Origin of the sequence: Trichocoleus sp. FACHB-6 (assembly GCF_014695815.1) — a bacterium.
Taxonomy (GTDB): Bacteria; Cyanobacteriota; Cyanobacteriia; order Cyanobacteriales; family FACHB-T130; genus Funiculus; species Funiculus sociatus.
On sequence record NZ_JACJOY010000057.1, the window covers coordinates 1 to 57,671 of the forward strand.

General features: G+C 45.0%; 50 protein-coding genes and 1 pseudogene (1 of these 51 running past the window's edge). 24 read left to right on the top strand and 27 right to left on the bottom strand.

Features of this window, described 5'->3' with window-relative positions; translation table 11 throughout:
• Positions 1-339 precede the first annotated feature (339 nt).
• Entirely contained in the window at positions 340-645 is a 306-nt protein-coding gene (locus H6F66_RS28330; protein WP_347269363.1) for a DUF6464 family protein, read from the top strand.
• 2 nt (positions 646-647) lie between these two features.
• Here H6F66_RS28330 and H6F66_RS10690 read toward each other — a convergent pair whose 3' ends face one another.
• Positions 648-1,211, bottom strand: coding sequence for an NUDIX hydrolase (locus H6F66_RS10690; protein ID WP_190420974.1), 564 nt, complete (start codon positions 1,209-1,211; stop codon positions 648-650).
• A gap of 310 nt (positions 1,212-1,521) precedes the next feature.
• Between H6F66_RS10690 and H6F66_RS10695 the strand changes: the two genes are divergently transcribed.
• The 6 genes from H6F66_RS10695 (at position 1,522) to H6F66_RS10720 (ending at position 8,860) form a co-directional block, all read left to right on the top strand.
• Positions 1,522-2,580: a dipeptide epimerase gene (locus tag H6F66_RS10695; RefSeq protein ID WP_190420975.1), complete on the top strand. Its 1,059-nt coding sequence runs from the start codon at positions 1,522-1,524 to the stop codon at positions 2,578-2,580.
• A 21-nt stretch (positions 2,581-2,601) separates the two neighbouring features.
• The gene (locus tag H6F66_RS10700) at positions 2,602-3,642 is read left to right on the top strand and encodes a DUF1611 domain-containing protein (RefSeq protein WP_190420976.1); all 1,041 of its coding nucleotides are present in this window, start codon (positions 2,602-2,604) and stop codon (positions 3,640-3,642) included.
• A 151-nt stretch (positions 3,643-3,793) separates the two neighbouring features.
• Positions 3,794-5,443: a M48 family metallopeptidase gene (locus H6F66_RS10705; protein ID WP_190420977.1), complete on the top strand. Its 1,650-nt coding sequence runs from the start codon at positions 3,794-3,796 to the stop codon at positions 5,441-5,443.
• Between the two features lie 98 nt (positions 5,444-5,541).
• Positions 5,542-6,204 (top strand): class I SAM-dependent methyltransferase, encoded by a 663-nt coding sequence (locus H6F66_RS10710; protein WP_190420979.1) that lies wholly within the window; start codon positions 5,542-5,544, stop codon positions 6,202-6,204.
• A gap of 236 nt (positions 6,205-6,440) precedes the next feature.
• Complete coding sequence (locus tag H6F66_RS10715; RefSeq protein ID WP_190420981.1) at positions 6,441-7,307, top strand: NAD(P)-binding domain-containing protein; 867 nt, start codon at positions 6,441-6,443, stop codon at positions 7,305-7,307.
• Positions 7,308-7,513: 206 nt separating this feature from the next.
• Positions 7,514-8,860, top strand: coding sequence for an alkaline phosphatase PhoX (locus H6F66_RS10720; RefSeq protein ID WP_190420983.1), 1,347 nt, complete (start codon positions 7,514-7,516; stop codon positions 8,858-8,860).
• Positions 8,861-8,921: 61 nt separating this feature from the next.
• Here the strand turns inward: H6F66_RS10720 and H6F66_RS10725 are convergent, their stop codons facing one another.
• Together H6F66_RS10725 and H6F66_RS10730 are read right to left on the bottom strand one after the other, a co-directional pair.
• Positions 8,922-9,662 carry a class I SAM-dependent methyltransferase gene (locus H6F66_RS10725; RefSeq protein ID WP_190421126.1) on the bottom strand — a complete coding sequence of 247 codons (741 nt, stop codon included), beginning with the start codon at positions 9,660-9,662 and terminating at the stop codon, positions 8,922-8,924.
• 516 nt (positions 9,663-10,178) lie between these two features.
• A complete protein-coding gene (locus H6F66_RS10730) occupies positions 10,179-10,706 on the bottom strand; it encodes a hypothetical protein (RefSeq protein ID WP_190420984.1) in 528 nt (175 codons plus the stop codon).
• A 129-nt stretch (positions 10,707-10,835) separates the two neighbouring features.
• Between H6F66_RS10730 and H6F66_RS10735 the strand changes: the two genes are divergently transcribed.
• The 3 genes from H6F66_RS10735 (at position 10,836) to H6F66_RS10745 (ending at position 14,071) form a co-directional block, all read left to right on the top strand.
• Entirely contained in the window at positions 10,836-11,414 is a 579-nt protein-coding gene (locus H6F66_RS10735; RefSeq protein ID WP_190420985.1) for a thioredoxin family protein, read from the top strand.
• Between the two features lie 17 nt (positions 11,415-11,431).
• Entirely contained in the window at positions 11,432-12,475 is a 1,044-nt protein-coding gene (locus tag H6F66_RS10740; protein WP_190420987.1) for a molybdopterin-dependent oxidoreductase, read from the top strand.
• A 141-nt stretch (positions 12,476-12,616) separates the two neighbouring features.
• Positions 12,617-14,071 (top strand): adenylate/guanylate cyclase domain-containing protein, encoded by a 1,455-nt coding sequence (locus H6F66_RS10745; protein WP_190420989.1) that lies wholly within the window; start codon positions 12,617-12,619, stop codon positions 14,069-14,071.
• Positions 14,072-14,140: 69 nt separating this feature from the next.
• Here the strand turns inward: H6F66_RS10745 and crtB are convergent, their stop codons facing one another.
• Together crtB and pds are read right to left on the bottom strand one after the other, a co-directional pair.
• Positions 14,141-15,064 carry a 15-cis-phytoene synthase CrtB gene (crtB, locus tag H6F66_RS10750; RefSeq protein ID WP_190420991.1) on the bottom strand — a complete coding sequence of 308 codons (924 nt, stop codon included), beginning with the start codon at positions 15,062-15,064 and terminating at the stop codon, positions 14,141-14,143.
• Positions 15,065-15,222: 158 nt separating this feature from the next.
• Positions 15,223-16,683 (bottom strand): 15-cis-phytoene desaturase, encoded by a 1,461-nt coding sequence (gene pds / locus H6F66_RS10755; RefSeq protein ID WP_190420992.1) that lies wholly within the window; start codon positions 16,681-16,683, stop codon positions 15,223-15,225.
• A 171-nt stretch (positions 16,684-16,854) separates the two neighbouring features.
• On the opposite strand from pds, the gene H6F66_RS10760 reads away from it, so the two are divergent.
• Complete coding sequence (locus H6F66_RS10760) at positions 16,855-17,247, top strand: hypothetical protein (RefSeq protein WP_190420993.1); 393 nt, start codon at positions 16,855-16,857, stop codon at positions 17,245-17,247.
• Positions 17,248-17,662: 415 nt separating this feature from the next.
• On the opposite strand, the gene H6F66_RS10765 is transcribed toward H6F66_RS10760, so the two are convergent.
• Complete coding sequence (locus H6F66_RS10765) at positions 17,663-19,057, bottom strand: D-alanyl-lipoteichoic acid biosynthesis protein DltD (protein WP_190420994.1); 1,395 nt, start codon at positions 19,055-19,057, stop codon at positions 17,663-17,665.
• Positions 19,058-19,184: 127 nt separating this feature from the next.
• Here H6F66_RS10765 and dnaK point away from each other — a divergent pair, with 127 nt between their 5' ends.
• Positions 19,185-21,266, top strand: coding sequence for a molecular chaperone DnaK (dnaK, locus tag H6F66_RS10770; RefSeq protein WP_190420995.1), 2,082 nt, complete (start codon positions 19,185-19,187; stop codon positions 21,264-21,266).
• An 86-nt stretch (positions 21,267-21,352) separates the two neighbouring features.
• Positions 21,353-22,357 (top strand): J domain-containing protein, encoded by a 1,005-nt coding sequence (locus H6F66_RS10775; protein WP_190420996.1) that lies wholly within the window; start codon positions 21,353-21,355, stop codon positions 22,355-22,357.
• Positions 22,358-22,441: 84 nt separating this feature from the next.
• On the opposite strand, the gene H6F66_RS10780 is transcribed toward H6F66_RS10775, so the two are convergent.
• Entirely contained in the window at positions 22,442-22,939 is a 498-nt protein-coding gene (locus H6F66_RS10780) for a hypothetical protein (RefSeq protein ID WP_190420997.1), read from the bottom strand.
• Positions 22,940-23,258: 319 nt separating this feature from the next.
• Between H6F66_RS10780 and H6F66_RS10785 the strand changes: the two genes are divergently transcribed.
• Together H6F66_RS10785 and H6F66_RS10790 are read left to right on the top strand one after the other, a co-directional pair.
• Positions 23,259-23,813: a heme NO-binding domain-containing protein gene (locus H6F66_RS10785; protein WP_190420998.1), complete on the top strand. Its 555-nt coding sequence runs from the start codon at positions 23,259-23,261 to the stop codon at positions 23,811-23,813.
• Positions 23,814-24,084: 271 nt separating this feature from the next.
• On the top strand, positions 24,085-25,497 hold the full coding sequence (locus H6F66_RS10790) for an ATP-binding protein (RefSeq protein WP_190420999.1): 1,413 nt from the start codon (positions 24,085-24,087) through the stop codon (positions 25,495-25,497).
• Positions 25,498-25,603: 106 nt separating this feature from the next.
• Here the strand turns inward: H6F66_RS10790 and cobN are convergent, their stop codons facing one another.
• A complete protein-coding gene (gene cobN / locus H6F66_RS10795) occupies positions 25,604-29,641 on the bottom strand; it encodes a cobaltochelatase subunit CobN (RefSeq protein WP_190421001.1) in 4,038 nt (1,345 codons plus the stop codon).
• Between cobN and H6F66_RS10800 the strand changes: the two genes are divergently transcribed.
• Together H6F66_RS10800 and H6F66_RS10805 are read left to right on the top strand one after the other, a co-directional pair.
• Positions 29,636-30,352, top strand: a complete 717-nt coding sequence (locus H6F66_RS10800; RefSeq protein WP_190421003.1) for an N-acetylmannosamine-6-phosphate 2-epimerase — start codon at positions 29,636-29,638, stop codon at positions 30,350-30,352. The two genes, cobN and H6F66_RS10800, sit on opposite strands and share 6 nt — an antisense overlap.
• 207 nt (positions 30,353-30,559) lie before the next feature.
• The gene (locus H6F66_RS10805; protein WP_190421004.1) at positions 30,560-30,718 is read left to right on the top strand and encodes a hypothetical protein; all 159 of its coding nucleotides are present in this window, start codon (positions 30,560-30,562) and stop codon (positions 30,716-30,718) included.
• A gap of 133 nt (positions 30,719-30,851) precedes the next feature.
• On the opposite strand, the gene H6F66_RS10810 is transcribed toward H6F66_RS10805, so the two are convergent.
• The gene (locus H6F66_RS10810; RefSeq protein WP_190421005.1) at positions 30,852-31,727 is read right to left on the bottom strand and encodes a hypothetical protein; all 876 of its coding nucleotides are present in this window, start codon (positions 31,725-31,727) and stop codon (positions 30,852-30,854) included.
• 167 nt (positions 31,728-31,894) lie between these two features.
• Between H6F66_RS10810 and H6F66_RS10815 the strand changes: the two genes are divergently transcribed.
• Together H6F66_RS10815 and H6F66_RS10820 are read left to right on the top strand one after the other, a co-directional pair.
• A complete protein-coding gene (locus H6F66_RS10815) occupies positions 31,895-32,818 on the top strand; it encodes a metallophosphoesterase (protein WP_190421006.1) in 924 nt (307 codons plus the stop codon).
• A 9-nt stretch (positions 32,819-32,827) separates the two neighbouring features.
• Positions 32,828-33,028: an AAA family ATPase gene (locus H6F66_RS10820; RefSeq protein ID WP_190421007.1), complete on the top strand. Its 201-nt coding sequence runs from the start codon at positions 32,828-32,830 to the stop codon at positions 33,026-33,028.
• Positions 33,029-33,217: 189 nt separating this feature from the next.
• On the opposite strand, the gene H6F66_RS10825 is transcribed toward H6F66_RS10820, so the two are convergent.
• The 4 genes from H6F66_RS10825 to H6F66_RS10840 form a co-directional block, all read right to left on the bottom strand.
• Positions 33,218-34,534 (bottom strand): ATP-binding protein, encoded by a 1,317-nt coding sequence (locus H6F66_RS10825; protein WP_242018971.1) that lies wholly within the window; start codon positions 34,532-34,534, stop codon positions 33,218-33,220.
• Between the two features lie 216 nt (positions 34,535-34,750).
• The gene (locus H6F66_RS10830) at positions 34,751-35,131 is read right to left on the bottom strand and encodes a response regulator (RefSeq protein ID WP_190421009.1); all 381 of its coding nucleotides are present in this window, start codon (positions 35,129-35,131) and stop codon (positions 34,751-34,753) included.
• Between the two features lie 106 nt (positions 35,132-35,237).
• On the bottom strand, positions 35,238-35,465 hold the full coding sequence (locus H6F66_RS10835; RefSeq protein WP_190421011.1) for a DUF167 domain-containing protein: 228 nt from the start codon (positions 35,463-35,465) through the stop codon (positions 35,238-35,240).
• A gap of 75 nt (positions 35,466-35,540) precedes the next feature.
• Positions 35,541-35,936: a DUF2809 domain-containing protein gene (locus H6F66_RS10840; RefSeq protein WP_190421012.1), complete on the bottom strand. Its 396-nt coding sequence runs from the start codon at positions 35,934-35,936 to the stop codon at positions 35,541-35,543.
• A gap of 191 nt (positions 35,937-36,127) precedes the next feature.
• Between H6F66_RS10840 and H6F66_RS10845 the strand changes: the two genes are divergently transcribed.
• The gene (locus tag H6F66_RS10845; RefSeq protein WP_190421013.1) at positions 36,128-36,526 is read left to right on the top strand and encodes a hypothetical protein; all 399 of its coding nucleotides are present in this window, start codon (positions 36,128-36,130) and stop codon (positions 36,524-36,526) included.
• 134 nt (positions 36,527-36,660) lie between these two features.
• Here H6F66_RS10845 and H6F66_RS10850 read toward each other — a convergent pair whose 3' ends face one another.
• On the bottom strand, positions 36,661-37,179 hold the full coding sequence (locus tag H6F66_RS10850) for a DUF2231 domain-containing protein (protein WP_190421014.1): 519 nt from the start codon (positions 37,177-37,179) through the stop codon (positions 36,661-36,663).
• Between the two features lie 93 nt (positions 37,180-37,272).
• Positions 37,273-38,019: an LmeA family phospholipid-binding protein gene (locus tag H6F66_RS10855; protein WP_190421015.1), complete on the bottom strand. Its 747-nt coding sequence runs from the start codon at positions 38,017-38,019 to the stop codon at positions 37,273-37,275.
• Positions 38,020-38,443: 424 nt separating this feature from the next.
• Between H6F66_RS10855 and H6F66_RS10860 the strand changes: the two genes are divergently transcribed.
• Both H6F66_RS10860 and H6F66_RS10865 read left to right on the top strand, forming a co-directional pair.
• Complete coding sequence (locus H6F66_RS10860; protein WP_190421135.1) at positions 38,444-39,475, top strand: hemerythrin domain-containing protein; 1,032 nt, start codon at positions 38,444-38,446, stop codon at positions 39,473-39,475.
• A 298-nt stretch (positions 39,476-39,773) separates the two neighbouring features.
• Positions 39,774-40,820, top strand: coding sequence for a hemerythrin domain-containing protein (locus H6F66_RS10865; RefSeq protein ID WP_190421016.1), 1,047 nt, complete (start codon positions 39,774-39,776; stop codon positions 40,818-40,820).
• A 182-nt stretch (positions 40,821-41,002) separates the two neighbouring features.
• Here H6F66_RS10865 and H6F66_RS10870 read toward each other — a convergent pair whose 3' ends face one another.
• The 3 genes from H6F66_RS10870 to H6F66_RS10880 all read right to left on the bottom strand — a co-directional run bounded on the left by H6F66_RS10870 (position 41,003) and on the right by H6F66_RS10880 (position 44,861).
• Entirely contained in the window at positions 41,003-41,965 is a 963-nt protein-coding gene (locus tag H6F66_RS10870; RefSeq protein ID WP_190421017.1) for a hypothetical protein, read from the bottom strand.
• An 83-nt stretch (positions 41,966-42,048) separates the two neighbouring features.
• A complete protein-coding gene (locus H6F66_RS10875; RefSeq protein WP_190421018.1) occupies positions 42,049-42,909 on the bottom strand; it encodes an SDR family oxidoreductase in 861 nt (286 codons plus the stop codon).
• Between the two features lie 410 nt (positions 42,910-43,319).
• Positions 43,320-44,861, bottom strand: coding sequence for an FAD-dependent oxidoreductase (locus H6F66_RS10880; RefSeq protein WP_190421020.1), 1,542 nt, complete (start codon positions 44,859-44,861; stop codon positions 43,320-43,322).
• Positions 44,862-45,158: 297 nt separating this feature from the next.
• Between H6F66_RS10880 and cax the strand changes: the two genes are divergently transcribed.
• Positions 45,159-46,256 (top strand): calcium/proton exchanger, encoded by a 1,098-nt coding sequence (cax, locus tag H6F66_RS10885; protein WP_190421021.1) that lies wholly within the window; start codon positions 45,159-45,161, stop codon positions 46,254-46,256.
• Between the two features lie 220 nt (positions 46,257-46,476).
• Here the strand turns inward: cax and H6F66_RS10890 are convergent.
• From H6F66_RS10890 to H6F66_RS10920, 7 genes and pseudogenes are all read right to left on the bottom strand, one after another.
• Positions 46,477-47,076 (bottom strand): annotated as a pseudogene (locus H6F66_RS10890) (DJ-1/PfpI family protein).
• A gap of 19 nt (positions 47,077-47,095) precedes the next feature.
• On the bottom strand, positions 47,096-48,220 hold the full coding sequence (locus tag H6F66_RS10895) for a serpin family protein (protein ID WP_190421023.1): 1,125 nt from the start codon (positions 48,218-48,220) through the stop codon (positions 47,096-47,098).
• Between the two features lie 57 nt (positions 48,221-48,277).
• Positions 48,278-48,706, bottom strand: a complete 429-nt coding sequence (locus tag H6F66_RS10900; protein ID WP_190421025.1) for a TIGR02588 family protein — start codon at positions 48,704-48,706, stop codon at positions 48,278-48,280.
• Complete coding sequence (locus H6F66_RS10905) at positions 48,703-49,584, bottom strand: TIGR02587 family membrane protein (RefSeq protein WP_190421028.1); 882 nt, start codon at positions 49,582-49,584, stop codon at positions 48,703-48,705. Before H6F66_RS10905 ends, H6F66_RS10900 begins: the two co-directional genes overlap by 4 nt.
• Before the next feature lie 246 nt (positions 49,585-49,830).
• The gene (locus H6F66_RS10910) at positions 49,831-50,760 is read right to left on the bottom strand and encodes a peptidoglycan-binding protein (protein ID WP_190421030.1); all 930 of its coding nucleotides are present in this window, start codon (positions 50,758-50,760) and stop codon (positions 49,831-49,833) included.
• 143 nt (positions 50,761-50,903) lie between these two features.
• Positions 50,904-51,356 carry a nitrate reductase associated protein gene (locus tag H6F66_RS10915; protein WP_190421032.1) on the bottom strand — a complete coding sequence of 151 codons (453 nt, stop codon included), beginning with the start codon at positions 51,354-51,356 and terminating at the stop codon, positions 50,904-50,906.
• A gap of 518 nt (positions 51,357-51,874) precedes the next feature.
• Complete coding sequence (locus tag H6F66_RS10920; protein WP_190421034.1) at positions 51,875-53,230, bottom strand: chloride channel protein; 1,356 nt, start codon at positions 53,228-53,230, stop codon at positions 51,875-51,877.
• 698 nt (positions 53,231-53,928) lie between these two features.
• Here H6F66_RS10920 and H6F66_RS10925 point away from each other — a divergent pair.
• Positions 53,929-54,429 carry a hypothetical protein gene (locus H6F66_RS10925; RefSeq protein ID WP_190421036.1) on the top strand — a complete coding sequence of 167 codons (501 nt, stop codon included), beginning with the start codon at positions 53,929-53,931 and terminating at the stop codon, positions 54,427-54,429.
• Positions 54,430-54,603: 174 nt separating this feature from the next.
• Here the strand turns inward: H6F66_RS10925 and H6F66_RS10930 are convergent, their stop codons facing one another.
• Positions 54,604-56,112, bottom strand: a complete 1,509-nt coding sequence (locus tag H6F66_RS10930; RefSeq protein WP_190421038.1) for a NarK family nitrate/nitrite MFS transporter — start codon at positions 56,110-56,112, stop codon at positions 54,604-54,606.
• Between the two features lie 783 nt (positions 56,113-56,895).
• On the bottom strand, positions 56,896-57,671 hold the end of the coding sequence (locus H6F66_RS10935) for a nitrate reductase (RefSeq protein WP_190421040.1). It continues 1,447 nt past the right edge of the window; 776 of the gene's 2,223 nt are visible here — the last part of the coding sequence; its start codon lies off the right edge, out of view; its stop codon occupies positions 56,896-56,898.

Genomic DNA, 57,671 nt, shown 5'->3' on the forward strand with positions numbered 1-57,671 from the left:
AAGGATTTCCCACTCTTCGTCTGTTAGGCTGCTAGAGTACGGCATGACTGCTGGATACGGCTTTTGCGGTAACTGTACTTCAAGATAGTAAAAGATGTCAAATGGGTTCTATATAGCAATTCAAGGGTTGGATGCGATACCTCTGTAGTGACATGGCAATGCTAGTCCCCTACGAACGTTAGAACCGCAATATATTTTACCCAACTGAGAAACGCTATATTAAATTTAAGTTTAAGCTTTTATTATCTTCGGGGAAATTAGCTAACCTGAAATCAGACCTGATGCACGACTATCTGAATCGGGTAAAATTCGGTGATTATTAAGAAGAGGTAAAGGAGCGTGTCGGTAACGATCCTCATTATTTTTTCTCTAGGGTTGATGCCACTGTTGATCTCAATGTGGGCGATGCGTAAAGCAGAGGAACGAACGAGATCGCGGTTGAGATCGGCTATGCGGAGGGTATCTGCTAGAGAGTTGCAGAGAATGTCAACTTCTATAGATCAGCATTATATTGAAGGAGTTGGTTATTTAATTGGCGATATAACTTGTCAATTTAATGCCCACTCTCCTTACATCCGTTGTGCTATTAATCCTAGTGGCCCTTGCCAAGATTGTTACTACTATCAATCAAGGGAATATAATTAATTTTACTCGGTAACAGTACGCCCAGAAAGATAATTGAAACCCAAGAAAATAGCCGCAATTGTTCCAGAAACACAAATTTCTTCTTTGGTTATTAATTCCATAACTTTTGTTATAGGAATTAACACAACTTCAATGTCTTCGGTGATATCCAATTTTTGTTTACTTTTTTGCTGAACATTTTCAGCTAAACATAAATGTATTTTATTAGTGTCTTTGGGCGGGTTATCGTATAACGTCGCTAGTTTAATTATTTGGTCAGCCACATAGCCTGTTTCTTCTTCTAATTCTCTAGCGGCGGCAACAATACTATCTTCTGATTCTGAAAAAGCCCCAGCCGGAAGTTCTAATAATATTTCTTCGACTGCATGGCGATATTGCCGCACAAAAACAATTTCTTTTTGTGGGGTTATTGGTAAAATCACAGCAATATCTGGTCTAATATTTACAAAATAGTCGTCTATTATTTGTTTAGTAGGTAATTCTATTTCATCTTGCCGAATTTTACACCATTGGTTGTCAACAACCAATTTTGATTTAAGAATTTTCCACTTTTTGAGAGGTTTCATATAAGAGAATAGATAAAAAACGGCATACACCTTAATTTACCGTGGGGCAGGTGTCTCGCCTGCCATTATAAAACAGGTTAGATACCTGTTTTATAGCGTTTCTCAGTTGGGTAGAATATATTGCGGTTCTGATGTTGGTAAACAGTGGGAATGCCATCAAGGTTTTAGGGACATGGCATTGCCATGTCCCTACAGATGTATCGCACCGAACCCTTGAATTGCTGTACTATCGCGTTAACAATCAATTTGGAACTCTTCTCCAACTCTGTTGGGTGACAGAGGACGAGAAAAGAAGGATACAAGAAATAATATGCGAATTAGTATTGAAACCTTCACAGTAAACAAGCGATTTCCTTTAACCATCAGTCGCGGTACGACAGCGCAGACGACTAATGTGTGGGTACGTGTAATTGAAGATGGGATTGAGGGATGGGGGGAAGGAACGCCCTTTTCCATCGGAGAACAGCGACAAACGACAGAGAGTATTCTGGAGCAATTGCAGCAAATTGCTCCAAGTTTGGAGAAATTTCATACCTGGGAGAGGCAGCAGATTGAAAGTGTGTTGCAAGAGGCGCTTCTTCCTTCCTCAGCGCAAGCAGCAATTGATGTGGCATTGCACGATTGGATGGGAAAGCGGTTGGGATTACCTCTGTGGCGGTTGTGGGGGTTGGATTGCTCGCGGATTGTCCCGACCTCTGTCACAATTGGGATTAATTCTCCGACAGCAGCCGTAGAGCGATCGCGTGACTGGCGACAACTGACTGGGGCAAAAGTTTTAAAGGTAAAATTGGGTAGTTCGCTGGGCATTGAAGCAGATCAGGCGATGTTGATGGCAATTCGGGAAGAAGCGCCAGAGGCAATTTTGAGTGTAGATGCCAACGGTGGTTGGAATTTGGAAGATGCTGTGATGATGTGCGCTTGGCTATCGCGTCTAGGCGTTAAATATGTGGAACAGCCGTTACCGCGAGGAGAAAATTTAGGGGTAATGGGGGAATCGCCGCTACGGGAACTAAAAGCGCGATCGCATCTCCCGATTTTTGTCGATGAAAGTTGTTTTACCAGTAGGGATATACCTCTACTCGCAGATAAAGTTCATGGCGTTAATATCAAATTAATGAAATGTGGAGGTTTGACTGAGGCGATTCGCATGGTGCATACAGCGAAAGCTTGTGGGTTGCAGGTGATGTTTGGTTGTTATTCTGACAGCGTTATTTCTAATACGGCAGCAGCGCAGCTTTCGCCACTAGCTGATTATCTGGATTTAGACTCTCACCTAAATTTAATAGACGATCCTTTTACAGGTGCATCGTTGCAAGATGGGCGACTGTTACCGAATGATTTGCCAGGGTTGGGAATAAGTAAAAATTAGAAATTAGAAATTAAAAATTAAATGCTAAATCCTAAACATCGAGTTGCAATTCTGCTGCATGAAGGGATTCGCGGCATTCATGGGAAAACTGGATTGGCGCTATTACGTTACAGTGAATCGCCAACAGTGGTGGTAATCGATCGCCAGTGTGCGGGCGAATCTTTGCGACAATTGACTGGTATTGAGTGTGATGCTCCAATTGTGGCTTCAGTTACAGAGGCGCTAACCTACGCACCCGATGTACTTGTAATTGGGATTGCGCCGTCTGGGGGTGCGTTACCGGAGGAATGGTGGCAAGAGGTGAAACAGGCGGTGGCTGGGGGTTTGTCGGTGGTGAATGGGCTGCATACCCCGATGGCATCACCGGAACTTCAGGCATTGTTGAAAGAGGGACAGTGGATTTGGGATGTGCGCCAGGAGCCAACAGATTTAAAAATAGCAAGTGGTTTGGCGCGATCGCTTTCTTGTCAGCGTGTCCTCACTGTTGGCACAGATATGAGTGTTGGCAAAATGTCAACCAGTTTGGAACTAAATAAAGCAGCAACAAGACGGGGTTTACGTTCTAAGTTTCTTGCTACTGGTCAAGCTGGTTTAATGATAGCGGGTGATGGTGTGCCGCTAGATGCCGTGCGTGTGGACTTTGCCGCTGGTGCAGTTGAGCAGTTAGTGATGCGTTTTGGGCAAGAGTATGAGATTTTGTTTGTTGAGGGACAAGGTTCGCTGTTGCATCCCAGTTCAACAGCAACGCTGCCACTGTTGCGCGGTACGCAACCAACGGGATTAATTTTAGTGCATCGAGCGCAACAAGCAACTATTCGCAATCATCCTCATGTGACGATACCGCCGTTGCCAGAGGTGATAAAGCTTTACGAGACAGTAGCGGTAGCTGGTGGTGCTTTTGCGGCGGTGAAGGTGGTTGCGATCGCTCTTAACACTGCTCACTTGGACACTACAACTGCACAGCAAGTTATCGCGCAGATACAGACAGACACTAATTTACCTTGCACAGATGCAGTTCGTTTTGGTGCCGAGTTGCTGTTAGATGCTGTTATAAATAATTAGTCAAAGACAACTAACAATTAGGGGTTGAATTATCAAGATAGATATTTTGTTTTCCAATTTCTAAAATTATCTGTTGTAATTAGCGCATTGCTTCAAACATTTGGCAAAATATGAATACACTAATAGAAAAATAGATATACTATCCACCACTATGAAACCTGTCTGGAATTCCCTAGTTGCTCTTGTCTTGTTGTCATCTTCTCCCGCAACGGTGCTAGCTGAACCGACATCGCCTCCCACGGTAATAGTCACTCCAGTTCCCAAGAAGACTGAAACTAAACCAGAAGAAACCACCACCCCCGAAGTTAAACCATCGGCCCAAGAGGCGGAACCGCAACCGGGTTCGGAAGCTATCCAAAAGCCAGACACCAAACCAGAGTCCGACACCGAGGAAAAAGCAGAGGAGGAACCGGAACCGACTCCAGAAGAAATTGCCAAGCAGCAAAAACTGATTGAAGCTGATAGTCTTTATCTGGGGGGACAATTTGCTGAAGCAGAAAAGCTGTATCGGGAAGTTAAAGCGCCATTTGCTAATGCGACCCAAAAGGCTGAACGCAAAGATCCAATTACCGATGCACAACTATTACCGCCTGCGGGTAAAGTTTACTGGCGCGAGGCGCAAGCTGGTTTAGAACAAAAGCTGGAAAGTAAAATTTTCGTACCGCTACAATTTTTGGTAGAACAGTATCCGGAATTTATTCCCGGTCATGTGCAGTACGCCAAAGCATTGCAAGAATATAACAAGACGAAAGAATCTTTACAAATTCTGGAGAAAGCAACAACTTTATATCCCGCCGAACCAACCTTACTCAAAGCAAAAATTGAAGCTTACAGAAAGCAAGAGGCGTGGTTAGAAGCTTCGCTGGCGGCGCGTCAATTTGCTTTATTAAACCCGAATCATCCGGAGGCGGCTGAATTTGCAACTTTGGCGGATGAGAATTTGAAACGTTACAGAAGGCATCTTCGCGCCGAGTTGAGAGGGAATGCGATCGCTAATGCGATCACAGGCGCTTTAAGCTATGCAATTACTGGCAGTTTATATGGGCCTCTAACTGCTGTTGAAACTTCTGTATTAATGTTGCGTGGCGAATCTGCTATTGGTGAATCGGTAACAAAACAGGCAAAACGCCAATTGCCTTTAGTTGAAGATGAAGAGGTGTTGAAATACGTTCGCGACGTAGGAAATAAACTGGCAACTGTCGCGGGACGCAGTGATTTTGAGTATGAATTTTACGTTGTCTTAGATGACAAACTAAATGCTTTTGCTCTCCCAGGCGGCAAAGTTTTTGTAAATGCTGGTGCCATTACTCGCACTAAATCAGAAGCAGAATTAGCTGGTTTATTGGCACATGAATTATCTCATGCTGTATTATCTCACGGGTTTCAACTGGTAACGCAAGGAAATCTTACTTCTAGCGTTACAGGATTTATTCCCTATGCGGGAGGTACTGTCACCAATCTCATCGTTTCCGACTACAGCCGCGACATGGAACGTCAGGCGGACATTCTCGGAACTCGCCTAATTGCTGCTACCGGATATGCTGCTGATGGGTTGCGTAATCTGACGGTAACGCTGAAAGAGGAGGATAGCGATCGCCCAATTTTTACTTGGCTCTCAACTCATCCTGTCACCGATGAGCGGATTCGTTATTTGGAAAGTTTGATTGAAGGCAACGGTTACAACCGCTATGCTTATGAAGGAGTAGCGCGACACAATGAAATCAAGGCTAAAGTGAAACAACTCTTAAATGAGGCTAAGAAGAAGGAAAAAGAACGCAAACGACAACGCGATCGCAATTAGATGTAGGTTGGATTTAGGAACATCACCCAACATTAATATGGGTTGGATGGGTAACTACAAATAATGGTCTCCAGCTACTTAGTAATTAGTAATCAGCCATGCAAAGAATATTAGAACCCGAAGTCATGGACAGTTGGGAAGAAGCAGCTGAATATGACGCAATGGATTTCACTGAGATAAATGCGGCTTTTGCTCACCGTGCCATTGAGTTAATAGAGTCCCCAACTGCAACAATTCTCGATGCTGGAACTGGTACAGCGCGAATTCCTATTTTAATTGCACAGCAGCGAAGTCAATGGCAAATTATCGGCATTGACATGGCAGAATCTATGCTACAAATCGGCAGGAATAATGTAGAGAATGCAGGCTTGCAACAACAAATAAGTTTAGAATTAGTTGATGCCAAGCACTTACCATATCAAGATAGTAAATTTGATATGGTTATTTCCAATAGCCTTATCCATCACCTGCCAAATCCACTGCCTTTTTTACAAGAATTGCAGCGAGTGCTAAAGCCTAATGGTGCAATTCTCCTCCGAGACTTGATTCATCCTCCAAGTGAGGAAATTATCAATTCTCTGGTTCAAAGTATCGGGGAAGAGTACAACGAACACCAGAAAAAGTTATTCCGCGATTCTCTCCACGCCGCCTTTACGCTGGATGAGGTGAACAATTTGGTGCAACAGGCTGGAGTGTCCAATGTTACAGTTTATCAATCAAGCGATCGCCATTGGACAGCAGAACGATTTTGGAATGCCTAATTTATGACTTTTGCTAACATCAATAGGAAGCTGTTTTAAAGATAAAACAGCTTTCTAAAAACTTTTAACTTTGTTCAAAATAACGTTGACAATTTTTGGAAATCGTACTTTAATATAAGTGGTATTGACAGGGTAGGCATGATGCCTACCCTGTTGCTTTTTTATTCTTAAGATTTAGTCGGGGCGGCATTGCCAACCCTAGAGTCTAACACCAGTTTTTAGAGGTCAGGGTAATTGTGAAAGTAGGATTTTTAGGAACTGGGTTAATGGGACAGCCGATGGTTAAAAGGCTGTTAGAAGCTAAAATTTCGGTGGTTGCATACAATCGCACCCAATCGAAACTAGCGCCTTTACGAGATGCGGGTGCTAAAATTGCTGACTCCCCGCAAGAGGCAATTCGCGAGTCTGATTGCGTAATTTTGATGCTGACAAATGCTACAGCAATTCATGATACTTTATTGTCCGAAGCTTCCCGACAAGAATTAAAAGGTCGCACAGTCGTTCAAATGGGGACGATTTCGCCAAGTGACAGTAAAGCGATCGCATCTGAAATTGTTGCTGCTGGTGGCGAATATATCGAAGCACCCGTGCTGGGAAGTATTCCGGAAGCCGAGGCAGGTAAATTAATGGTAATGGTGGGGGCTTCTGGCGAACAATTTCAAAAGTGGTTGCCATTACTAAAAAACTTTGGTTCAGAACCCCTGCATATTGGTGAAATTGGTGCTGCTGCTGCTGTCAAATTAGCGCTTAATCAACTGATAGCTTCTTTAACAAGTACCTTTGCACTAAGTTTAGGATTTGTTCAGAATCAAGGTGTCGAAGTCGAGAAATTTATGCAAATTCTGCGACAAAGCGCCCTCTACGCACCAACATTTGATAAAAAGTTGCAGCGAATGTTAGATAGAAACTATGAAAATCCCAACTTTCCGACTAAACATTTGCTGAAAGATACTAACTTATTTCTTACTGAAGCTAAGTCAGAGGGGTTGAACGTCAGCAGTTTGGAAGGCATTCGCCAAATTTTAGAAATAGCACAAAATATGGGTTTGGCTGATGACGATTATTCAGCCTTATTTTCTGCTATTAATCCCAAAAATAATTAATTTAACGTAAAGGTAGCGCTGTCGCGCCGCTTCGCTAACGCAAATAATCCTCTGCCTCCCTCAGCGTTAAAAATTCCTTTAGAAAAAATAAACTGTACAAGCCATAATAATTCCTGAACAAAGAATTAACTAGAAGTTAATCAAAGCTTTGCCTAAGGTTGATGCACGCCAATTAAGCTGTTCTACGCATAAATCCGGAGAACACCATGTCTTTATCACGGCGGCAATTCTTCACCTTAGCAGGCACAAGTGCTGCGGGTGTTGTTTTAATGTCCCCTCTAGAAGCTCTTTATACCAGAGTAGCCAACGGTCAATCAGTGAGTGGGGGAGGTTATGGCCCGCTTATTCCAGATCCCAATGGTCTGTTAGATTTACCACGCGGATTTCAATATCGCGCCTTCTCACGCACCGGGGACATGATGAACGATCGTAACCCAGTACCGGGTGGTCACGATGGCATGGCTGCGTTCCCCGGCCCCAATAACACAACTATCTTAGTTCGCAATCACGAATTAAGCCCGAATTCCACGACCCAAGTTGCCGGACTCAAGTACGATAATCTCTGTAAAGGTGGCACAACAACACTGATCGTAGGGCCGGATCGCCAATTAAAGAGTCATTATGCTTCCCTAGCGGGAACCTACCGTAACTGTGCGGGTGGCCCTACTCCTTGGGGTTCGTGGATTAGCTGTGAAGAAAATACCTCGACTCCCGCTACAAACGATCCAGTTAATACGACAGGCAATGTCGAGAAACGTCACGGTTATAACTTTGAAGTTCCGGCGAATGCAAAAAGAAATGTGGTTCCTGTGCCTCTAAGAGCAATGGGGCGTTTTAACCACGAAGCAGTTGCAGTTGATCCCAAAACTGGAATTGTTTATGAAACTGAAGATAGAGGAGATAGTCTCTTCTATCGCTTCATTCCAAATCAACCGGGCAACCTTGTGGCAGGCGGTGTTTTGGAAGCTTTGAAAATTAAAGGAATGCCCCAGGCAATTACTAAAACTAATTTCCCGGTGCGTAAGCCGATGGCAGTTGAATGGGTTCGCATTGACAATCCTGATCCTGATACGGATACTTTCAATCGTCTTGCTACACCAGAAAGCACTCGCGCCCAAGGTTTTAGCAAGGGAGCAGCCCAATTTACACGCGGGGAAGGAATTTGGTACGGCAAAGGTGAATTTTACTTTTGCTGCACGGATGGTGGAGAAAAAGAATTGGGCCAAGTTTGGCGCTACGTTCCTGGTACAAATGCACAAGAAGGCGGCACTCTCGAACTATTTGTTGAACCAAACAATGAAAATGTATTAGAGGGCCCGGATAACATTGTTGTGGCTCCTTTTGGCGATTTGATCCTCTGTGAAGATGGCGACGACGAGCAATTTGTAGTCGGCGTGACTCAAAAGGGCGAACTTTATCAATTTGCTCGGAATGCGATCAATGATAGAGAGTTCGCTGGTGCCTGTTTTTCACCTGACGGACAGACCATGTTTGTTAATATTCAAACCCCAGGCATCACGTTTGCTATTTGGGGGCCTTGGGCAAGAGGATAAGAATTGGTAATTGATAATTGTAGAGACGTTTTTATGATGTCTCTACAATTATCAGCCCCGATTACCAATTATTTGCAACGTAAACATTGGTGCTGTAGACCAAATAGACAAAGCCTTGCTCATTACAAGCGCCTGCATATAGTTCTTGCAAATCAGAGATGAGTTGTTGTTGTACTTGTCCTTCTTTTGGAATGTAGGATACACTTTGCGCTCTACCAATTAATCCCTCTAAATCTAACTCTTGCTGATACTCAAAAGTTAGGCAGCGGACATTAGGGAAATGGGGATTGGAGAAAAGCGGATCTGCACAAACCATCCGCTTTTCTGCTGGATGATTGTTCGATGCAGCCTGAATTATGCAGCTGTAATTTGCTGTGAATTCCTCATTGCACTCTCGATCGTTCCACACTACAGCTAATCTACCATTGGATTTAAGAATGCGGCGAAACTCTTGCAAAGTTGGTTCCGGATTAAACCAATGGAAAGATTGGAAACAAGTTACCAAATCAACTGATGCGTCCGGTAAATTAGTCGCTTCCGCTGTCCCTTCACGAAACTCTACTAACGGATGTGGCGATGCAGCTTCTCTCATCGCTGCATTTGGTTCGATGGCAATTACCCGCACCCCGCGTTCAGCTAAAAGACGTGAAGATATACCCGTACCCGCACCAATATCTGCTGCTACGAGTTGCGAAGGTTCTCCCAATCCTTCCAGAATAACGTCAATGGCAGGGGTTGGATAACTCGGTCGATGTTTCGCATAATCCGCCGCCCTGTCTGAAAATCGCGAGAGGGGATTCATTGCGTGTAGGGGAGTGTCTTTTGAGTTAGTTTCGTTCACAAGTAGCACCAACTAACAACTTTTCACTATAGCAGCCCTATTTGATTTGTAAAAAAAACGAACCGCTGAGACGCAGAAAACTCAGAGAAAGAGACGAGGGAGAATTTTACAACTATGGCAAGGATTGCTATAAATCAAATCAAAAAGACTTGAGGAGGTAACAAGAAAATACGCAAGTTTGTTTATTTATTTGGCTTATAAGTTGCGTGTCCATAATAAAACAACAGATGTATCGCATCCTATTGAGAATTGATATATAAACTATTAAAACTGACAAGGTTTTCCCACCTCTAGACTTTACTTTAAAATTTATGATAGAATACTTTTGATGAGAAAAAATTAGGCTTTAATCTTTTTTAAGAAAGATTTTTATTATTTTAACAATTCCCGTATAACAGCCGTTTTTTAGTAACATTCAATACAATTTTTTAATTTTAGATGGTGTTTGGTGGGGGATGCCCACCAAACAAAACCTACTTAAAATTCCCCTAGAGCATCGCTACGTTTTCTTCTGGTTCGTCGCCGTAGTTTCTGTGCTACGAAAGCTGCTTCCCGTTCAGCTTTGTATAAATCAATTGGTCGCGTGGTTAACACTAATGACCCATCTTGCTTCTGTTTCATGTAAGGAACAGCCCTTGTTTTGTATTCGCAAATTTCAGCCTTCTTGTTGATGGCTCTCAATTCAGCGTTAATTTGAGTGGAGATGTCTTGGAGTTCAAGGATTGCCGCATCTAACTCACTTGAAAGTTGATTGATGCGTTGTGCTTGTGCCTCCAAGCTTTTCAATCTGTCATTCAGCCGTTGCTGTAGCAGTTCTTTGTAGCTTTTTACTGGCAAAGATGGAATAAACCTCGATGAGTTAGCTGTCGATTGTGGCAGTGCTTTAGTAGTGGTAATAGTTTGCAATGAAACGCATTTTTGCTGAGAATCCAACTGTGCGGGATGCCGTTTTGATTTGCCGCTTAAGAGTGGAACTACTTTGAGGTTTGCTTGCCCTTTTCTCATGTCGAGGCTCGGATTAGCTTAATGATACAAATGTACTATACAACGAGTGCGATCGCTACCCGCTATAGCAATTTGCATTCCCGTAGAGCAATATAGGTGGGAGCGCAGTTAAAAAACGGAGTGCATATAATGGCAAGAGTTGCCTCAACCATGTTGCCGCTAGGCACATTAGCCCCCGATTTCCAACTACCGGATGTTTTTGGTGAAACAATTTCCCTCGCCACCATGAAAGGGAAACAAGGATTATTGGTGATGTTTATCTGCAAGCATTGTCCATTTGTCAAGCACGTAGAGGCACAATTAGCGCAAATTGGCAAAGATTACGAAGATAAAAATCTTGGAATCGTGGCAATCAGTGCCAACGATGCCAGCAACTACCCGGATGATGCCCCCGACCAACTTCAGGCAATGGCTAAAGAGTTGGGATTCACTTTTCCTTTGTGCTATGACGAGACTCAGGAAACTGCCAAGGCTTACACAGCAGCTTGTACGCCGGACTTTTTTCTTTTCGATGGAAACAGAAGTTTGGTGTATCGCGGTCAATTGGATGATAGCCGTCCTGGTAACGATAAGCCTGTAACTGGTCAAGATTTACGAAATGCGATTGATGCAGTCCTGGCAGGTCAGCCAATCTCCGATATACAGAAGCCCAGCATCGGCTGCAACATCAAATGGAAACCCGGAAATGCACCAGCATATTTTTCATGAGGGATGAGGGATGAAGGATGAAAATTAAAAAATTCTCCCTCTGTCCCTCTGCGCCTCTTGCGGTTTGCCTTTGCTTGCTTGCCTTACTTGCGGGATGTGGGGATAGTCCAACAGATGCCCAGTTGGAGGAATGGCGAAAACAAGCGATCGCGCGAAACACGACGATGATTGCTGCCCATAAAAAAAATCGGCAGCAACAACAGTGGGAACTAACGATTCAGGGGCAAACCGCTAGGGAAGTAAGATTATCTATGCAACAATTAGATGCCCTAGCAACTACCCGTATAAAGACGCGATCGCCTCATAACACCAACAAAGCTGATGAAATTCTCGACTATCGAGGCGTTGCCATCTCAAAGCTGCTGGAATTGGGTACCACTCCCGCTACTGAAATTACCTTTGTATCTTTTGATGCCTACCGAGCCACAGTTAGCCGCGAAGATTTGCTTAAGTACCCAATCATCATCGCCTTAGAAAGCAATGGTAAACCGATTTCCCGCAGCGACGGTGGCCCGCTTTCCCTAGTTTTCCCCTATACTAAGTACCCGCAACTCCAGCAAAATTATCCCGACCGCTTTTGGGCATTTTACGTTACCAACATGATAGTTGGCACCGAGCCAATACAGTTACGAGTAGGAAAAAGCCAGCTTAACGCCAAAGACCTCGACCAACTAGAACAAGTCACCATTGAAGAAGCCGTCGGCTACCCAATTGGCTGGCCGATCAGCAAAGTAAAACTTCAGGGTGTGCGAGTGCGAGACGTTCTGGCGGCTGCTGGCGTGACTCTGCCAGAAGTTGGTGCGGTTGTATTTCGGGGGAAAGCGCCAGCCTCCCGCGATGCCAAGAATCCGATTAGTATCTTGGCAAAAGATATACGTGAGTGTGACATTCTACTTGTCACGCGCTGGGGCGACAAACTCGACCCTATTCCTGCCAAAATGGGTGGCCCGGTAACGCTGGCGACAAGCAGCACTTGTCAACAATCAGGTGGCAATCGAGAACGCGCACCTCAACATCAGCGCTGGCTTACTTTTGTTGAGGAACTAGAAGTCAGCAAATAATGGGAACTGGGGGCTGGGGATTTGGGACTGGGGACTGGGGATTCGGGACTGGGGGCTGGGGATTCGGGACTGAGGACTAGGGACTGGGGATTAGGTAAAACTTTTTCCCAATTAGCAATTAGCAATTAGCAACTAGGAATTATGAAGGTTCCCGCGTTCCGCTCTATTCACACCCAAATTATGACCGCCACAACGCTTCTAATTGTGGCGATTGTCTCATCTATGGTGTGGCTGTGGGCTAAGAACGAGAGCCGTCTTTACCGCTACCAGAAGCGGCGCGAAGTTCAGCAACTTACGGTAGCTTTATCTAATGCCTGGACGAACGAATTACAGGATCAAAATTGGGGACAGATCCGACTGGGTGTGAATTCACTTGCTAGAAGAAACCAAGATTTTGTTTACATTCTAATATCAGATGTACGGTTATCAAATCAAATTGTTGCCGCCAGCCATAGCGATTTTCAAGAACAGTTTTTTCCGGATATTATACCTGTAGAAATTACCGAATCTGCCCTGGAAGTATATGATCAAACTCTGGTTGTAGAAACATCGCTTTTACGGGATATTAGCTTCAACAGCAAGACAAGGGCGCGTCGAGGGGAAAAAATAATTGAAACTGCCGCAGCTATCCGCGACTCAGCAGGGCAAAAAATCGGAACTTTGCGGATTGGGATGTCTTTGCGGCAGGTAAATCAAGCGGTAGCGAACGCAGTGGAAAAAGCCTTTTTAGTTGGGGTTTTCGGACTTTCCTTCGGGCTTTTCGGGGCATACCTTTTGGCAAAGCAATTGAGTAACCCGGTGCGGCGACTGCAAATAAGTGCTGCCAAAATTGCCGCAGGCGATTTAGAACATCGCGCCGAAATCCACCGTCGAGACGAAATTGGCGCACTAGCGATCGCCTTCAACGAAATGTCAGCCTCGCTACAGACTTTATTCAACAGATTTGAGAAAACCATCGAGTCGTTTTATCGCTTCGTGCCAGAAAAATTTCTATTGGTGATTGCACCCGAAGGCATCGAAAATATCCATGTAGGGTTCGCCTCAACACGCATTATTACCATCCTGTTTGCCGATATTCGCGGTTATACAGCAATGTCGGAACAAATGACACCGTTGGAAACATTTTATTTTTTAAACGATTACCTCGCCTGTATGGGGCAGGTAATTGACAGCACAGGCGGCTTCATTGACAAGTATATTGGCGACGCAATTATGGCGTTATTTGACGATGAAGCGACCGATAGCGCCCTTCTAGCAGCTTTAGCTATGCGGCAACGGCTAAAAGTATTTAATGAGGAGCGAAGTCATCAAGGTTTGCCAACCATCGACATCGGCATTGGCATCCACCGGGGCGAAGTAGTCATGGGTACAGTCGGTTTTAGCTCCCGCATCGATTCTACAGTTATAGGCGATACAGTCAACGTAGCCGCTCGTGTAGAGAGCCTGACCAAAAACTACGACAGCAGCATTTTATTAACGCAGCCAGTCGTCACCGCCCTACGCCATCCGAAAACCTTTCCCCTGCGCCTAGTAGATAAGTTTGTCAGAGTCAAGGGCAAAGAAGAACCTGTAGCCATTTACGAACTAGATGGTTGAACAACGTTGAGTTTTACAAAGCCCTAGACTTCCGTTGCTCCGGAGTTTTGAATTCAAAACTCAAAACTCTTACAGTGCTTGCGCCCGCAACCAAGCGACGGGCAAACTCAGCAACTTTCGGGGAGTAGGGACATAGGCTCTTTTGGTAAATACGTCGTAATCATTTTTTTCAATCGCATCAAGAATCTGGCTGTACAACATTAAAGCTGCCCAGACAGGCCAGCGAACCTCCGGACTCAGATAGCTGATGCCTTTTTCTGCCTCCCTATAAAATTTACGCGCTCGTTGAATTTGGAATCGCATCAATTCGCGCCAGCGCTCGTCAACCACACCATTGATTAAATCCTGTTCAGTGTAGTTAAAGAGGGCTAATTCGTCTAGAGGGAGGTAGATCCGGCCCCGACGGGAATCTTCCCCAACATCTCGTAGGATGTTGGTAAGTTGGCTGGCAATTCCCAATGCGATCGCTTGCTGTGTGGGAACATAAGCATCTTGATTCCAAGGTGTCACGTACTGCTTGGTATCGACACCCATCACAGATGTTGACATCAAACCTACAGTACCAGCCACCCGGTAACAGTACAGATGTAGCTCCTCAAAAGTCTTGTACCGACTCCGATATAAATCCATCCGTTGTCCGGCGATCATATCCCGAAACGGCTCAATATCTATTGAGAAGCGTTGCAGCGCATCCACTAACGCCACATCTGGGTCATCTACTGGCTCTCCAGCAAAGACCGATTCCAGCTGTTGTTCCCACCGATCCAGAGTTTCAGGGGTTGTAATTCCGGCTTCGGAGCCGTCTACCAGTTCATCCGTTAGCCGACACCAAGCATAAATAGCCCAAATGGCTCGCCGCTTGGGTTTTGACATCAGCAGCGTACTCGGATAAAACGTTTTCGCGTACTTAGCCGTAATCTGACGGCAGAGTTCGTAGGCATCCTCTGTTGAGGCCAGCGTTCTCATGCGGGGGAGTTTAGACAGTTGCAGCATTCATTGCAGGCTGAAAAGTGGGTCAGTTATTAGTTGTCTATTGTCCGTTGTTTGTTGCCAGTTGTCTGTCCTCTGTTGTCAGTTGTGGGTTCTGTGTTGTCAAATTTGAATGTTGCCAGGTTGGAAGGTTGTTAGAACGAAAATCCCTACCCAAACTTTCAACTTGGCAACTTGACAGCTGTTCCCTGACGACCGACGACTGATGACTGACTGCTGACGCTTGGCAACTGACGCTCGGCGACTAAGGACTGATCGCTTACAATTGCCTGCGCTGTCAGCTTACCAGAAAGTACGGCACCCTCCATACTTGCCAGGAAACGCTGCATTGTATAATCGCCTGTCAGATAGAAATTTGCAATCGGTGTTTTTTGTGACGGACGATACTGTTGACGGCCTGGAATTGCCTTGTAGACTGAGCGCGGCGTTTTTACGACGTGATATTTCAGCAATTTTGTGGGGTTATCGCAGCCGAAATGATCGGGGAAAAGTTTTTTCAACTCATCCATCGTCGCATCGATAATTTCCTGGTCGGATTTGCTAATCCAATCTTTTGCAGGTGCTAGAACTAATTCCAGCATGGATTTATCCGGGTTAGCGTAACCGCGACAAGTGTTGCTCATGTCAGCATATACGTTCAAAAGAGGCGATCGCGAAAACAGCAATTGGTCGATTTGCGTCAGCTTTCGATCAAACCACAGATGCACGTTAATGACCGGGACACCCTCTAAACCGTCCAGCTTTTGAAAATACTCCATCTTTTGCCAAGGCTGGGGTAGCATCACCTTCAGGGGGTCTACAGGCATCGCCGAGACGTACATATCAGCCGTGAGAATTTCATCCTCAGCACCATTCAACCCGCGAATCAGAAATCCTCGCACCGTGCCATTTGGATTTAGTAAAAATTCTTTAATTGGTGCATTCAAGCGAACTTCACCGCCACGCTCGGTGATATAATCCACCATCGGCTGACACAACCGCTCTGTCGGGGAGCCATCCAGAAAAGCCATTTTCGAGCCATTCTTTTCCTGAAGGAAGGCTCTTAGGGCAGTTAGCAGAACTACAGCCGAAATCTCATCTGGATTGATAAAGTTTAACGATTTAGATGCAGCGATAAAGATATCCTGTTGTACTTCGTCACTTACGCCTTGCCGCTTCAGCCATTCAGAAAAGGTATAATTATCCGTTTCGTCAACATACTTTTGCCCCCGCAGCATCGCTGGAACTAAACCTTTAGCTAACTGGATTTTCTCACCCCAGGTCAGCATATCGTTGTTCCGCAAAATTGCTACTATCCCATTCAAGGGCGCAGGCAAATCGGGAAAATCAAACCTACTATAAGTACCTGGTTTTTCCGGCTGGTTGAAGATCATAGTGTGTTCTTTCCACTGCAATCGATCTTCAATGTCCAGTTCCTTGAATAACTGCAACATATTGGGATAAGCCCCAAAAAAGACGTGCAGCCCAGTTTCGTACCAGTCGCCGTCAGCATCTTTCCAAGCAGCAACTTTACCGCCCAGTACGTCCTGCCGTTCGAGGACGATGGGAGTGTGTCCGGCATCTGTCAAATATTTAGCGCAGGAAAGTCCTGCTAACCCCGCCCCAGCGATCGCAACGCGCATTTGATGGTCTACCCTTATAGGTGAAAAGCGTGTTTTCTCGCTCTCATTATACTTTGCATTTCGTAACAAAACCTAGACGCCGAAAATAAGTGCTAATTAGAAATTGCTAATTGGGAAGATATTTTTCCCTCCTCCCCAGTCACCTCTCCAATCTCCAGTCCCTAGAAACAGATGAGTCAAGACAACCCCGATGCACCTCAACCGCTCTCTGAGCAAGATACAGCACTCTCTAGAGAGCTGGCAGCAGTACGGGATCAACGACACCGCCTGTATTTAAAGCTTAATGGCTCGCTCAAAGCGTTGTTTAGCCATTGTGAATGGAGAATTACTCGTCACGACAACGGGATGACTGAACTGGAGGTAATTTGTCCAAGTATGGTGGTTTATAAGCGGCTATTACAAAAAGTGATTATGATTCAAAGCCGCTTGGAGGATACAGTTAGGATTAAGCACACTAAATTTACTCTTTGTTATCCGCCAAATCCTCAAGCTTATTATGAGCATGAAGTCACTTTTCAACAGTGGTCAAATACTAATTCTTATGATGAGGATGAGGAGTTTTAGGTTTAAATAAAAAACCTGCTCTTTAGACGCGAAAAACTAGCAAATTTTCTTATATTGCGGGATGCGTGGTGTTTAATCTCGCCATGTCTGAGCGGGTGCATCCCAGTTTTGCAAAAATACTTAGCGATTCCAGTCTGTGGGCGTGCAAATACGGGATACTCCCTGTCAGAGCCTTTTTGCTAAGTATGCGCTCAGTTCCAATTACCCATCAGATGTTATTTCGTCTGCTTGTTTTATCAACTAAAATAACTTTTTAGACGTTTAGCTTCATCCAAAACTACCAGGAATTAATAATTCCCATGTATCTCTCATTTCGGCTTACCTTTAATTTAACGCCAAAGAAATCGCTTTACGTAATAAAGAAGCAGCATTATTCTGGGAAAATTATTGCTTACCTTTGCGTTAAAAATTCTTATCAAGGCCAAGGAATCCTGGGGTCGCGGGCGATTCTATTTGCCACAGCAGCAGCACCAAAACGATTTAGATGGCTGGGGTCAGCAAAATAGCCATTTTGGTTGCGCCACTGTCCAGATAAGTCTAGAAAGACAAATCCTTTAGCAGTGGCTTGTCGTTGCATATATCGCCGAAATTGTTGCTCATACCTTTGGCGCGTTCGATCTAAGTAATCCTGACTCAAAGGTAGGTTTACGAAAACTACAGGAATTCGCCGCTGTTTGGCGAATATCATCATGTTATTTAAAGCTACTTCTTGCTTACCTCCTAATTGGAATGCAGCATAATCAGCATCGTAGAGTCCGGCAACTCGCGGCTTTTGGCGATAGTAAATTACCGGATTGAAACGGATATTTACCGGGAGAAATCCATTAGCGTCAACAGCAGCTATGGAATAGTCAGTAGTCAGTCCTTCTACATTGTTCTGAGCTATTATTTTTTCACTGTTGGATGGCAAAAGGTTGAAAGAACTAACAGTATTAGAAGCAACATTATTAGAAGCAACATTGTTTATCTGATTCTGTGCAACTAAGTTGTTCAAACTCTTAGCGTGGATGGTATTTGGGTCATCTGGTGGAGAACTACTCTGGGGGCGATCGCCACTTATTAAGCGCTGATAGCCAGGAGATGCCAAAATAAGGTTATAAGTTCGATCGGTTCGTCCACTGTTGAAGGCTCTGACTCCATCCGCCCACACAATTAATTTAGGCAACTGGTCTTGTGTCAAGAGTCGCCGCACTAAAAAATCAATTACTTGGGCCGTTGCGCCATTTACCCCAAAATTAAAGATTTTCTTTCCGGAAATCCCTCTAGCTGCCAAAGCTTGCTGCATTTGTCTAGGGTCAACACCCTGCAAAGACCGGGAACTGCCGACAATTAAAATATCAGGTGGGCCAACAGCAGCCACGTAGGATAAATAAAGTACCAGCTGATTGTCAAGCAACTGGTTATTAAAAGTAGGGTATTGTGATTGATAGCTGGTTGCCGCTGCTCTTTGTTGGGCTACCTCCAAAGACCGCATGTACTCGGTGACTTTTTTTTGGGCGTAGACTCGTTCGGGGCTATCTGGTGAAATTGATTGCAAAGATGCGATCGCACTTAACCATCCTTCGGCAACTTGATCCCAGTCTTGGGCAGATTTAGCCGATTGAGCCTTGAGGGCAGCACTCATAGCTTGATTTATTCCTTCCGTCAAGCGATCGCTCATGTTCGCCGCTGTCGTGGCGGCCAAAGGCTGGACAACCGCATTTGATGGGGTAGCTTGGATTAGGTGAGTGCGAGAACAACCAATAAATAACAGGCAGCCTGTCATTATGGCAGCAAAGCGGTAAAAAAAGCTTAAGTTGGCAAAAATCATAGAGTTTCATCTAGTCAACTAACTTTCTGGCGTTGCCAAATACCGTGCAATCCCTGACAGCAAGATAGAATAAATCCAAGTATTTGTTCTCAAAATATTAAGGAAAGGCAAGGAGAACACACTAGGCATGGGTAAAGTAGTCGGCATTGACCTGGGAACAACCAATTCAGTAGTAGCTGTCATGGAAGGCGGCAAGCCCGTTGTCATTGCCAATGCAGAAGGCATGAGGACTACTCCCTCCGTGGTTGGTTTCAGTAAAGAAGGAGAACGCCTCGTCGGACAAATGGCGCGACGCCAAGCTGTTCTCAACCCGCAAAATACATTTTATGCGGTGAAGCGCTTCATCGGGCGCAAGTACAGCGAACTCACTCCAACATCTAAGCAAGTCCCATACACAATTCGCAAGGATGATGAGGGCAACGTTAAAATAAAATGCCCTCGACTCAAGCGGGAATTTGCCCCAGAGGAAATCGCGGCAATGGTACTGCAAAAGTTGGCAGCCGAAGCGAGTCGCTACTTGGGAGAGCCGGTGACGGGGGCGGTGATTACAGTTCCAGCTTATTTCAATGATTCTCAGCGACAAGCAACAAAGGATGCTGGGAGAATTGCCGGACTGGATGTATTGCGGATTCTGAATGAGCCAACGGCTGCATCTTTGGCTTATGGGTTGGATCGCAAAGATAGTCAAACTATTTTGGTGTTTGACTTGGGCGGTGGTACCTTTGATGTCTCCATTCTAGAAGTAGGGGATGGAGTGTTTGAAGTTAAGGCAACTAGCGGTGATACTCAGCTGGGTGGTAACGATTTTGACAGAAAAATTGTGGACTGGCTGGCACAACAATTTTTGGAAACAGAAGGGATAGATTTAAGACGCGATCGCCAAGCCCTACAGCGCCTCACGGAAGCTGCGGAAAAAGCGAAAATTGAGCTTTCTGGGGTCGGTGTCACCGATATTAACCTCCCCTTTATCACCGCCACGGAGGAAGGCCCCTTACACGTAGAAACCAGGCTGACTCGCTCCCAATTTGAAGGTTTGTGTGGAGACTTAGTGAGTCGATTGAAGGCACCTGTAAAACGCGCCTTAGTTGATGCCAATCTCACTCCATCCAGAATTGACGAAGTGGTATTAGTGGGCGGGAGTACCCGCATTCCCCTGGTAAAACAGCTGGTACGTAGCTTAATCGATAGAGAACCAAACGAGAACGTTAACCCGGATGAAGTCGTGGCGGTGGGTGCGGCAGTTCAGGCGGGAATTCTAGCTGGTGAAGTTAAGGATGTACTGCTGCTAGATGTAACTCCCCTGTCCCTTGGTTTGGAAACCATCGGCGGCGTGATGAAGAAACTTATCCCGCGCAACACAACTATACCCGTGCGACGCTCGGATATCTTCTCGACATCGGAAAATAACCAAACGGTAGTGGAAATTCACGTCCTCCAGGGCGAACGAGAAATGTCATCTGATAATAAATCTCTAGGAAGGTTTAAGCTGACTGGCATTCCTCCTTCCCCGCGAGGAGTCCCCCAAGTTCAGGTGGCTTTTGATATTGATGCCAACGGAATTCTACAGGTGACTGCCTTAGATAGAACTACCGGGAGAGAGCAGAGCGTTACTATTCAAGGGGCTTCTACTCTCAGTGAGGGTGAAGTTAACCGGATGATTCAGGATGCGGAAGAATATGCCGCAGAAGACAGACAACGACGGGAACGGGTGGAGAAGCGCAACCGTGCTGAAGCGGAAGTTCTGAAAGCAGAACGGCAACTCAAGGAAGTAGCGCTGACTTATGGAATGCAGTTTGCAGCCGGACAGCGGCGGCGCATAGAATCTTTAGTTCAGGAACTGCGCGAGAGCATGAAGCGTGATGACGATCGCGCTATAGATCGGGCGCAAGGCGATCTTCAGGATGCCCTTTATGAGCTTAACCGAGAGGTGCGGCTGGAAGCGGCTGAGGATGAGGATGACTTTTTTGGATCGATTCGGCGCACGTTCTCTGGGGAGGGTGATTCGCTGTTTGGTGAGGGATTGCGCGATCGCGATCGGGATGACAACATACGTTATCGCGATCGCAATGATGACCGTCGCTACTCCGGAGACTCCGGAGGTGCAGGTAGAGAGCGGTATAGTCGTGATAGCGGCAGTTCCTACCGCCGTCCTTCCAGAACAGTCCAACCTAATGATGATTGGGATGATGATGATGATGATTGGCTCTAAGGATTTGGGATTTGGGATTTTAGATTTTGGGTTGCCATCTACAATCTAAAATCTAAAAACTAATTTCTAAAATCAAAAATAGACGTATGCAAAATTTTCGGGACTACTACCAGATTCTAGGTGTGAATCGAGATGCTACCAGTGAAGAAATTAAAAAGGCGTATCGACGGCTAGCGAGGCAGTATCATCCCGATGTGAATCCGGGAGATGAAACAGCAGAAGAAAAGTTCAAGGAGATCGGTGAAGCCTACGATATTCTCTCCGATACAGCTAAGCGATCGGAGTACGATAAGTTCAGCCGCTTCTGGAACCAGAGAGGATTTGGCACCCGAAGGACGGCAAAAACTACAACTGGGAAAAGTTGGGGCGATCGCAGTGGCAATGGCCGCAGTTCCACTGAAGAATTAAATTATGAGGAGTATCCGGACTTTCCCAGCTTTGTCGATACTCTGTTAGGTCGTCGCCAAACAAAGACGGCACAAACACCCTCAAGCAATACAAACCCTAGAGTTGCTGCGTCTGACGAATTTCGCCCCGGCAACACCAGAACCGCTTACACTGTTCCTTCACGCCAAACTCGTCGCGATGTAGAAGCTAGATTAACGATGCCACTAGAAAAAGCTTATCAGGGAGGGCGAGAACGAATTCGTCTGGAAGATGGGCGAAGTCTGGAAGTTGATATGCCACCGGGAATGTTAAATCAACAACGCATCCGGTTAAAAAATCAAGGCATTGGTGGTGGCGATTTGTATCTGAAAATTACCGTATCGTCCCACCCTTTCTTTAAACTAGAAGGTTCAGATATTTTCTGCCAATTACCAGTTACGCCGAGTGAAGCGGTGTTGGGAGGAGCTGTGGAAGTTCCGACTCTCGATGGTATGGTGAAAATGAAGGTTCCCAGCGGTGTAGGACACGGGAAGCGTCTGCGTCTAGCTGGTAAAGGCTACCCTACTGGTAATGGTAATCGCGGCGATCAGTTAGTTGAGATTCAAATTGCGGTTCCCCCATCCGTCAGTCCCCAGGAACGGGAACTTTACGAAAAGCTGCGCCAAATCGAAACCTTTAAACCTCGTTTGGATCTTCCTGTTTAATTGATGCAGAGGATACAAATACTCGTTCCCAGTCTGAGACTGGGAACGAGTAAAATATTTTACAACTTGTTTAGAATTGCTATATTAGCGATCGCGATCGCATAAACCTAACAGCGTACCGCTGGCAATAAGTTTCACTGCTTCTAATACCCAATAACCTGCGTGTAGCTGATTCATACCCGCCGGAGTCTCGGCAACAGCATCAAAAAGATTGAGCTGTATTCCCAAAGCACTCATATGCGGTGTTAAGAAATATGTATCAATAATGGCGATTGTTAGCAACAGCAAAGACAAGAAAATAACTTTGCGTCCTGCTAGATAAGATGCAATATGAGTGTGGTTTAGAACCAAAATTCCTGTTAAAACTAAAGCGGCGCACAACAACTCGATGCGATTAAAAATCCAGAAGATTGAATAAGCTGCTGTAGCGAATCCAGGTTCAGTCATCATCCCTGTAGCAAACATACTGGGCATAATTACCCAGTCCAAAATCAGACTGCCACTTAGCCAGAAGGCCAGCGTAAACATGACTGTTCTTTGCCATGCCGAGCGCTTTAAGTTAGCACCAGAAAAAGCGGTCATAGAATTTCCTCACCTTTGGCGTCTTCTTTTAGTTTAACGAATAGGCTTGAAGAAAAATATGAAATAATCTTGCATTTTTTTGACGTTAGAGCGTTAACATTTATTAGTAATAATAAATGTTAAGAGCCTAATTGGTTATGAAAAATCATGTTAGTAGACATTCAGTATCTACAAGAGGAAGGGCAAAAAAGGCAAGCATTTAAGCGATCGCTGTGATGGCGCGTAGTGTTATGTAATATAGATCGCCCAACCAAACATCTGTAGCACCTAAGATGTTTACTAGAATTGAAGTAATGATTCGCTCACCCTGGAGAGTTTTATGTATGGATTGGTGAACAAAGCCATTCAAGATATGGTGTGCGATCGCTTCGGGGAAGAAACCTGGGAGGAAATCAAAAAAAAGGCACAGCTAGACGTCGATGTTTTTATAAGCATGGATGGGTATCCCGATGATGTCACCCATCGCTTAGTTAAAGCAGCAAGCGAAATTCTGGCAATATCGTCCTCAGAAATTCTGCAAGCTTTTGGAGAATACTGGGTGCTGTACACAGCCAAAGAAGGCTACGGCGAAATGATGGACATGGCGGGAGAGAACCTGCCAGAATTTCTCCAGAACCTAGACAGTTTGCACGCCCGCCTTGGTTTGACGTTTCCTCAACTTCAACCACCCTCTTTTGACTGCACAGAAATTGAAGACGATTCTCTGAATTTACACTATCAATCTACTAGAGAGGGACTTGCTCCGATGGTAATCGGGCTTGTGAAGGGGTTGGGAGCGCGATTTAATACAGAGGTGGATATTAAACAGACGAGTAGCCGGGAACAAGGAAGCGATCGGGACGAGTTCTCGATTGATTACAAAGAAAACGAATAGTTTAAAGTAGTCAGGGGAACTTTCGAGAAAGCAGACCACAACCCATTTTATAATACCATAAAAGCTTATATATAAAAGCAGCCAAATAGCAGATCCGTTTTAAATGGCAGCTAAGTAATAATTCACTTAATATTCCTGAGTGCAAGCGTTCCCGGCTGCTCTCCATCTAAACGTAAGCTACTAAAGGCAAAAAACTGTGGAACTGTACGTTAGTAGCAGCGTCTGTGAATGTTTAAAAATTTAGCCAGACTTTTTAGAATTGCAACCTGTTATGGTTCCACCAAGTTTCAGTTTACCACCGCAACAGCTAGCAGAGATTTTCCCCTTCCATTTAGTTTTCAATCGCCATAAAGAAATTGTGCAGATTGGGGACGTTTTGCAGCGTTCCTGCCCCGGATTATCTGTAGGTAGCCAGATAGAAGAGCATTTTCGGTTCAATCGTCCCACCGTTGCAGTTGAATTTGATGCCATCCGAAAACAGTCTCACGCCCTCTTCCTTCTGGAATCTGTGCATAATGGAATGCAACTTAAAGGACAAATAGTGTACGTAGAAGAGTCAGATGTCATCTTCTTCCTTGGCTCTCTCTGGGTGACAGATATAGCAGATTTAAAACCACTTAAAATTAAGCTCAAAGACTTTGCAATTCACGATCCGATAGGGGATTTTCTCTTCTTATTACAGGCACAAAACACCGTGGTATCCGATGCTAAGAAGTTGGCAAACCAATTAACTCAGCAACAGTCAGAACTTCAAGAAGCGCTAAAAGTCAAAGAAGAACTCGCTGCAACTGCTGAGGCACAAAGCTTGAAATTGGAACGAACTCTACTAAAACTACGAGAAGCTCAAATTCAGCTAATTCAAGCTGAAAAAATGTCTAGCCTGGGACAATTGGTAGCAGGTGTAGCGCATGAGATAAATAATCCCGTCAGCTTTATTTACAGCAACCTCAATCCTGCCAAAGAATATACACAATACTTGCTAGAACTCATCCGCCTATACCAGAAATTTTATCCCAACCCTGCTGGGGAAATTCAAAAGCATAGCGAAGACATTGACCTAAATTTTATCATTGAAGATATGCCAAAAGTGCTGGAATCAATGAACAATGGGGCGGACAGAATTCGTCAAATTGTCCTATCTTTACGAAATTTCGCCCGACTTGACGAGTCGGGAATGAAGCGGGTAAATATTCACGAAGGAATTAATAGCGCCCTACTAATTTTGCAGCATCGGCTGAAATCTAAAAAGGAGCATCCCGACATTGAAATTGTCAAAGAATTTGGCGTATTACCACCTGTTGAGTGTGATGCAGGACAGCTAAATCAGGTTTTTATAAATCTTATTGCTAATGCGATTGATGCTTTTAAGGAGTCAGCAGCCAGTGGAAAAATAATTGACGCTCCTCGGATAACTATTCGCACAGAGGCAGCGCACCCATATTATGTCATGGTGCGGATTGCTGACAATGGGCTAGGGATGATTGAAGAGATGAAAAAACGAATATTTAACCCTTTCTTTACTACGAAGTCAGGAGGTAAGAGGACGGGATTAGGATTATCAATTAGTTATCATATTGTGCAGAAACATAAAGGGATACTGCGGTGCGTGTCGTCACCGGGGAAAGGTACGGAGTTCTGGATTAAGATTCCGGTGCGACAGCATTTAGGAATGTCTGCTGGTTAACTTCGGGAGCCATACTCGCAAGTAGTTATCCCATATTCGGCTAACTCTGTCAAAGTCATTTGTTCTGACATTGAAATTCACCTAATTTATTTTAATTCTAGGTTAACTACCCTAACTCATCAGTTGTAACGATTGCTGTCATACCTTCGATGACGGCTTCGGATTGGTGAACTAAGTTTCGCAGTTTTTCCACTATCTCTTTATCAACGTTTTGCCACAAATCGCGTTGATTAGCTTCTAACAATCTTTCTGCCATATCTCTTAACGCCCAAGGGTTCTTCTGCTGGATGAAATCTTGTACATTTGAGTCGAATAAATACGCCTCTGCTACTCCTTGATACATGAAATCTTCTACACAGTTAGCTGTCGCATCGTAGGCGAATAAATAATCTACTGTTGCTGACATTTCAAATGCGCCTTTGTAACCATGACGCATGACACCAGCAATCCATTTAGGATTCACAACACGGGAACGATAAACTCGTGCAATTTCTTCGCGCAATTGTCGAACTTTCGGATTTTCGGGAAGAGAATTATCGCCAAAATATGTTTGCGGATTCTGGCCACTTAAAGCCCGAACCGCTGCTGTTAAACCGCCTTGAAATTGATAGTAATCATCGGAGTCTAGTAAGTCGTGTTCGCGGTTATCTTGATTGTGCAATACTATTTGCATTTGCTGTAGACGCTTCTGGAAGGCTTCTGGGGCGCTAACCCCCCCTAGCTCCCCTGTCGAGGGTTGGAGAGGGGTGCTAGTGTAAGCGTAACTGCTCCAGTTGATGTAAGCACGGGCTAAATCTTGGTCATCTGTCCAATTTTGTGCTTCAATTAAACCTTGCAATCCAGCACCATAAGCACCAGGTTTAGAACCAAAGATGCGATAACGCGATCGCATTTGGGCTTGTTCTTGACTCAACCCGGAATTTTGCCAAAACTCGGTTTCTTGGGATACTTGCGCTGCTAATGGGTTTTGTTCTGCTGGTTCCTTTAACGCCGCCACTGCTGCTACAGCTTGATCGAATAAATCGATTAAATTAGGGAAAGCATCGCGGAAAAATCCAGAAATTCTCAGCGTCACATCCACGCGGGGACGACCTAAAACTGAGACTGGCAATATCTCAAAATCTACCACTCGTCGCGAGGCACCATCCCAGACTGGTTGCACTCCAATCAATGCCATTGCTTGCGCCAAGTCATCGCCACCAGTTCGCATGGTACTCGTTCCCCATACCGACAATCCGAGGGTTTTTGGATACTCCCCGTGTTCCTGCGTGTACTGTTCAATTAAAGCTTCAGCCGCTTTGCGTCCGACACTCCAGGCTGTTTCTGTGGGAATTGACCGGATATCAACTGAGTAAAAATTGCGACCAGTAGGCAAAACATCAGGTCGTCCTCGCGTTGGTGCACCAGATGCGCCACTAGGCACATATCGCCCATCTAATCCTCGTAACAAGTTGGAGATTTCTTGGTTGGTTTGTTGGAGGGAAGGGAGGAGGTAGCGACGTATCCAGTCTAATTCTCTTTTTACGGTTCCCTCGTTGACGGCGGGGTTGGGGGGGTTTCCCATCATCAGCTGTTCTACTAACACACTGGCTTGTTGTTCCAATGCCTCAATGACATCGCCGACAATTTGATATCTTGTAGGACAGCCCTGTCCTACAAAAGGTTGAGAAGGATCTGCTGTGAGAGGGTCGAAATCTAGATTAGAATCAAGAGCGATCGCTCTCGTTAAGCCTTTGCGATCGCTTCCGGGATGACGTGCGATCGCGACTATCAAATCTCGCAGTTGTCGCCCTTGCGGACATTGCCCAAAAATGTGCAATCCATCCCGTATTTGAGCTTCTTTCAATTCGCACAAATAACCATCCAAATAATTTAAAATTGACAATTCAAAATTATCTTCTTTTTTGATTTTCAAATCTTGGTGTAAATTTTCCTGAAAAACCAGATCGGCAATGCGAGAACTGATCGCTGGTAATCTTGAAGGATCTAAACTTTCAGCCTGATAATATTCATCAATTAACCCTTCCAACTGTTGCAAAGGGCCATAAAGTTCAGCCCTAGTCATCGGCGGAGTTAAGTGGTCTATAATTACAGCTTGAGCGCGACGTTTAGCTTGAGAACCTTCCCCCGGATCGTTGACAATAAAAGGATACAAGTGAGGCAAAGGCCCAAACACTGCTTCCGGATAACAATTACTTGAAAGACCCACGCTTTTACCCGGAAGCCATTCTAGATTCCCGTGCTTCCCCACATGAACAAACGCATCAACCCCAAAAACTTGCCGCACCCAATAATAAAAAGCCAGATAACTATGAGGCGGTTCCAAATCCGGAGCATGATAATTTAAACTTGGGTCAATATCATAACCACGCGCAGGTTGAATCCCCACAAAAACATTACCCAACTGTAAACCAGCAACAGCAAAAAATTTCTCTTCCTCTGCGTCCTCTGCGCTTGGGCGGTTCATTTCCAAAACCGAACCCCAGCGATCGCATACTCCTTGCTGCACCGCTTCTGGCAAACTAGAAAAATACTCTTGATACTCCTGGAAAGCCAAACTCTGCTGCACCCGACGCAACTCTCGCCCCTCCGGATCGTTAGTCACTCCAGCAGTCAAACGCGAAATCAACTCATCACCACTAGCTGGAATATTTTCTACACAATACCCAGCCTGTTGTAAAGCCTTAAGTATTTCTACACAACTTGCTGGAGTATCCAACCCGACACCATTAGCTAAACGCCCATCGCGATTAGGATAATTTGCCAAAATTAAAGCAATTTTTCGCTGTTGTGGTGGAGTTTGGCGCAGACGTACCCAGTTAGATGCTAAATCAGCGACAAATTGAATGCGATCGCGCACAGGTTCATAAACCACCACATCCGTTTGCAGCAGAGGATTTCGGGTTTGCACAGCTTTAAAAGAAACTGCACGACTAATGATTCTCCCATCCACCTCTGGTAAAGCCACATTCATCGCCATATCGCGCGGTGACAGCCCTTGAAATCCACTCTTCCACTGTTCCACCGTACCGCCGCTGAAGATTACCTGCAAAGTAGGGATATCTAGGGATAAAGGAATGGTAGGAGTAGGTTTTCCCGATAGGTCGGAAGAATCGACAATTGAAGCCGCCCCATCGCTGGGGTTCAGGGGAGAGATAGAAAAGCTGGTGGTGTTGAGTAAAAGCTTAATTTCCTCGCCGTCTTTCGGTTGGAAGTATTGCAATAATTCTTCTTGTACATCGCGATCGCGCAGAGAAGAGACAAAAACGGGAATTGGTTCTAAATTTCGTTCAGCTAAAGCTTGACATATTGCATCTATTGGGGCTGTATTTCCCGCTAGATAATGAGCGCGATAGAACAAAATACCGATTTTGGGGATTGGGGATTGGGAATTGGGGATTGGGAATTGGGGATTGGGAATTGGGGATTGGGGATTGGGGGAATGGGGATTGGGGATTGGGGATTGGGGATTGGGAGGACTCTTACCCAGTTCCTTGTCCCTAGTACCTAGTCCCTTGTCCCTAGTACCTAGTCCCCAGTCCCTAGTACCTAGTCCCTTGTCCCTAGTACCTAGTCCCCAGTCCCCAGTCCCCAGCCCCCAATAAACCCCGACGCGGGGAACTTCTTGCGGTGGCGGTGGATTGTAGGTATTTCCCAGACAAATATCAGCGACAAATTTTAAGGCATTAACGAAATTTTCTACCCCGCCTTCGGTAAAGTAGCGCCACAGCTGGTTACTAGATGCCAGAGTTACGGTAGAGTGACTGATTAAATCTGGATCTGGACGATCGTCTCCAGGTAAGACAAACAGCGACTTCTGGGTACTTTCCACTGTTTGGCGCACCACTTCTAATCCATAAGACCAATAGGAACGTCCTCCCAGTAGCCTTAAAATAATTACCTGTGCCTGCTCCAGAACTTCTTCAGCGTAAGTATCAATACTGAGTTGTTGCTGCAACTGCAAGAGATTAACGACTCGTAGCGCGGGAAATGAGTCTGGTAATTTGGATACTGCGGCGGCGAGGGTTTGAATATCGGTATCCGCTGCGGTGAGCAAGACGATGGGAGCAGGTGTTTGCTCAATAAAAATGACACCCTCAGCTTGAGGATTCCATCCCCCAGGAGTAGCGGCTAGACGATGCACGATTTTGTTTTCCCCCGTAGCAGCGACACATTAAACGCTTTGAGTCAAGGTTTGATTGTATCTTGTCAGGCTCCGGTTGAGTCGCCACTGCACGAGCCGTCAGTTATTGCCGCGATCGCGCACGCTTCTATCCTCAATGGCGCTGTGGGGGTGCGTATTGATACGCCAGCTCATATAAAGGCGGTACGCGAAAAGGTTACATTACCAATAATTGGTCTGTGGAAACAACAGATACCGGGTTACGAAGTATACATTACTCCGCAGTTTCATCACGCGCAAGCGATCGCGATCGCTGGTGCAGACATTATCGCTATTGATGCCACCTTACGCGATCGCCCGGATGGCGAGACACTACAAACACTGATTAGCCGAATTCACGATGAACTGGGTAAGCCAGTGATGGCAGATGTGGATACGATAGAGAATGCTCTATCCGCCGCCGCCGCAGGTGCAGACATCCTAGGCACCACCCTTTACGGCTACACTGCCGCTACACAACATCTAATTCCCCCAGGCTTTGACTTACTAACCCAAATAGTAGAACAGCTAAACGTTCCAGCTATTTGTGAGGGTGGCATTGCCTCACCCCAGATGGCAAAGCAAGCGCTGGAACTGGGAGCCTATGCCGTCGTTGTTGGTACGGCAATTACAGGTATCGATATTAACGTAAAAGCCTACGGAGCTGTTTTTCCTAATAGCCACCAAAAATAGTTCTTAGCAATATTGGCAATGTATAAAATCGAACTTTAATAATTCGAGCCTAAGTAGTTCACCAAATTCCACAACATTTTCTTAAGTACCTAGGTAATTTTCTGGATATACTACTATAGGTAGATGCCACCAGAAGATAACCGTAGCTAAGTTGGTGGTCAAAAAAAGTATTCGGAATTGCCGGAAGGCACTACTTAGGGTAATTTTATGAACACGTTGCCACGAGCCATAAAAAAGACAGGTTTTATATGGGCGTTGGTTGCAGTAGGTGCTATTCAGGGATTGCTGATTACCTGGATGCTGCCAGAACAGAGTTTAGATTTTAGAACACCACCCCAATCTGTGCGCGCAGTCGAAGGTAGATAAATATAAAAAGAGAGATATAAAAAGAGAGATATAAAAAGAGAGACGCGAAATTTCACGTCTCTGGTTTGGTAGGCGCATGACAATGCCATCCCCCTACCAATCGCAAATTCTGTAAATTATTAAATCCACGTTCCTAACCTGCGGCGAGTACGCGGCGCTTGAGAATTACCATTTTGTCTCCCACCACAGGAGAACGGGCTAAAAGCGCACCTTGAGAATCAGAGATTTCCAACTTGCTAAAGTCGAGTTCTTTAGCGCGTTGCAACATTTCACCGGCTAACTTGTCCTGTTTGGATAAATTGAGGTCGTACCAAGCATCACTGACTTGGACGACTAGAAGACTAGCAGGAAAGTTAGCTTGAATAGACCCAATTAGCCCATTTGCATATTGGGTAGTAGTTTGGGCAACTTGATCTTGAATAGAAGCAATCAATTTTTGTTCTGGGGTTAGCACTGGGGGAGGCGGTGGGGCAATTTCCACGGCTTGGGGTGCTTCTGGCGCTTTTAATTCTGGAGGTGTGTCGATGTTGGCGGGAGGCGGTGTTGGTTCCGGAACAGGCGCAACTGGAACAGGCATTGGTGCAGGAGAAGATATCTGTTCGGGAACAGGTGTTGCTGCGGGAGGAACCTCAGCTACTTCAGTCGTCCCAGGTATAAGGGTAGTTGTTGTCCAGAGTAGTAAAACGAGAACTACTGCGATCGCGCCACTCAAAGCTGTATCAGAAAGCTTTTGATTCAGCGATGTTGGCAGGAAAGAGCGGATTATCCCTATAATGCCATTCCACAAACTTAAAAAACGTTCCAGAAGGCTTGGCTTGGCAGTTGTAAGTTGGGAGGTAGCGGTTGGTGGCTCCTCCAATTTCTCCACTGTCCCTTCAAGCAGTCTAATTGTCCCCCGCAGAATTTTAATGCTTTGAGCTTTCAGAAACGATTGGCGGATGGGCGGTGCTGTCACCTTTTTCGGTGCTGGGTTTGGTATATTTGGCTGATTTGTTTGATCTTCTGACATGGAATCTCCCTTAAAAGCAGCAAAAATAATTGCGATCGCCTCCGGCGTAGGCGCGTATGCGCTACTCGCGGTAGATTCTTACCGGATGCTGCCTTCACAGCCCTAATCTACCACTTTGCTATTCTGCTTTTATCTGACTCGCAATCAACTGACTTAACTTTTAATCTATGCCCCTTAAACGCCGTCACTTTCTAGTTTTAAGTACCCTCAGTGGTTTCGGTCTAGCTTTTTTGGCAAAGGCACTCCGCAGTCCAAGGGCTACGAGTGCTGTCTCTTTCAATCTTGCGGCCGAACTAGCAACGCCTGAGTCAACGCTAGGAGCCCCGCTACTGCGCTTTGTGTCGGTAGCAGACACGGGAACTGGTGCAAAAGGTCAATATGCTGTAGCAGCAGCCATGAGTCGTTATCAGCAGCTAAAGCCCTTTGACTTGGCAATCTTAGCTGGTGACAACATCTACAACAATGGTGAAATTGAGAAAATTGTTGATGTTTTTGAGCGCCCTTATCAAGTTTTATTGCAGCGCGGAGTGAAATTTCAAGCTGTTCTGGGTAATCACGACATTCGCACCGATAACGGCGACCCTCAAGTGCGCTATCCAGCTTTTAATATGCAGGGGCGACGTTACTACACATTTCGCCGCAACCCAGTACATTTTTTTGCTCTAGATACCAATGATAATGCTGACTGGAAGGCTCAACTAACTTGGTTAGAACAAGAACTCAGCAGCAGCGATGCGCCTTGGAAAATTGTTGTTGGTCATCATCAGATTTACTCATCTGGTGAATACGGAGTAAATCAACCTTTTATCGAAACACTAACTCCACTTTTCCAAAAATACCGCGTGCAACTTTACATCAACGGTCACGACCACAACTATGAGCGCACAAAGTCTATTAACGGTACTACTTATCTAACTTGTGGTGCTGGCGCAGGAGTTCGTAAAGTCGGACGTTCAGAATGGACGGCGCATTCTGTCAGTGAGTTGAGTTTTGCTGCATTGGATGTATTTGCAGACAAAATAGTAATTAGCGGCATCGGCACCAATAACCGCGTTTTTGACAAAGGTGTTATTCCACTGCAATCAGCTTAATTCAAACTTATGAAAGTCAAGCGTCTAAAAATGACTTCATTTCGGGGAATCAGCGACTTAACGCTAGATTTCCAAACAGAGGAGCCAAATTTACTCATCGGTATCAACGGAGTGGGAAAATCCAATATTATCTATTGCCTTGCTCTTTTCTTGTCTCATCTAATGATCTCGGTTCGGACTCCGAATGCCGAAGCTTGCTCAAGGCTTTGAACAAACGAATACAGAAAAAAAATATGTGTGCTTTTGCGATGCGATCGCTTCTATAGCAATCCTGTTTGAGTTGTGAAGTGCCAACCCTTCAGATACCCGACTTCTTAGAGAAGTCGGGTATCTCGGCTTTACGTTTAGGACTGCTATACTATCCTTGATTTACGTGCCGTGCGCGATCGCGATCGCATCTTACGGATTAATTCTTTTTTTCTCTGAGGATGAATTAAGCGGGAGGCGAAAAGTGAAAGTTGTACCTTGAATAGGGGTGCTACTAGCGGTAATAATTCCGCCGTGTGCTTCGACAATTCGCCGCGCGATCGCTAACCCTAAACCAGTACCAGTGCCTTTGCGGGAACGATCTGCGGTATAAAATTGTTCAAAAATGTGGGGAAGATCGCGATCGCTAATTCCCCCTCCCTGGTCGCGAATTTGCACAGAAACCTGAGAACCTTCTACACTTCCAGAAATAGAAACCTGAGAATCCGCCACCGAGAACTTAATCGCATTATCAAGTATATTCAGAAAAGCTTGCAACAACCTTTCTGGATCACCTTGTAGCTCAACATCAGGAACATTGATGCTGATGTTTACACCCTTAGAGCGCATCCGAGACTCCATTGCTCGCGAAGCACGATTAATCAAGTCTCGCAGATTGATGGGTTGCTTCTCAAGCACAGTTACGCCTGCTTCCAGTCGTCCCAAATCTAGCAAATCCTTAATTAGCCGCGACAGGCGCATAGTCTCTTCCTGTGCAGTTTGGATGAAGCGATCGCGTAATTCCGGTTCCTCATCAGCGCCACTGGAAAGCGCCTCCAAAGTCACATGGACGTTACTAACCGGAGTCCGCAACTCGTGAGACACATTCGCCAAGAATGCTCGCCTCTCCTTATCCAGCGAAGCCAGTCGTTCGCTCATCCGGTTTAACTCAATCGCTAACTGACCTAGCTCATCGTTTTGACGGATATTCAGCTTCTCGCCTAAATGACCAGCACCCACCTGGATAGCAAAGTTGCACATCGCCTGGATTGGTCTAGCAATATTGCGTGCAAGTCGTTCGCTAATCAGCGCACACAGCAAAACAGTCAAGAAGAGAGTTCCCAGAACCGTGAAAATAATTATCCGGAATTGACGCTGAAACTGATTAAGCGTTATTGACATCCGCACAACACCAAGCAAGCGACCATTGCGGGATATCGGCTTTGCTGCATACAACCTGTCATCATTTGACAGAACACCTTTCGCCACCCCTTGCGTCGGCTGATTTTGCAGCGCTTCCCTCACTCCCGGAACGCTAAACCAATTAGTTATCTGCCGATCTAGCTGGGGAGCAGAAGTGAACAGCAGGCGACCATCTGGCCCAAAAATCCGCAGAGTCACTGATTCCGGGGAACCGTAGCGTTGTACTAGCAATTCCACCCGCCGGAGATCGTTTTCCTCCAACGCATCAGCTACACTTTCGCCCAAAGCCGTAGTCCAGACATCTAAATCAGCCTGTCTCGTCCTCATAAAATAGGCATGGAAAGAAAACAGGATATAGCTTGCCAAAATTGATGTCCCCAGTGCAGTGAGCGCCAGGTAAGTGAGAAAAAGTTTTCGGTAAATTGAATTCCAGCGGATGCGAATGGCTATCAACTCCTCGGATTTTCACAATGTGCTTTTGATAAACTTCTGACAAATTGCCTGAAGGTAGATATGGGCGGGTTAAACACAGGTAAATCCCGATTATTGATTGACATTACCAGCAGCACGACCGCGTAAAACAGCTTTTATCCGTGCCAAAAGTTCGCGAGTATTGAAAGGCTTGGTAATGTAGTCATCTGCACCCGCTTCTAAACCCCAAACTTTATCAATATCCTGGTCTTTAGCTGTCAGCATCAAAATAGGAATATTAGAAAAAGCTCGGATGCGCCAACACAATTCCATGCCATCTATCCCAGGTAACATCAAATCTAAAATCATCACATCCGGCACCTGTTTATGAAACAATTTCAGCGCCGACTGCCCATCTGCCGCAGTTGTCACCTGATAACCTTCTTTGATTAAAGCATAGCTGAGACTAGCTCGTAATGCCTCTTCGTCATCTACCAGTAAGACGTGTGTCATGTTGATACCTCTTGCTTAAAGTGTATTTATTTGGGCTAGGTTTCGGTAGTTAGCACCTTAAGGAAAATGTTTCTGAGTTGGGAATGCTGGCTTAAACCAGAAAACATCATGAATCAATATCTATTTCAACCACCTTATTCCTTGAGGATAAACCAAACTTGATGCTAATTCTAGATTTTGACACCTCAAATTTTTCCGCCAAAATTTGAATTAACTCCTCATTTGCCTTACCCTCCACAGGAGGCGATTTCAGATTTATTATAAGGCTACCATCCGCAGCTTCCTCAATTTTTTGATTTTTGGAATTTGGTTTAACCTTTACTTGTTTCTTCATGGTTTCTTTAAAATATTGCTGTCGGGTGGGCAATAATGATATCCCTACTACTTATTTTCGAGTTGTGATTTTCATCTAGTCAAATTTTCCAATTTTCCGCAAAAATAACCAGCCGATGATGCAGCCCACAGCGTAATGAGGGAAATCCCACCAGCTAAAGGTAGTTCCCAGCAGCAATTTTCCCAACACGGTTGAGCGAAACGAATCCAAAACAGGTTGGTGCCATAGTTGCAAAAATTCTATCGCGCAGGTGACACTAAATACCCACAATGGAATTTGGTTTGCAGCTTGGCGAGTTGGAAACAGCAAAAACACGAATAGACACCAGAACGTTTCGTATAAAATATCTCCTGAAAAATCATTCACCCACTTAGAGCCAAAACCATCGTATCTCTTGGAGAATAACCCTAGCGGCACAATGACTAGCATGGTGATGAGTATACGCCAGCTTTGGGTTCTGTCTCGAAGCATTAGCTATTTCCAGCGTCAAGTTATGCACTATATCCGTATATATTTCCCTTGTTCTTGTTGGTATTAATCTATACCCCATAATGGGCTAATTATTTTATATATGTAAAATTAACTCTAAAGATAGAGTATATAATTATACAAAAAAATTACAATCTGATGTAATAAAGCTGCTTTGTTAGGAGAAAATAGTCATGAATAATGAAACCAATACGAATTCAGAAGTTGGTGTAGATGTCGATACCTATGACAGAGGTATTGTGCCCGCTGAGACGGCAGCGCGTAAAGAAAGAGAAGGTAATGCTTTTAAAACTACTCCATCACAAATAGATGAGGAAAAGTCTCCAACTAACGATCAAACAGATGGTGGAAGCATTAATACAACAGAGGGTTACACGGTAGACAAAGAAGGTCTACTAAATAACTATGCTATTGAACCCGAAATGTATGTCAACGAACCCGGAGACTTAAAGGAACAAGAGCAAGCTGAAACTGCACAACGCGCTGAGGAACTAGCCAATTTGCAGCACGATGAAGAAGGAAACTTAACAGATGAAGGCGATGAGCGTCCGAAAGGGCAAGGATTTATCTAACCTTGATAACAAAGGGAAAGGCAAAAGGCTAAGAAAATATTATTCAGCTTTCTGTTTTCCTTTTGCCTTTTTCCTTCGCCATGCCCGTAATACTAAAACTCTAAAAAAGATTGGGGATTTTCCCCAATCTTTAATTATCTGTTTGGATCGCCGTACCCAATCACAGCTACTTTATGTCGATAGACTAGCTCGGCTCCGTACCAACCGGAAAGGCCAAGAAGCACCGCTACAATTATTGAGAGAGTTAGTCCTAAAGGTAATATTGCCCCAGAAGTGTTGCCCCAACGGAATATTAGGTTGACAATGGTCAGTGTCAAGGCGGCGACATTAAGTACCATGTGTGCCCAGCCAGCGCTGCGCTTACGGACTCGTTCAATTTTCAGGAAATCCATCATACCTGTGATGGCTGCTATGATGCCACTTGCCAACCCAAGCCCTATTAGCCAAATAGAGACTTGCGCCCAGAACATATCCTTTGTCCACCAGTAGGCGAGATCGGCTGCTGCTGGCGTGGTCAGCAAAGTGATCGGGAAGGTGACGATTAGGGGATGCAGAGGATGGGCTGCGATCGCAACCGTACTGGTCACGCCACTGTCACGATAATCTGACTCATCACTTTCAATAAGCGGAGGGACATTTGGAGTCTGCGTCATGGTGATTAGTAATTGGTAATTGGCTAATAGCTAATTGTGTATTGCTAATGGCCATTTTTCAAGGACAACCGATAACTGACAAATAACAAATAGTTAACTTGAAGGGATTTTCTCGACGTGTGCTTCCGCAAGCACTGTTAATTTGCCTGCTTCCGCATTCAGCTGTTTGATCCGCAGCGACATTCCCTCCAAGTCGAAATTGCTGAGATTTAAAAGCTCACTTGCCTTATCTAACAACGCTTTTGTTAGTTCTGCCGAGAGTTCCTCGCCTTCGGTATACTGAACGTCTTCCAGAGAAACGTTCTGCCCATTGGCACTAACTCTGGGTACTGCTGTGAAGGAAACTTGCTTAGTTTCTCCAGTTTCGCGTAGGAATACGGTGGTATTCAATGCTACTTTGCCCTCACCCGGTAGCTGGAAATCTACCTTTTTGGTGTCAATTGTCATTGGTTGCCCATTGACCTGCACCTGCTGGTTTTGTAGCATACTGCCAACATATTCCGAGTTGAAGGCACGGTTGATGTCCGCTTCCGTCAGCACCACGCGGGTACTTGCCTGGGTGGGTTTGTTCAGTTCAATTTTGCCGAAAGCAGCGCTGAGAGGATTGATGTCTATGTTCGTCATTTCCATCTCTAGTTCCTCCATGCGGAGGTCGCCCTGCATCACCAAACCTTCCCCTTCAATGGTGACTGACTCCACCTTTCCCTGAACCAGAGAAAGTGGATCGGCTGCAACGTCCACCTCCAATTTGTCCGCTTGATCCAATTGGCTGGATAACCCAATTTCTGCTGCTTTATTAAGCGCCTGTTGCCCTAAAGAAGAATCGTTATTAGTCGTCACAAGATGGAATTCCTGGTGTCCTATTATTGAGTCAATTTAGGCGATCTGTATTAAGAAGTGTATCTGTCTGACGGGGGAAGGAAGGTTAAGCTTTTATTCTCAATAAACAAGCAAAGAGCTATTCCTCTGGAGGTAAATATAAGTACCTATAACTAAATGGTTGATTGTTATGCCTCAAAATCATATTTTAGATAGATGATATTTTTTTTAATATAAACACTCCTGAACTCAATAAAACCATAGATAAAATAAGCATTTTGTATGTATAAAGTTCTGTTTTTAGATTTTTGTATAATAGAGCTACCGTTTAAAGAGTTTTCCTGGATAACAAGGGGTATCAGTCAAAAGAGAGATGAATATACTGAAAACGAATGTGATCGTAGGTATAGATTCCGATCCTATGTTTATCAGTGGAGAACAACGAATGGTAACGACAATTGATGATGCAAAGCGCATGGCAATTGGTATGAAGTTGGCAGACATGAAAGCTCTGCAAAATCTTCTTATTGCCAACGAGCAAAAATTTATCTCGGCGGTTGCCGATGATGATATTCGTCACCGCATACAAGATATGCTCAACGACGATCAGAAAAACCTTGGCGTTCTAGACACTGTAATTGTGCAATACGGTATCAAATCCGAACCCTCACAAGGAAGCACAAAAGTGATTGAAGAAGCTCAGAAACTAATGGAAGGTTCTGAACTTACTATTTTTGAAAAAGTAGCTCAGCATGAATTGCTTAAGCATAAGCAAACTATGACTGGACTGCTCATTCATAAAGCAGCACAAGTTGTTGGTGCTGATATTGAAGCTGCCATCACTCCTTTAAATACCCTTAACTTTGAGAACCGCGCTCACCAAGAGCAACTGAAAGGTATTTTAGAAATTTTAGGTGTTCGCGAACTGACTGGAAAACAGCCAGATCAAGGGCTGTGGGGCCGCGTACAAGATGCTGTTGCTGCATTAACTGGCGTGGCGGGTAGTGTGGTTACTCGCACTGATGATGAGATGAAGATCCGCGATCTTATCAGAATGGATCACGCTAAAGTAAATACCCTGTTCGCGCAAGCTCAAGCTACTGACGATCCTCAAAAGCTGCAAGAGTATTTCGGTCAAATCTACAAAGACCTAACTGCACACTCGGAAGCTGAAGAACAAATTGTTTATCCCGCAGTTCGTTCTTACTACCAAGACACTCAGGATCTCTACAATGAGCAAGCTGAAATGAAGCAGATGTTGGAGCAAATTAAGTCTCTCAACCCCTCTGCTTCTAATTTCAAACAACACCTTTCTCAGTTGATGCAAACTGTTATGCATCACGTACAGCAAGAAGAGAACGAAATGTTTGCGAAAATTCGCGACAACTTCAGCGACGAGCAAGAGAAGCAAATGGCTACCGAGTTCAAAACTGCTAAGAGCAAGGTACAAGATCAGTTTGCTGCTTCCAGTAAGTAAGCTGAATCAAAATCATCATAGGGGCAATTTAATAATCCCCTTTAAAGCTAGAGTTCTTTATTTCCACCACTAACTATGTGGTGGAAGTTTTTTTATTAGCCTCTGTATGAAGGTGCATATAGCGATGCTATTTCATTTGTAAAACTGTACAATAGGCATCCTGCCTGCCGCCATCGGTATTGCGATATTTAATCAAAGATTAGCCTTTTTGATCGGTCGAGAGAAGGATGTTATTACTAAAATTCCTGTGACATGATTGGAATATATCTTTAATGACAATTTAACAGGAGAAATACGAATGGTAACGACGCTTGATGATACAAAGCGCATGGCGATCGCACAAAAATTGGCAGACATGAGAGCGATCCAAAATTTATTAATTTCCACTGAGCAAAAACTGATAAGTTCCGCTCCCGATCAAGATGTTCGGGAACGTTTGCAAAATATGCTCGCTGACGACCAAAAAAACTTGGGCGTTCTGGAAACAGTTCTTGTTCAGTACGGCATTCAGTCTGAACCCCACGACACAATGAAAAAATTTGTGGAACAGGCTGAGCAAATGATGTCAGGCTCGGAACTGTCTTTTTACCAGAAATTAATTCAACACGAACTGCTCAAGCACGGTCAGGTAATGAGCGGAATTGTTGTTCATAAAGCGGCTCAAGTTGTTGGCGCTGATATTGAAGTAGCAATCGGACCTTTGAACACGGTTAACTTTGAAAACCGCGCTCATCAGGAACAGCTTAAAGGATTGCTGGAACTTGTAGGTGTCCGCGAACTGACTGGCAAAGATGCAGATCAGGGACTGTGGGCGCGGGTTCAGGACGCTGTGGCAGCACTATCAGGCGTAGCTGGTAGCGTCCTCACCCAAAACTCTGACAAGCAGGATATGAACATCCAGACCCTAATCCGGCTGGATCACAACAAGGTTAATACCCTGTTTACGGAAGTTGGAACTACTAAAGATCCTCAAAAGCTCCAAGAGTATTTTGGGCAGATTTATAAAGATTTGACCGCTCATGCTATAGCAGAAGAGCAAGTTGTGTATCCGAAAGTTCGCCCCTTCTACGGTGAAGGCGATACTCAAGAGCTGTACGATGAGCAAGCTGAAATGAAGCAGATGCTGGATGAAATCAAGTCTATGAGTCCTGCTGATGCTGATGCGTTCCGCTCGAAAATCAAACAGTTGATGGAAGCGGTTGGCGATCACATTCGTCAAGAAGAAAGCACCATGTTCGCCGCAATTGACAAAAATTGCACCGACGAGCAAAAAGAACAAATGGCTACTGAATTCAAAACAGCTAAGGCTAAGATTCAGGAAGAAATGGCAGCTTCTATGAAGTAATACGATTTTACTTTTGTGAGGCAGACATCTGATACCCCCAAGCCCCCTTAAAAAGGGGGCTTAAGAAAGGGGATTAGCGCAGGGAGAAAAATGAAGTCTAACTACTTATAGTAGTTAGGGTTAAGAAAAGAGGGGGATGCGATCGCATCCCCTCTTTTTTCTAATGGACAGCCTGGTTTGGACTACTGACCGCGTTGAATGTAAGTTTCTACATTGCGAATCGCTTGTGTAGCATAAGAATCGTTAGGACGTGCCTGAAGCGCTCTTCTAAAGTTAATCAAAGCAGTCTGGTAGTCTCCTCTTTGGGTTGCAGCGTACCCAATTCTCATGGATTGAGTATAATTCTGCGCCCTATTGGATCGCCCATTGCTCGGAGTAGAGGCACCGGGAGTTGTTGTACCGCCGGGAGTTGTTGTGCCACCGGGAGTTGTTGTGCCACCGGGAGTTGTTGTACCTGCACCACCGGGAGTTGTTGTACCTGCACCACCGGGAGTTGTTGTACCACCGGGAGTTGTTGTACCTGTACCACCAGGAGTTGCTGTACCACCAGGAGTTGATGTGCCACCGGGAGTCGTTATACCTGTACCACCAGGAGTAGTGGTGCCACCGGGAGTTGTTGTACCTGTACCACCGGGATTTGTTGTACCTGTACCACCGGGAGTTATTGCACCACCTGGTGTTGTTGTTGTACCACTGGGAGTTGTTCTTCCCGGAGTAGTGGTGCTACCGGGAGTTGTTGTTGTACCACTGGGAGTTGTTGTACCTGTACCACCGGGAGTTGTTGTTGTACCACTGGGAGTTGTTGTACCTGTACCACCGGGAGTTATTGTGCCACCAGGAGTTGTTGTACCTGTACCACCGGGAGTTGTGGTCGTGCCACCGGGAGTTGTCGTACCTGTACCACCGGGAGTTGTGGTCGTGCCACTAGGAGTTGTCCTTCCCGGAGTAGTGGTGCTACCGGGAGTTGTTGTGCCACCGGGAGTAGTCTGAGCTAATAATTGTCTGCTTTTGCCAGTAGAATTAGCACTGCTACTGACTTCATTCAGAGATGCCAATGCTGGAAAACTGAGTAGAACACTAGCGCTGGCAACTCCGAGCAAGCTAAAAAGCGTTTTGATGGAATTTTTCTGATTTCGGGTATTCATGGTAATCTTGTGAGTTTTTTTTTCAGTAAGGCAGGCAAGATGCTTGCCTGACTTTGAACGAGTAACGAGACTGTCTTGAATTGTTAGCCGTTGACGACTTCGCCGCCGTTGGGATGCAGAATCTGACCTGACATATAAGAAGAGTCATCCGATGCCAAAAAGACATAGCTTGGTGCAAGTTCTTCAGGTTGTCCAGCCCGCTTCATTGGCACTTGTTGACCAAAATTTGCAACTTTTTCTTCTGGGAAAGTTGAGGTAATCAGCGGTGTCCAGATGGGGCCTGGTGCCACACCATTAACGCGAATTCCTTTTTCAACTAAGGATTGAGAGAGCGATCGCGTAAAGGCAACAATTGCCCCTTTAGTGGAGGAATAGTCGAGCAACTGCTGATTTCCTTTATAAGCCGTTACCGAAGTAGTGTTGATAATCGCGCTGCCTTCTTTAAGGTATTTGAGTGCAGCTTTGGTCATGAAAAACATTGAGAAAATATTGGTGCGGAAAGTGCGCTCCAACTGTTCGGCTGTTATATCTTCAATGCTTTGTTGAGGATGCTGTTCGGCGGCATTGTTGACGAGAATATCAAGTTGGCCAAACTCGTCAACTGTCTGTTGTACAGCTTGTTGACAAACTTTTTCGTCGCCAATATCGCCAGGAATTGTGATACATTTACGCCCTTCTTGTTCGATTAATCGCTTAGTTTCTTCGGCATCATCGTGTTCGTTTAAGTACGCGATCGCAACATTGGCTCCTTCTTTAGCAAAAAAGATGGCAACCGCACGACCAATACCGCTATCACCACCAGTAATCAGCGCTACTTTGTCGCGTAACTTATCACTACCGCGATATTTAGGATCGTCCGCCTTGGGTTTTGGTGTCATTTCTGACTCAGTACCCGGTCGATGATCTTGATGCTGGGGTGGCTGTAAGGTTTGCTCTGGTGACATACAATTCTCCTTGCGCGTGAGTGAACTTTTAAATTGAAAAAAACCGTTCCCTTGAATTACCCTCAATTCAAGATTAAAGTTTGCATAAATATAGACATCTATATCTATGCTTGATTTGGGATAACCTTGTCACAATAGACATCTATACTTCAAAGCGCTCAGCTCTAAAGTTGCATCCCATCTTGGTAATAATTAAGTAGAGAAAGCGACAAAACCGGACAACTTGTTGCTACTTTTGCACCAAAAAAGCATTTATCCTACGGATTAAACTTCTTTCTACATACGATGCTGAGTTACAGCTAGATTATCCTCATCTAATGCACGGTTGTTTGTGTTTGTCACTGTTAAACACTAGCAACCGCTCAAAGGGAGTTTATCAACCTGTGGGTTGAAACCGAAAAACTATCTACTCAACCTTTGGATGTATAACTATTGGGAAGTTGTTTTTGATCCAAATCATTAATTGGCGGCCCATTTAATACCTCACCCGTAGGGCTGAAACGTCCCCCGTGGCAAGGACAATCCCAGGTGTTTTCGGCGTTGTTCCAGTTAACAATGCACCCAGCATGGGTACACACTGGAGACAGAGAGCAGAGATAACCAGTTTCATCGCGGTAAACGGCATATTTTTTCCCGTCGATGTTAAGAATTTTGCCTTCGCCTACTTGAACTTCAGACGGTTCCTCTCCATCCGACTTGAATAACCTGTCAGCGATAAAGTGTTTGGCAACTCCCAAATTTTCTGTGACAAACTTTTGGGCGCTGGCGAGGAGGTTGACGCGGTTAGGGTCAAAAACTTCGCTCCAGGGGTTTTCGCGCTCCAAGATGAGGTCGCTGACGAGCATTCCGCCAACGGTGCCGAAGGTCATGCCGTTGCCAGAATAGCCTGTAGCAATGTAAATGTGAGAGTGGGCTGCGGTTTTGCCGATGTAGGGTATGCCATCGACTGGTTCGTAAAGTTGGGCTGACCAGCGATAATCGATGGATGCGACATCAAAATGCGATCGCGCATACGCTTCCAAATGCTGAAAACGATCCTCGGTATCCACATCCTCCCCTGTCTTATGGTCTTCACCGCCGACAATCAGCAAATCTTTGTAACTGCGCGTGTAATGATAAGGCTCATCTGTATCCCAAAATAAACCGGACGGTAACGCTGAATTCAACCGCACGCCCAGCACGTAAGAACGATACGGGGCAATTTTTGTAGTCATTACATACAAGTCTGGGAGACTCGATAAGTCATGAATTGGCGTATGAGTGGCAATAATGACATTTTGAGCCGTCACAGTACCTTGTTCGGTGGAAACCCGACTCGGTTTGTCGCCAGTAATATCGACAACAAACGAATTTTCAAAAATGAAGCTTTCGCCGTCTTTGGTAATAGCCTTAGCGAGTCCTTGCAGGTAGCTAAGAGAATTGAACTGCCCTTGATTTGGGAACAACACCGCAGATTCTACTCCGAATGGCAGCGGCACATCTTTTGTCAAAGCACTAGGAATTCCTAACTTACTTGCTGCTTCCGCCTCTGATTCAATTTCAGAAACATCTGGAGATTTCTGGGTGTAAAGATATCCCGGCACTCGCTCAAAATCGCAATCAATTTGCTCCTCACTCACAAATTGAGCAATACGTTCAATTGCTGCCCGACTAGATTCCGCTACCAGTTTGGCATTTTCTTCCCCCAGCGAAGAAATCAAATCTTTGTAACGTTCGTCAGCAGCTTCGGTGATGTGTGCAGTCGTGTATCCTGTGACACCGCTACCAATTTGCGATGCTTCAATAACAGCAACCGTTAATCCAGCGCGTTTCAGCAGCAAGGCAGCAGTTAAGCCAGTGATACCGCCGCCAACGATGGCAACATCTACATAAATATCATCTGCTAATTGAGGAAAAGAATTGCCTGTAGTAGTGTCCAGCCAAACAGATACAGATGTCCCAGGTAAACTCATTAAGTGTTCTCCTTGCAAAGGATAATTTGATACCTTTTTATGGGATAACGTTGTAGGTACTACTTAGGGATCGGCTACTAGAAGTAATTCCACACTGGTAGTGTTCCAGAGGAACTCTGTAAACAGCTAGATGATTTTTAGCAAGTTTTAGGCAGCTTCGCTTTTATTTCCCTTCCCTGTGGGTTCTGGCGCGCCTCTGCGGTTGATTTTTTTTCAATCGCACCTACCCTACTACTTGCCACTTGGTGCAGGATCTCGGTTAAAGTGGCAATGCCCTTAAATTACCGCCAGAACTCTATGAAAATAAAGAAATTAATTTCTTTGGGACTGTTAATCTTTATCCCCATCTCAATTGCAGCGGAATTTTTTAAATGGGGTACGCTGAGTGTATTCATCACATCAGCTATAGCCATTGTACCCTTAGCGATTTGGTTAAGCACTGCCACTGAAGAAGTAGCTGTCGTTACTGGCCCTTCTATTGGCGCTTTGTTAAATGCAGTTTTTGGGAATGCGACTGAGTTAATTATTGCTTTAGTTGCCCTAAATGCAGGATTGGTTGATATTGTGAAAGCAAGTATTACTGGCACGATTATCAGTAACTTACTGCTAGTAATGGGACTTTCAATGCTTTTAGGCGGTCTGCGCTACAAGGAACAGGATTTTAAACCAATTGTGGCGCGGGTGAATGGTTCCTCGATGACGCTGGCAGCGATCGCTATCATCTTACCTACAACAGTAATCTACACCTCAAATGGGGTAGAACCTACAGCGATTCGCAATCTCTCCCTCACAGTAGCTACAGTTTTAATCGTAGTTTATGCTCTAACGCTGCTGTTTTCCTTGAAAACTCACAGCTATCTTTACGAGGTGGGATTACTAGACTTAGAGGCAGAAACGTCGCATGATTCTGGAGCTGAGGCGACTGAACACAAGCCGAATTTATGGCTGTGGATGGGTGTTTTAATTGCCGCTACTATTGGGGTTGCTTTTGAGTCGGAGATTTTTGTCGGAGTTGTAGAGGAAACAACAAAACAACTGGGTTTAACTCCACTTTTTACAGGTGTGATTCTTTTGCCTTTAGTTGGCGGTGCAGCAGAATATGTAACGGCGGTTAGTGTAGCACTGAAAAATAATATGGATCTATCGGTTTCTGTAGCGATGGGTTCCAGCTTGCTAGTTGCCTTACTTGTAGCGCCGATTTTAGTTTTGGTAGGTGTTGTAATTGGTCAACCAATGGATTTGAATTTCAATCCTTTTGAGGTAGTGGCAGTAGCGATCGCAGTTATAGTTGCCAATCTTATCAGTCTAGACGGACGTTCTAATTGGTTAGAAGGGGTGCTACTTTTGGCTACTTATACAATTCTAGGAGCAGCTTTCTACTTCCATCCAGCGTAATAAAAGACGATCGTCCCAACCTCCCTTAAAAAGGGGGGTGGTTTCATTTATTAAAAGAAAATTCTGTAATGTTGATTTTGGTTGGCGGTAGGGGCTGTTTGATTGCCATGGCCCTACAAAACATCACAATTCACAATATTTTCTGCGATTGTATGAAACCACCCTGCCTAAAAAAGGGGGGCTAGGGGATATAAAATGCGTTGCATCAAGCGAGAATATATCACGCGATCGCCATCTCTGGATGCTCGATTTTCGTTCCCAAAAGTTTCATAAATTCCGCCAACCAGCGGGGATGTGCAGGCCATGCTGGTGCTGTCACCAAATTACCATCAACCATCGCCTCATCTGGGGGAATATGCACATAAAGACCCCCGGCGCGGTTTACATCTGGCCCGCAAGCGGGATAAGCTGTGCAACTTTTGCCTTCTAAAACCCCCGCAGCCGCCAAAACTTGTAACCCGTGACAAATTGCAGCAATAGGTTTATTTGTTTCGGAAAAGTGGCGGGTTATTTCTAACACTTTCTCGTTAAGGCGAATATATTCTGGCGCACGTCCACCAGGAATTACCAAAGCGTCGTAATCTGTTGCTTCCACTTCATCAAAAGTAGCGTTTAATGTGAAGTTGTGACCGGGTTTTTCGCTATAAGTTTGGTCGCCTTCAAAGTCGTGAATCGCTGTCCGCACTTTATCCCCAGATTTCTTGTTAGGGCAGATAGCATGGACGGTGTAGCCTACCATTTACAATGCTTGGAAGGGAACCATCACTTCGTAGTCTTCGACAAAGTCGCCCACAATCATTAATATTTTCTTTGCAGCCATTTTCTGTACTCCTGTTTTATTAATCGGATGTTGGAGATTTTGGTTCCACGATTGAACCCATAAATAGCACAGTTCCAGTTTGATTGTCCCGAATGCAGCAGAAGAATGGGCGGTCAACAATCATGGTAAAAGTCGGTGCTGAAAGCCCTCTTTGCATCTCCACAGCAGTGACGGCGGCGGCTTCGGTGCCTTCTTCGTTGACTTCTAGAAAAATTTTGTGGATAACCTTTCCCACACAGACGGGTTCCGCACACATCTGGTCAAAATTTCCCTCCTCAAAAGCTGCTCCCATGCCCAAGGCAATCAGGGCATCTTTGAGTTCTACTTCATACTCCAATTGAAAGCGAGGTAAGATGACCTTTCCGTTCATCTTGTCGAACTGGTTCATCCATTTTTCCCAGTTCTCAGCGTTCAGATTGGTGTGGAATGCTTCTAGGCTTGAGTCTTGATCTGGGAGGAAGATATACATACTCACCCGTCCAGTACCATAAGGCAAGCTGACCGCCTGAAAGTTATCACCCCGGTAGTAGGGGCGGTAGGTTTCCTCCAGAGACATCATCGGGTGCTGTTTGGGCGTGCCATCGAGTAGGGTAAAAACTCTATTGTGCGTATTTTCTTTGTCGAAAGGGTTTGTCCAAATACCTTTGAAATAGATGGCGTTGATCAGGATTAAAATCGTTTGGGGGTTGAGTTTGTTGAGTATCGTCTCGATTTTGCCGTTGGTATTTTCGCTCACCCAGTAGTTAATAGTTGCCAGCGAATCGGCAGCACTAAAGTCGAGGTTGGTAACTTTGGCTTTGTAGAAATCCTGAGTTCGTTGTAAAAAATCCCGCTTAAACGGGAATTTCTGCTGCGCCCAAAGTGAATTAGCGATCGCTAACTCCACCTGATCGTCCAAATTTTCTAGCGTCTTCAACAGCTGTGCATTAGCTTTGTTGACTTGTAGCAAGCTCATTTCTTGCAATTCCAAAGCGATCGCCATTGCCGCTTGTGTCTGTCCCACAGCACCGTTATAGGTCATCGCCAGAGCGATACCCACACTTGCTGGCGAGATAAAGATGTTTTTGTCAGGTTCCTGTTTTGTCAGTTTCCCAAAAAGCTTAAAGGCAAATCTAGTGTTAGCAGCGACAATTTTATTTTTCATTCAGCTAACTTTTCCTGCCCATAACAAGGCGATTTGAAGTTGTAAAAAATTAAATTTTTAGGGTAATTTGTAGCTGGCAACTCGCAAGATTAATTCGCCTTCTTCCGGGTTGCGGCTAAAGATAAATGCGCCTTCTTGTTTTTCACCGCCGGAGAGAAAGTCGATATTCTGTTCCCCAGTTTCCTCCACTTCCCCATTGACGCGCAATTCGGCGATAATCTGCACTGATTCTGCTGTTTCTCCGCCAGAGTTGGTAATTTCAAATGGGACGTAAAATTGCCCTTGGGCTTGCCTAATTTCAGTGTTGGGTGTGACTAATAGAATTGGTGGACGATCTTTATCGTTAACCCAGTTATAAAGCACCAGTCCGACGAGCGCCGCCAAAATAGATGTAGCTATACCAAAGGTAGTCAATTCCGCAGGCGATCGCTGCGGTTGCTTTTCCTCTTTTTCTGATGAATTGCTGTCTTGATTTGTCGGAGTCATACTGCTAACCTTCCGGCAGCACCGCCAATCGTTGTTGGTAGTCCTAGTAACAATATGTAGCTCAACCAAGTTTGCCACGGATCGTCAAAGCTTAACTTGTGGAAGAACCACAACATCAATGCTGCGGCAAAAAGCGACACTAAATAGGACATAACAGTTTCACTCAGGGGGCGCTGAAAAAGACCTCGCTGCTTGATCCGCTTGCCTTCACCAGTAAAGCCAGCCTGAAACACGATGCCATAAGAAATCAGCAGCGATGCGGCGATAATAGCCAGTTGCCAAGGGGGTGAGGAGGCGGCGGCAAGCATTGGTACTTCGTCAGTCGGCGCAATATTAAAACCAACGATGGTGGCACCGATTAAAGTGGCACCGATGTCTGCAAGGGTTGCATTCATGCTGGTTTGGTTTGGGGGTGGAGGCGTATCCTGACCATCTGAAGCCTGATAGCGATCGCCACTCAACAAAGCACGAGAAAGCGCCACGCCTAGCGAGAATGGGATACCCTCGAAAATCGCTTTTCCCACCGCCTCACTCAAAGAGGTATCCTGGGTGATTTCGCGCAACAAAATCAGGAGAATAGTAGCGCAGACGATGCCGATAGCGATCGCTTCCACGCTATCCATCACTGCATCACTTGCTTTAATTTCCTTGGTTTTGCGGAATCCTTCCGTGCGATTTAACAGAAAAACTCCGATAAAACTGGATGCGATCGCCCCCAAAAGTACGGGCGGTTTGGTAAACGATCCTATCCACCAAACTTCCATCGTATACAGCAGCGGAATTCCAAATAAAAAACCACCCGCTGCGCCCCGAATTAGGTCATTGCATTCCTTCGACCATATATTTTCGAGGTTACGTTTTCGAGTGTGTTTGTACATGATGAAAATTTTAAAAAATGCTACCTCTAAATGGCATCCACTTTTAGGTATAGGGTGCGGTAGTCGCAACGTGACATCGCACCTAAATTTTAAATAAAACTCTAATATTTAGATTTATTCCTCGTTCCCTGCTTACCTTAATAACGAAGGTTGGGAGACTTTGTATTCTTATTATTGCTCCTACTATATGTAAATTTTTATTAATAAAAATTCCGTAGGGCGAGCATTGCCCACCCTACTCAATTATTACTTTTGGTTACGCCATCTTTTCGCAAACTCTTCCAGAGTTGCTTGAGGAATTTGCGTTTGCAGCCACTCCATCGCATCATCTTGGTGAGGCAATCCCTGGTAATATTTACACATATTAACCAGATTAATTGGAGGCGGTGTAGCAGGTTTTGTTAACGCATTCCAGGTAGTAGTACCAACAATTCCATCAGCCTTTAGTCCTTGCGACTTTTGAAAAGCAATTACAGCGGTTTCTGTACCGCTACCGAAACTCCCGTCAATTGGGCCAGGATTAAAGCCTCTGTCTTTCAACAACTGCTGCAACTCTTTTACTTTTGCACCACTAGATCCTACCCTTAAAGAATCATCAGTTAGCGGCAAACCTCCTGTAGACAACTTTTGGCGCACAGCTTGACGTAAACGTGGCAGTTGAGCATATAGCCAATCACCAGGACAATCCGTAGCAGAAAAGTCTCGATGTCCTTTGATATTGTCAGGAGAAATTTTGCAGGAATCGCAAATCGAAACACATAATTCTACTAAGCTATTCCATTGTTTTTCCCCCATTTGGTAGGTCATGAACCTGCCTTCATTTTCTATCCCCGGTGATTCGTTACCAACCGGGTTTCCAGAATGAGCTGATTTAACGCACAAACCCCGCTTTACTTTTGCTAAAGAACCCTGTCTTCCTTCTAAAAGAATGCCCCCAGTTGTGTTTAAAAAGTTGTGACCGGAATCATCCCATCCAAAAACATCCATATGTGTATTCTGGACACTTTTGGCAAATCTTTTAGCTCCATCCACAGTTGCTTTCGAGATATCGCTTGGGGAATTTGGCGTATCGGTGTGGTGGATAATGACGTATTTAGGCACTGTTTCGGCAGGCCACTTTTTAGGAGGTCTGGCTCCCCATTCTTGGGCTGAAATGACGCTAGCGGTGAAAGGCATTTTGATACTTCCTCTAATGCTTACTGGCAGAGAAATGAGCCTAACTACTAAAGCCTGAGCATTTTTCTCTAAGCGCCTCATTTTTAACCAAATAATTATGCTGTAGCAAGGTCGGAGGAAGATTTTTTACATTTCTTGATGCCTTACATTAGGTGAAATTCCTTGAGTGCTGGTAAAAAGTTCATGTTTTCGTGACTGGGGCGACTGAGTTTAATTAGGGCAAAGCGTTGGGCGGGAGTTAAAGCTGCCCACTGTTGGCGTGTCACCGTTACCCCAAATTCAGCTGCTTTTTCCTGAATGCTATCTGGCACGTTGATTGCATCCATCCAGGGAGGGTGAGGTTCTACTGGCAAGTCAGCTGGGGGAATGCCTGTGTGTTCGATAACGCGCTGGTGGAGAAATTGGCGATATGCTTGAATTTCGTCTGGTGTGGTGCAGGGCATATCTACCACAGATTGACGCTCAGCTTGGCTAAATTGGTGCCAGTGGGGTAATTTTAATTTTACGCCGCAAGTGTCTAATTTCATCCGCACTTGCATGGGAATGCAGCGTAGGGAATCTACGAAGTCTGCTTCAAATTGAAAGAAATCAGTCATTTGATTTTAGATTTTGGATTTTGGATTTTGGAGGGATTTTTGGGAGATTAATTCTTCCCAAACAGCGCGCGTGATTTTGCGAACATCGGATTTGTTCGTTGCTCCGACAATTAATTCCAAAACTGAAGTTAAGAATAATTGTAAGGTTAGGGAGCCACCCCCGTACGCGGGTTTCCCTCGTTGAGGGGCGTGGCGTTTGAGAAACTAATAGCAATTCACTTTTTTACCGCTAAGCTAATGGCTTTTCTTAGCCCCCCTGTTTTGCCCGAAGATTTTGGTAAGTCCCTACACTCAAATTTCAGGCGCTTTTTTAAGGAGGTTGGGGGATTAGATGTAGTGTTACCCAAAAAATACTGATATTACGTTGGGTTTTTGGACTAAAAGCAACGGCCTACTATAACAATTCTGGGGTTAGGTGGGATAACATCTGTAGGGACATGGCAATGCCATGTCCCTACCAAGGTGACAAAAACAAAAGAACCGCGATATATTCCACCCAACTGAGAAACGCTATATTCTTAAGTATTTGCAATGCCAGCAGCTAATCTTACTTCCGGCGATTCTCCGCCAAAGACAGTACGCGATCGCTGCGTTTTAATCAATGATACTTGAGTGGTCAACAGGAAACTCACAAAACTGGCAATTACCAGCACCGGAACCATCGCCGTATCGGAGAGTACGCCCAAAATCACAGTGGTACTGATGGGCGTTTTTGTCACCGCCACATTCACCGCCGCCATCATGCAAATCATCCCAATTGTCGGATGGATTTCAGGGAAAGCCAGTGAAATAGCTAAACCCACCGCCGCACCAATGTAAAACAGCGGAAAGATGAATCCACCCCGGAAACCGGAGTGCAGGGTGCAACATACTGCTAACATTTTCGCAAAAGCGATCGCAAGCAACATCGTCATCCCAAAAGTAGAACCTGTTTCAACGACGGTTTGAATTTCTTTCTCGCCAAAAAACAGCGTTTGGGGGAAAACCAAAGCAATCAAACCAATTGATAATCCTCCCAGCGTGGCCAGTAGAATTGTCTGGTGTCGCAGGTACTCACTCAGATGCCCGATCATCCGGAATAGATACATAAAGATGACAGCAATTAGCGCCCCTAATATTCCTAGAATTGCACCCTGAGCTAAATTAGTTAGTGACAGTTTCGGAATAGCGGCAAAGTGGTACATCCCACCAATCGTTAACCCGGTATTAAACCGAAACACAACAAAGCTCAAAATCGCTGAAAGTACGGCTGGGATTAGTGCTTCGTAGTATTCCAAGCCTCGACGATGGGGAAGTTCCAAGGCGAAGAGTGCGCCACCAAGAGGCGCACCGAAGAAGGCACCAAGGGCAGCACTCATCCCGCAAAAGGTTAGCACACGGGTCGCTGTCAGGGTCAGATGGAGCTTTTGACCAAGCCAGCCGCCAAAACTGCCATTAATCTGTACAAGTGGGGCTTCTGGGCCAGCGCTACCGCCTGCGGTAATCGAAAATAAGGATGCTAGAATCATCGCTGGAGTTTGGCGCACAGAAATTCGCCCTGGATCGTGTACTTTATCGACGACAAAGGAAACTTCACCGGGAAGTCCCATTAAGTGCAGCGTGACACCAACCAGAAATCCACCAATAGTAGTGGCAATCCACACGTAATTCCATGCGGGGAACTTACTGGGGAAGTAGGGGTTGAGAACATCAGGAAGTGTGTGCCAGACAAAGTGTAAACTTCCTTCCAGCACGTAGTAGTAAGCTGTTGCAACTAATCCTCCAGCAATGCCAATTACTGCGGCACAAAGGATTGTTTGCTGGTAGGTAAGTTCGCGATCGCTACTTTCTAGTGTATCGGTCGCCGTTGTTTGAGATTGAGCATTTGATGACATGAAATATCCTCAATTTTAGTAGCCATCGAATCAGAAGAGTTTCTCGTTTCTAGTTAGAGACAAAGAACCAGGGGAAAAATTGCTAATGCCCGATTATTGCTGCATCGTCTAGGAAATCTTCCTAATTAACTGTCTGGGTTTCTTTGAGAAGAAATCCACTGTTTCTCCCCAGACAGTTGAGAGGATGTCCCAGAAGTGTCAAAAGTTAGCTTGATCCCCCCGCCCCCCCTTTTCAAGGGGAGAATCAAGTCTTAGTCCCCCTTAAAAAGGGGGATTTCCACCGCCTAAGCGTCTCGATTATGACTTTTCAGACATCCTCTGAAATAATGAATGGCCTTTTTCAAATCTCTAGACAATTAAACCTACCCAAGCAGTAAAAGTGAAAATGTATTGAAAGTAGCTTTTAGCGCTGAAGTTAAAAATAGATGACATAACCCAGATGCAAGTTTGGCATCCCGGTTAGCTCAAACCGCACTTTCCACAGACGCGATCGCTTCCCAATCCCAATACTGGGTTAAGACTCGCTCCCGCCTAGCCTTTTTATCACTAACCGAGATGTATTGTTAGCAAGCCTTTCAGATCGGGGCAATTCCAAAATTGACCTGATCTGGTGATGAATGTCTTGTCCCACAAATGTACAATAGTATCAATGACTACAAAATACTTTTAAAATTTGTGCAGCGGGAAAGGCAGGGAAAATGGTTTTAGGTAAAACACAGGCACGGTTTAGCGCTTCCAGCTTGTCAAACAGTCCAACAGGCGTTCAATCAGCTAGAAAATTCAAATTTAATTTTCTAGCTGCGTGTTTAGTGGCTTCGGGATTGCTTGCTTCTGCGACAGGCGCATTTGCGGCTAGCGGGGAGCCGCTTTTAGATGCAGAAAAGGTACAGCATTTATCCTGTGTAAAACAGGGAGAGCGTTTGCTGTGTGAGGTGGAAAAGACTAGCGATCGCGCCTCGGCTCCCAACCAAACACCTGAAAGCCTAAAATCATCTACTGTCACTATTAATTTGCAAATGCTCACTCCCCAAGAGCAAGAGTCACTTGCAAATATTCTTCTCTGGCTTACCTATCTTATTCCTAGTGGCGCTTGTGTAGGAATATTGTTGTATGACAAGTATTGCCTTCATCGCGCTACGGCTCTCAATCAGAAAATAGAGGTTTTGGAGAAGTTGTGGAAGCAAACTACCCAAAACTAATCCCTTGATAGCCTTCCACTTTTAGAAAAATAAGACTGAAACCCGACGACTGTACGCGAGAGCCTACGCTTTCTTCGCTTAATCGCGGCTCTCGCGTATAAAGCCCGCGAAAGCGGGCTTTGTTTGTGTAGCCACACCCTACAAGGGTGTGGCTGTATTTGGTAGTAGTTGAAATTAATGTCGTTCCTGTTCGTGGGAAAAAACTTCAGTTTTTGGAGATAAAACTTCTGCTTCTTCACCTTCATGAGAGCCTTCCGGTTCTTTGAGGAAGAATGCACAAAAACTAGCTGCAATTAAGCCAACTAAGCCTAGCATCTGGAAAAAGATGCGATCGCCCGCAGCACCTTGAGGTAACAAGCTATATACAGTGAGGAAAATCACCGCCCCGACATTGCCGTAAGCACCGACGTTACCAGCAATTTGTCCCGTCACTCGCCGCTTAATCAGCGGGACAATCGCGTAAGTTGCCCCTTCTGCTGCCATTACAAAGAAGGAAGCAGTCATGGTCATAATTACTACAACCAAAAGCGGTATATTACCACCCAAACTGCTAAATACTAAATACCCAGTTCCAGTTCCTGCCAGTGTCGCCGCCAGCGTCCATTTCCGGCTGCCGATTTTGTCAGAAATCAAGCCACCTCCCGGACGAGCTACTAAGTTCATAAATGCGTAAGTTCCAGCAACTGCCCCAGCGATCGCCGCAGTTAAGCCAAAGCTTCTTTGAAAAAATGTAGGCAGCATGGAAACAACTGCAAGCTCAGAACCAAAACAAGCGAGGTAAGCCAATTCTAAATTAGCTACTTGAGAAAATTTGTAGCGTTCTTCAGCAGGATATCGTTTTGTACCATTCATCAATTTCTTATTGGCTTTCCAGCAATTGTAAGCCTGGAACGCATATAAGCAGACCAGCAAAACCCAAGCGGTATACAGCTGCGTAGTGTTGATGAAGTTAACTCGATTTAAACGCCAAGCAATTAAGCCCAAAACCCCAACTAAGGGAATGTTCATCAGCATCATAAACCAGAAATCTTTCTGAGTTGTGACTTCCATCCCCGCGCTGCTTTCTGGGCGCTCGTAAACTTTGCCGGGGGGCGTATTTTGGACGTTGAAGTAATAAATTACCCCGTAGATAGCGGAAACAATTCCGGTGAGTGCGATCGCAAACCGCCAGTTAACTTGACCCGCACTTAAAAAGGCGACGGCGGCGGCAATAGTCGGTAAAGTGAACGCAGCACCCGCCGACCCAAAGTTACCCCAGCCGCCATAAATACCTTCCGCTAAGCCAATTTCTTTGGCAGGAAACCACTCCGCCACCATTCGGATACCAATCACAAAGCCACACCCGACAATACTCAATGCCAAGCGGCTATAAACTAATTGTTCAAAGTTCTGTGCCAAGGCAAACGCTAAACAAGGTATGGCAGCATAAACTAGCAGACATGAATAGGTAATCCTAGGGCCAAAGCGATCTAATATCATCCCCACAATAATTCTGGCTGGAACTGTGAGAGCGACATTACAAATAGCCAAAGTTCTAAGTTGTGGTTCCGTTAAACCCAAATCGTCTTTCACTGCTGTGGCAAATGGGGCAAAGTTAAACCAAACCACAAATGTCAGAAAGAAAGCAAACCAGGTTAAGTGTAAGATGCGGTATCGACCGCTAAATGACCATACTCCAGACATTTAAAAATCTCCTCTTTTAAAACAAAGTACAACGGTCTTCCTCTCACAACTAGATTGGGTATAAACTTAGTCAAAACAAAACTTTTGTTTACCCGAAAACTAATTTTGAATACTTAGGCTTTCTTTAATTGTTCAATATCAATTTTTTTTTAGGGATTTGAGTTGAAATGCAGGTAATTGATTTCATTTTGTTCTGGACAAGGCTTTCCTGTTAGATTAGTTAGGTTTGTGTAGGACTTTCGTATACTTTGTTACCAAAGTTCAAATTATTTTTAAATCTCTTTTATTTTGATAAGTGAATCTATTTTTATAATTATTAGTTAATCCACTATTGCAATTTACGCAACCATAGGATGCAAAAAGTGCCTAATGCATTGTGCTATACAGCCCCAAAAAGCCCAATTTGTGTTATCACAACAAGTTGGCGCGTCCGAAGCGATCGCGTCCCTAAACATTTGCTAATTTATAATCCAATACAGTTCACTGAAAGCTAAAAATCCCAACCATAGCTAGGGAATGTTGAACAACGTGAAACCCAACAGCACTCATGAATTCCTTGGGTTTCCTGATCACCCAACCATTCCCCACAAACTAATAAGGGTTATAGGATACCAACAGCATCCGTTCCAAGGGCTTAACTTACAATTAATCTTGAGATAATAGAAAAGTTGCAACTATTTTGATGTTTTTGTTAACTCATATCTTCCACCTGCCCTAGCGTTTTTATTTTGATGCCATCCTTCCCCCCGTTGCGGAGGGGCTGAGGAGGTAAAAAACTTTTCCTCAAACCGAAATTGGTGGAGAAAAAGTTTCAGAGTAAGCGTTTGACGGCAGATACTCAGATGAATCCATCTGGGTTGGAACGGGTACAAGTTGCACCGCACAGGCTTTTAACTCTGGTTGCAGGGATTGAGGACAAGAGACTGGATGGGTAAGGGCGTTGGCTTCTGCCTTGTCTGCCCAAAGAAAGCCCCAGTGTATGGGGACAAAGACAGTTCCAGGGGAAATTGTCTTTGTGACTTTGGCTGGAAATCTGGATGTACCGCGACGACTTCGGACTTCCAGCAAATCGTTCTCCTGAATACCCAGCTTTGTAGCATCGCGCGGATGAATCTCAATAAAGGGATTCGGGTGCATCTGGCAAATTTTCTCAATGCGTCCAGTACGGGTTTGAGTGTGCCAATGTCCGTAAAGTCTGCCAGTAGTGAGGACAAAGGGATAGTCTGGATCTGGTGGTTCTGCTAAACCCCGTGAATGATGGGCAACAAAACGCGCCCTTCCATCAGGGGTGGAAAAACGGAAATTTGTATACAGCCTTTTCACCGCCTTGGGTAAAGATTGCAGTTCTTTTTTGTCCGGTTCGGGCCATTGTATAGGGCCTTGTGCTGCTAATCGTGCATGACTGATGCCAGTTTGTTCGCAGACGCGATCGCGTGTCAACTGCACAAATTCCGCATAAACTTCCGCTGAAGAAGTAAAAGCAAACTGTTCAGCAAATCCCAAGCGACGACCGACTTCTGCAAAGATTTCCCAATCTGCTCTCGCCTGTCCTACTGGCG

What these genes read in the sequence shown, in the direction of transcription:
- H6F66_RS10690 (WP_190420974.1), bottom strand. Translation starts at nt 1,211, where the DNA reads ATGAAACCTCTCAAAAAGTGGAAAATTCTTAAATCAAAATTGGTTGTT.
- H6F66_RS10695 (WP_190420975.1), top strand. Translation starts at nt 1,522, where the DNA reads ATGCGAATTAGTATTGAAACCTTCACAGTAAACAAGCGATTTCCTTTA.
- H6F66_RS10700 (WP_190420976.1), top strand. Translation starts at nt 2,602, where the DNA reads ATGCTAAATCCTAAACATCGAGTTGCAATTCTGCTGCATGAAGGGATT.
- H6F66_RS10705 (WP_190420977.1), top strand. Translation starts at nt 3,794, where the DNA reads ATGAAACCTGTCTGGAATTCCCTAGTTGCTCTTGTCTTGTTGTCATCT.
- H6F66_RS10710 (WP_190420979.1), top strand. Translation starts at nt 5,542, where the DNA reads ATGCAAAGAATATTAGAACCCGAAGTCATGGACAGTTGGGAAGAAGCA.
- H6F66_RS10720 (WP_190420983.1), top strand. Translation starts at nt 7,514, where the DNA reads ATGTCTTTATCACGGCGGCAATTCTTCACCTTAGCAGGCACAAGTGCT.
- H6F66_RS10725 (WP_190421126.1), bottom strand. Translation starts at nt 9,662, where the DNA reads ATGAATCCCCTCTCGCGATTTTCAGACAGGGCGGCGGATTATGCGAAA.
- H6F66_RS10730 (WP_190420984.1), bottom strand. Translation starts at nt 10,706, where the DNA reads ATGAGAAAAGGGCAAGCAAACCTCAAAGTAGTTCCACTCTTAAGCGGC.
- H6F66_RS10735 (WP_190420985.1), top strand. Translation starts at nt 10,836, where the DNA reads ATGGCAAGAGTTGCCTCAACCATGTTGCCGCTAGGCACATTAGCCCCC.
- H6F66_RS10740 (WP_190420987.1), top strand. Translation starts at nt 11,432, where the DNA reads ATGAAAATTAAAAAATTCTCCCTCTGTCCCTCTGCGCCTCTTGCGGTT.
- H6F66_RS10745 (WP_190420989.1), top strand. Translation starts at nt 12,617, where the DNA reads ATGAAGGTTCCCGCGTTCCGCTCTATTCACACCCAAATTATGACCGCC.
- crtB (WP_190420991.1), bottom strand. Translation starts at nt 15,064, where the DNA reads ATGCTGCAACTGTCTAAACTCCCCCGCATGAGAACGCTGGCCTCAACA.
- pds (WP_190420992.1), bottom strand. Translation starts at nt 16,683, where the DNA reads ATGCGCGTTGCGATCGCTGGGGCGGGGTTAGCAGGACTTTCCTGCGCT.
- H6F66_RS10760 (WP_190420993.1), top strand. Translation starts at nt 16,855, where the DNA reads ATGAGTCAAGACAACCCCGATGCACCTCAACCGCTCTCTGAGCAAGAT.
- H6F66_RS10765 (WP_190420994.1), bottom strand. Translation starts at nt 19,057, where the DNA reads ATGATTTTTGCCAACTTAAGCTTTTTTTACCGCTTTGCTGCCATAATG.
- dnaK (WP_190420995.1), top strand. Translation starts at nt 19,185, where the DNA reads ATGGGTAAAGTAGTCGGCATTGACCTGGGAACAACCAATTCAGTAGTA.
- H6F66_RS10775 (WP_190420996.1), top strand. Translation starts at nt 21,353, where the DNA reads ATGCAAAATTTTCGGGACTACTACCAGATTCTAGGTGTGAATCGAGAT.
- H6F66_RS10780 (WP_190420997.1), bottom strand. Translation starts at nt 22,939, where the DNA reads ATGACCGCTTTTTCTGGTGCTAACTTAAAGCGCTCGGCATGGCAAAGA.
- H6F66_RS10785 (WP_190420998.1), top strand. Translation starts at nt 23,259, where the DNA reads ATGTATGGATTGGTGAACAAAGCCATTCAAGATATGGTGTGCGATCGC.
- H6F66_RS10790 (WP_190420999.1), top strand. Translation starts at nt 24,085, where the DNA reads ATGGTTCCACCAAGTTTCAGTTTACCACCGCAACAGCTAGCAGAGATT.
- H6F66_RS10800 (WP_190421003.1), top strand. Translation starts at nt 29,636, where the DNA reads ATGCACGATTTTGTTTTCCCCCGTAGCAGCGACACATTAAACGCTTTG.
- H6F66_RS10805 (WP_190421004.1), top strand. Translation starts at nt 30,560, where the DNA reads ATGAACACGTTGCCACGAGCCATAAAAAAGACAGGTTTTATATGGGCG.
- H6F66_RS10810 (WP_190421005.1), bottom strand. Translation starts at nt 31,727, where the DNA reads ATGTCAGAAGATCAAACAAATCAGCCAAATATACCAAACCCAGCACCG.
- H6F66_RS10815 (WP_190421006.1), top strand. Translation starts at nt 31,895, where the DNA reads ATGCCCCTTAAACGCCGTCACTTTCTAGTTTTAAGTACCCTCAGTGGT.
- H6F66_RS10820 (WP_190421007.1), top strand. Translation starts at nt 32,828, where the DNA reads ATGAAAGTCAAGCGTCTAAAAATGACTTCATTTCGGGGAATCAGCGAC.
- H6F66_RS10825 (WP_242018971.1), bottom strand. Translation starts at nt 34,534, where the DNA reads ATGAGGACGAGACAGGCTGATTTAGATGTCTGGACTACGGCTTTGGGC.
- H6F66_RS10830 (WP_190421009.1), bottom strand. Translation starts at nt 35,131, where the DNA reads ATGACACACGTCTTACTGGTAGATGACGAAGAGGCATTACGAGCTAGT.
- H6F66_RS10835 (WP_190421011.1), bottom strand. Translation starts at nt 35,465, where the DNA reads ATGAAGAAACAAGTAAAGGTTAAACCAAATTCCAAAAATCAAAAAATT.
- H6F66_RS10840 (WP_190421012.1), bottom strand. Translation starts at nt 35,936, where the DNA reads ATGCTTCGAGACAGAACCCAAAGCTGGCGTATACTCATCACCATGCTA.
- H6F66_RS10845 (WP_190421013.1), top strand. Translation starts at nt 36,128, where the DNA reads ATGAATAATGAAACCAATACGAATTCAGAAGTTGGTGTAGATGTCGAT.
- H6F66_RS10850 (WP_190421014.1), bottom strand. Translation starts at nt 37,179, where the DNA reads ATGACGCAGACTCCAAATGTCCCTCCGCTTATTGAAAGTGATGAGTCA.
- H6F66_RS10860 (WP_190421135.1), top strand. Translation starts at nt 38,444, where the DNA reads ATGGTAACGACAATTGATGATGCAAAGCGCATGGCAATTGGTATGAAG.
- H6F66_RS10865 (WP_190421016.1), top strand. Translation starts at nt 39,774, where the DNA reads ATGGTAACGACGCTTGATGATACAAAGCGCATGGCGATCGCACAAAAA.
- H6F66_RS10870 (WP_190421017.1), bottom strand. Translation starts at nt 41,965, where the DNA reads ATGAATACCCGAAATCAGAAAAATTCCATCAAAACGCTTTTTAGCTTG.
- H6F66_RS10875 (WP_190421018.1), bottom strand. Translation starts at nt 42,909, where the DNA reads ATGTCACCAGAGCAAACCTTACAGCCACCCCAGCATCAAGATCATCGA.
- H6F66_RS10880 (WP_190421020.1), bottom strand. Translation starts at nt 44,861, where the DNA reads ATGAGTTTACCTGGGACATCTGTATCTGTTTGGCTGGACACTACTACA.
- cax (WP_190421021.1), top strand. Translation starts at nt 45,159, where the DNA reads ATGAAAATAAAGAAATTAATTTCTTTGGGACTGTTAATCTTTATCCCC.
- H6F66_RS10895 (WP_190421023.1), bottom strand. Translation starts at nt 48,220, where the DNA reads ATGAAAAATAAAATTGTCGCTGCTAACACTAGATTTGCCTTTAAGCTT.
- H6F66_RS10900 (WP_190421025.1), bottom strand. Translation starts at nt 48,706, where the DNA reads ATGACTCCGACAAATCAAGACAGCAATTCATCAGAAAAAGAGGAAAAG.
- H6F66_RS10905 (WP_190421028.1), bottom strand. Translation starts at nt 49,584, where the DNA reads ATGTACAAACACACTCGAAAACGTAACCTCGAAAATATATGGTCGAAG.
- H6F66_RS10910 (WP_190421030.1), bottom strand. Translation starts at nt 50,760, where the DNA reads ATGCCTTTCACCGCTAGCGTCATTTCAGCCCAAGAATGGGGAGCCAGA.
- H6F66_RS10915 (WP_190421032.1), bottom strand. Translation starts at nt 51,356, where the DNA reads ATGACTGATTTCTTTCAATTTGAAGCAGACTTCGTAGATTCCCTACGC.
- H6F66_RS10920 (WP_190421034.1), bottom strand. Translation starts at nt 53,230, where the DNA reads ATGTCATCAAATGCTCAATCTCAAACAACGGCGACCGATACACTAGAA.
- H6F66_RS10925 (WP_190421036.1), top strand. Translation starts at nt 53,929, where the DNA reads ATGGTTTTAGGTAAAACACAGGCACGGTTTAGCGCTTCCAGCTTGTCA.
- H6F66_RS10930 (WP_190421038.1), bottom strand. Translation starts at nt 56,112, where the DNA reads ATGTCTGGAGTATGGTCATTTAGCGGTCGATACCGCATCTTACACTTA.